General features: G+C 50.4%; 56 protein-coding genes, 1 pseudogene, 1 riboswitch and 1 other annotated feature (1 of these 59 running past the window's edge). Of the genes and pseudogenes, 43 read left to right on the top strand and 14 right to left on the bottom strand.

The window, feature by feature from the left end; genetic code table 11:
• Together RW092_RS07880 and RW092_RS07875 are read left to right on the top strand one after the other, a co-directional pair.
• Nucleotides 1-876, top strand: partial view of a glutamate synthase subunit beta gene (locus RW092_RS07880; protein WP_028537581.1) — the 3' portion only. 612 nt of this gene lie to the left of the window's left edge; only the last 876 of its 1488 coding nucleotides appear in the window; the start codon falls outside the window, past its left edge; the stop codon is at nucleotides 874-876.
• 136 nt (nucleotides 877-1012) lie between these two features.
• Nucleotides 1013-3289, top strand: coding sequence for a type IA DNA topoisomerase (locus tag RW092_RS07875; protein ID WP_316009938.1), 2277 nt, complete (start codon nucleotides 1013-1015; stop codon nucleotides 3287-3289).
• Between the two features lie 20 nt (nucleotides 3290-3309).
• Here RW092_RS07875 and RW092_RS07870 read toward each other — a convergent pair whose 3' ends face one another.
• On the bottom strand, nucleotides 3310-4077 hold the full coding sequence (locus tag RW092_RS07870; protein ID WP_316009937.1) for an HAD family hydrolase: 768 nt from the start codon (nucleotides 4075-4077) through the stop codon (nucleotides 3310-3312).
• Nucleotides 4078-4185: 108 nt separating this feature from the next.
• On the bottom strand, nucleotides 4186-5103 hold the full coding sequence (locus tag RW092_RS07865) for an ArsR family transcriptional regulator (RefSeq protein ID WP_316009936.1): 918 nt from the start codon (nucleotides 5101-5103) through the stop codon (nucleotides 4186-4188).
• A 164-nt stretch (nucleotides 5104-5267) separates the two neighbouring features.
• Between RW092_RS07865 and RW092_RS07860 the strand changes: the two genes are divergently transcribed.
• The 6 genes from RW092_RS07860 to RW092_RS07835 all read left to right on the top strand — a co-directional run bounded on the left by RW092_RS07860 (nucleotide 5268) and on the right by RW092_RS07835 (nucleotide 11358).
• Nucleotides 5268-6467, top strand: a complete 1200-nt coding sequence (locus RW092_RS07860; protein ID WP_410055520.1) for an MFS transporter — start codon at nucleotides 5268-5270, stop codon at nucleotides 6465-6467.
• Nucleotides 6468-6589: 122 nt separating this feature from the next.
• Nucleotides 6590-7324 (top strand): phosphonate ABC transporter ATP-binding protein, encoded by a 735-nt coding sequence (locus RW092_RS07855; RefSeq protein WP_028537586.1) that lies wholly within the window; start codon nucleotides 6590-6592, stop codon nucleotides 7322-7324.
• A gap of 8 nt (nucleotides 7325-7332) precedes the next feature.
• Nucleotides 7333-8595, top strand: coding sequence for a hypothetical protein (locus RW092_RS07850; RefSeq protein ID WP_316009934.1), 1263 nt, complete (start codon nucleotides 7333-7335; stop codon nucleotides 8593-8595).
• Between the two features lie 29 nt (nucleotides 8596-8624).
• Nucleotides 8625-9323, top strand: a complete 699-nt coding sequence (locus RW092_RS07845; protein ID WP_028537588.1) for a response regulator transcription factor — start codon at nucleotides 8625-8627, stop codon at nucleotides 9321-9323.
• Nucleotides 9320-10765 (top strand): sensor histidine kinase, encoded by a 1446-nt coding sequence (locus tag RW092_RS07840; RefSeq protein ID WP_028537589.1) that lies wholly within the window; start codon nucleotides 9320-9322, stop codon nucleotides 10763-10765. The genes RW092_RS07845 and RW092_RS07840 overlap by 4 nt, the downstream gene beginning before the upstream one ends.
• A gap of 50 nt (nucleotides 10766-10815) precedes the next feature.
• A complete protein-coding gene (locus RW092_RS07835; RefSeq protein WP_016312086.1) occupies nucleotides 10816-11358 on the top strand; it encodes a GNAT family N-acetyltransferase in 543 nt (180 codons plus the stop codon).
• Between the two features lie 83 nt (nucleotides 11359-11441).
• Here the strand turns inward: RW092_RS07835 and RW092_RS07830 are convergent, their stop codons facing one another.
• Nucleotides 11442-12662, bottom strand: a complete 1221-nt coding sequence (locus RW092_RS07830) for a glucose-1-phosphate adenylyltransferase (protein WP_016312087.1) — start codon at nucleotides 12660-12662, stop codon at nucleotides 11442-11444.
• A 180-nt stretch (nucleotides 12663-12842) separates the two neighbouring features.
• On the opposite strand from RW092_RS07830, the gene glgB reads away from it, so the two are divergent.
• Both glgB and glgA read left to right on the top strand, forming a co-directional pair.
• Entirely contained in the window at nucleotides 12843-14774 is a 1932-nt protein-coding gene (gene glgB / locus RW092_RS07825) for a 1,4-alpha-glucan branching protein GlgB (protein ID WP_254899725.1), read from the top strand.
• Nucleotides 14771-16201 (top strand): glycogen synthase GlgA, encoded by a 1431-nt coding sequence (gene glgA, locus RW092_RS07820; RefSeq protein ID WP_316009933.1) that lies wholly within the window; start codon nucleotides 14771-14773, stop codon nucleotides 16199-16201. The genes glgB and glgA overlap by 4 nt, the downstream gene beginning before the upstream one ends.
• 29 nt (nucleotides 16202-16230) lie before the next feature.
• Here the strand turns inward: glgA and RW092_RS07815 are convergent, their stop codons facing one another.
• The gene (locus tag RW092_RS07815; RefSeq protein WP_316009932.1) at nucleotides 16231-17979 is read right to left on the bottom strand and encodes an alpha-glycosidase; all 1749 of its coding nucleotides are present in this window, start codon (nucleotides 17977-17979) and stop codon (nucleotides 16231-16233) included.
• A gap of 271 nt (nucleotides 17980-18250) precedes the next feature.
• On the opposite strand from RW092_RS07815, the gene RW092_RS07810 reads away from it, so the two are divergent.
• The 4 genes from RW092_RS07810 (at nucleotide 18251) to RW092_RS07795 (ending at nucleotide 21618) form a co-directional block, all read left to right on the top strand.
• Nucleotides 18251-19102 (top strand): transporter substrate-binding domain-containing protein, encoded by an 852-nt coding sequence (locus tag RW092_RS07810; protein WP_016312091.1) that lies wholly within the window; start codon nucleotides 18251-18253, stop codon nucleotides 19100-19102.
• Between the two features lie 102 nt (nucleotides 19103-19204).
• Entirely contained in the window at nucleotides 19205-19867 is a 663-nt protein-coding gene (locus RW092_RS07805; protein WP_016312092.1) for an amino acid ABC transporter permease, read from the top strand.
• A complete protein-coding gene (locus RW092_RS07800) occupies nucleotides 19854-20576 on the top strand; it encodes an amino acid ABC transporter ATP-binding protein (protein WP_316009931.1) in 723 nt (240 codons plus the stop codon). The genes RW092_RS07805 and RW092_RS07800 overlap by 14 nt, the downstream gene beginning before the upstream one ends.
• A gap of 172 nt (nucleotides 20577-20748) precedes the next feature.
• Nucleotides 20749-20917, top strand: a riboswitch (cyclic di-AMP (ydaO/yuaA leader).
• Between the two features lie 8 nt (nucleotides 20918-20925).
• Entirely contained in the window at nucleotides 20926-21618 is a 693-nt protein-coding gene (locus RW092_RS07795; protein WP_016312094.1) for a 3D domain-containing protein, read from the top strand.
• Between the two features lie 84 nt (nucleotides 21619-21702).
• On the opposite strand, the gene RW092_RS07790 is transcribed toward RW092_RS07795, so the two are convergent.
• Nucleotides 21703-22539, bottom strand: coding sequence for a polysaccharide deacetylase family protein (locus tag RW092_RS07790; RefSeq protein WP_410055519.1), 837 nt, complete (start codon nucleotides 22537-22539; stop codon nucleotides 21703-21705).
• Nucleotides 22540-22728: 189 nt separating this feature from the next.
• Between RW092_RS07790 and RW092_RS07785 the strand changes: the two genes are divergently transcribed.
• The 5 genes from RW092_RS07785 to mobB are packed head-to-tail and all read left to right on the top strand — an operon-like array spanning nucleotide 22729 to nucleotide 26529.
• Nucleotides 22729-23424 carry a dihydroorotate dehydrogenase electron transfer subunit gene (locus tag RW092_RS07785; RefSeq protein WP_316009930.1) on the top strand — a complete coding sequence of 232 codons (696 nt, stop codon included), beginning with the start codon at nucleotides 22729-22731 and terminating at the stop codon, nucleotides 23422-23424.
• Complete coding sequence (locus RW092_RS07780; RefSeq protein WP_316009929.1) at nucleotides 23421-24353, top strand: dihydroorotate dehydrogenase; 933 nt, start codon at nucleotides 23421-23423, stop codon at nucleotides 24351-24353. The genes RW092_RS07785 and RW092_RS07780 overlap by 4 nt, the downstream gene beginning before the upstream one ends.
• A 38-nt stretch (nucleotides 24354-24391) precedes the next feature.
• Nucleotides 24392-24736 carry a prenylated flavin chaperone LpdD gene (gene lpdD / locus RW092_RS07775; RefSeq protein WP_016312098.1) on the top strand — a complete coding sequence of 115 codons (345 nt, stop codon included), beginning with the start codon at nucleotides 24392-24394 and terminating at the stop codon, nucleotides 24734-24736.
• Nucleotides 24733-26001: a molybdopterin molybdotransferase MoeA gene (locus tag RW092_RS07770; protein WP_316009928.1), complete on the top strand. Its 1269-nt coding sequence runs from the start codon at nucleotides 24733-24735 to the stop codon at nucleotides 25999-26001. Before lpdD ends, RW092_RS07770 begins: the two co-directional genes overlap by 4 nt.
• A gap of 39 nt (nucleotides 26002-26040) precedes the next feature.
• Nucleotides 26041-26529: a molybdopterin-guanine dinucleotide biosynthesis protein B gene (gene mobB, locus RW092_RS07765; protein WP_316009927.1), complete on the top strand. Its 489-nt coding sequence runs from the start codon at nucleotides 26041-26043 to the stop codon at nucleotides 26527-26529.
• Between the two features lie 63 nt (nucleotides 26530-26592).
• Here the strand turns inward: mobB and xerS are convergent, their stop codons facing one another.
• Genes xerS through RW092_RS07750 form a run of 3 tightly spaced genes read right to left on the bottom strand, consistent with a single transcriptional unit; the run spans nucleotide 26593 to nucleotide 28856 of the window.
• A complete protein-coding gene (gene xerS / locus RW092_RS07760; RefSeq protein WP_028537602.1) occupies nucleotides 26593-27675 on the bottom strand; it encodes a tyrosine recombinase XerS in 1083 nt (360 codons plus the stop codon).
• A gap of 23 nt (nucleotides 27676-27698) precedes the next feature.
• On the bottom strand, nucleotides 27699-28367 hold the full coding sequence (locus RW092_RS07755; RefSeq protein WP_085278560.1) for a spermidine synthase: 669 nt from the start codon (nucleotides 28365-28367) through the stop codon (nucleotides 27699-27701).
• A gap of 42 nt (nucleotides 28368-28409) precedes the next feature.
• Nucleotides 28410-28856 carry a MarR family winged helix-turn-helix transcriptional regulator gene (locus RW092_RS07750; RefSeq protein ID WP_028537604.1) on the bottom strand — a complete coding sequence of 149 codons (447 nt, stop codon included), beginning with the start codon at nucleotides 28854-28856 and terminating at the stop codon, nucleotides 28410-28412.
• A 164-nt stretch (nucleotides 28857-29020) separates the two neighbouring features.
• Between RW092_RS07750 and RW092_RS07745 the strand changes: the two genes are divergently transcribed.
• The gene (locus RW092_RS07745; RefSeq protein ID WP_016312104.1) at nucleotides 29021-29476 is read left to right on the top strand and encodes a CBS domain-containing protein; all 456 of its coding nucleotides are present in this window, start codon (nucleotides 29021-29023) and stop codon (nucleotides 29474-29476) included.
• Between the two features lie 18 nt (nucleotides 29477-29494).
• Nucleotides 29495-30736, top strand: a complete 1242-nt coding sequence (locus RW092_RS07740) for an MFS transporter (RefSeq protein ID WP_316009926.1) — start codon at nucleotides 29495-29497, stop codon at nucleotides 30734-30736.
• Between the two features lie 160 nt (nucleotides 30737-30896).
• On the opposite strand, the gene RW092_RS07735 is transcribed toward RW092_RS07740, so the two are convergent.
• Nucleotides 30897-31823: an L-lactate dehydrogenase gene (locus tag RW092_RS07735; RefSeq protein WP_316009925.1), complete on the bottom strand. Its 927-nt coding sequence runs from the start codon at nucleotides 31821-31823 to the stop codon at nucleotides 30897-30899.
• Between the two features lie 769 nt (nucleotides 31824-32592).
• Here RW092_RS07735 and RW092_RS07725 point away from each other — a divergent pair.
• The 4 genes from RW092_RS07725 to RW092_RS07710 all read left to right on the top strand — a co-directional run bounded on the left by RW092_RS07725 (nucleotide 32593) and on the right by RW092_RS07710 (nucleotide 36002).
• Nucleotides 32593-33621, top strand: coding sequence for a polysaccharide deacetylase family protein (locus tag RW092_RS07725; protein WP_316009924.1), 1029 nt, complete (start codon nucleotides 32593-32595; stop codon nucleotides 33619-33621).
• A 64-nt stretch (nucleotides 33622-33685) separates the two neighbouring features.
• Entirely contained in the window at nucleotides 33686-34981 is a 1296-nt protein-coding gene (locus tag RW092_RS07720) for a WD40/YVTN/BNR-like repeat-containing protein (RefSeq protein ID WP_316009923.1), read from the top strand.
• Nucleotides 34982-35185: 204 nt separating this feature from the next.
• The gene (locus tag RW092_RS07715; protein ID WP_016312109.1) at nucleotides 35186-35380 is read left to right on the top strand and encodes a hypothetical protein; all 195 of its coding nucleotides are present in this window, start codon (nucleotides 35186-35188) and stop codon (nucleotides 35378-35380) included.
• 202 nt (nucleotides 35381-35582) lie between these two features.
• A complete protein-coding gene (locus RW092_RS07710; RefSeq protein WP_028537610.1) occupies nucleotides 35583-36002 on the top strand; it encodes a DUF2500 domain-containing protein in 420 nt (139 codons plus the stop codon).
• Between the two features lie 134 nt (nucleotides 36003-36136).
• On the opposite strand, the gene RW092_RS07705 is transcribed toward RW092_RS07710, so the two are convergent.
• On the bottom strand, nucleotides 36137-37459 hold the full coding sequence (locus RW092_RS07705) for a phytoene desaturase family protein (RefSeq protein WP_028537611.1): 1323 nt from the start codon (nucleotides 37457-37459) through the stop codon (nucleotides 36137-36139).
• 265 nt (nucleotides 37460-37724) lie between these two features.
• Here RW092_RS07705 and RW092_RS07700 point away from each other — a divergent pair, with 265 nt between their 5' ends.
• From RW092_RS07700 to RW092_RS07690, 3 genes are all read left to right on the top strand, one after another.
• Nucleotides 37725-38147 carry a cell wall hydrolase gene (locus RW092_RS07700; protein ID WP_016312112.1) on the top strand — a complete coding sequence of 141 codons (423 nt, stop codon included), beginning with the start codon at nucleotides 37725-37727 and terminating at the stop codon, nucleotides 38145-38147.
• Between the two features lie 43 nt (nucleotides 38148-38190).
• On the top strand, nucleotides 38191-38634 hold the full coding sequence (gerQ, locus tag RW092_RS07695) for a spore coat protein GerQ (protein ID WP_016312113.1): 444 nt from the start codon (nucleotides 38191-38193) through the stop codon (nucleotides 38632-38634).
• 322 nt (nucleotides 38635-38956) lie between these two features.
• Entirely contained in the window at nucleotides 38957-40237 is a 1281-nt protein-coding gene (locus tag RW092_RS07690) for a hemolysin family protein (RefSeq protein ID WP_174844448.1), read from the top strand.
• Between the two features lie 59 nt (nucleotides 40238-40296).
• Here the strand turns inward: RW092_RS07690 and RW092_RS07685 are convergent, their stop codons facing one another.
• On the bottom strand, nucleotides 40297-41529 hold the full coding sequence (locus tag RW092_RS07685; protein ID WP_028537613.1) for an aminopeptidase: 1233 nt from the start codon (nucleotides 41527-41529) through the stop codon (nucleotides 40297-40299).
• 169 nt (nucleotides 41530-41698) lie between these two features.
• Between RW092_RS07685 and RW092_RS07680 the strand changes: the two genes are divergently transcribed.
• The 3 genes from RW092_RS07680 (at nucleotide 41699) to RW092_RS07670 (ending at nucleotide 43764) form a co-directional block, all read left to right on the top strand.
• Entirely contained in the window at nucleotides 41699-41974 is a 276-nt protein-coding gene (locus RW092_RS07680; RefSeq protein ID WP_016312116.1) for a hypothetical protein, read from the top strand.
• Nucleotides 41975-42024: 50 nt separating this feature from the next.
• Nucleotides 42025-43119 carry an AI-2E family transporter gene (locus RW092_RS07675; protein WP_028537615.1) on the top strand — a complete coding sequence of 365 codons (1095 nt, stop codon included), beginning with the start codon at nucleotides 42025-42027 and terminating at the stop codon, nucleotides 43117-43119.
• Nucleotides 43120-43296: 177 nt separating this feature from the next.
• The gene (locus tag RW092_RS07670; protein WP_028537616.1) at nucleotides 43297-43764 is read left to right on the top strand and encodes a hypothetical protein; all 468 of its coding nucleotides are present in this window, start codon (nucleotides 43297-43299) and stop codon (nucleotides 43762-43764) included.
• 72 nt (nucleotides 43765-43836) lie between these two features.
• Here RW092_RS07670 and RW092_RS07665 read toward each other — a convergent pair whose 3' ends face one another.
• Nucleotides 43837-44088 (bottom strand): thioredoxin family protein, encoded by a 252-nt coding sequence (locus RW092_RS07665; RefSeq protein WP_316009922.1) that lies wholly within the window; start codon nucleotides 44086-44088, stop codon nucleotides 43837-43839.
• Nucleotides 44089-44299: 211 nt separating this feature from the next.
• On the opposite strand from RW092_RS07665, the gene RW092_RS07660 reads away from it, so the two are divergent.
• The 6 genes from RW092_RS07660 to RW092_RS07635 all read left to right on the top strand — a co-directional run bounded on the left by RW092_RS07660 (nucleotide 44300) and on the right by RW092_RS07635 (nucleotide 49593).
• Nucleotides 44300-44788 carry a cysteine hydrolase family protein gene (locus RW092_RS07660; RefSeq protein WP_016312120.1) on the top strand — a complete coding sequence of 163 codons (489 nt, stop codon included), beginning with the start codon at nucleotides 44300-44302 and terminating at the stop codon, nucleotides 44786-44788.
• Between the two features lie 78 nt (nucleotides 44789-44866).
• Entirely contained in the window at nucleotides 44867-45652 is a 786-nt protein-coding gene (locus tag RW092_RS07655) for a TIGR00266 family protein (protein ID WP_009226130.1), read from the top strand.
• 109 nt (nucleotides 45653-45761) lie between these two features.
• Entirely contained in the window at nucleotides 45762-46199 is a 438-nt protein-coding gene (locus RW092_RS07650) for an Rrf2 family transcriptional regulator (RefSeq protein ID WP_009226129.1), read from the top strand.
• A 195-nt stretch (nucleotides 46200-46394) separates the two neighbouring features.
• Complete coding sequence (locus RW092_RS07645; RefSeq protein WP_410055521.1) at nucleotides 46395-47264, top strand: VOC family protein; 870 nt, start codon at nucleotides 46395-46397, stop codon at nucleotides 47262-47264.
• A gap of 108 nt (nucleotides 47265-47372) precedes the next feature.
• A complete protein-coding gene (locus RW092_RS07640) occupies nucleotides 47373-47942 on the top strand; it encodes a GNAT family N-acetyltransferase (RefSeq protein WP_009226127.1) in 570 nt (189 codons plus the stop codon).
• A gap of 97 nt (nucleotides 47943-48039) precedes the next feature.
• Complete coding sequence (locus RW092_RS07635; protein ID WP_028537618.1) at nucleotides 48040-49593, top strand: glycine betaine uptake BCCT transporter; 1554 nt, start codon at nucleotides 48040-48042, stop codon at nucleotides 49591-49593.
• 26 nt (nucleotides 49594-49619) lie between these two features.
• Here the strand turns inward: RW092_RS07635 and RW092_RS07630 are convergent, their stop codons facing one another.
• Nucleotides 49620-50474: an SDR family NAD(P)-dependent oxidoreductase gene (locus tag RW092_RS07630; RefSeq protein WP_316009920.1), complete on the bottom strand. Its 855-nt coding sequence runs from the start codon at nucleotides 50472-50474 to the stop codon at nucleotides 49620-49622.
• 171 nt (nucleotides 50475-50645) lie between these two features.
• Here RW092_RS07630 and RW092_RS07625 point away from each other — a divergent pair, with 171 nt between their 5' ends.
• The 6 genes from RW092_RS07625 to RW092_RS07600 all read left to right on the top strand — a co-directional run bounded on the left by RW092_RS07625 (nucleotide 50646) and on the right by RW092_RS07600 (nucleotide 57409).
• Nucleotides 50646-51155, top strand: a complete 510-nt coding sequence (locus tag RW092_RS07625) for a MerR family transcriptional regulator (RefSeq protein WP_316009919.1) — start codon at nucleotides 50646-50648, stop codon at nucleotides 51153-51155.
• Nucleotides 51156-51240: 85 nt separating this feature from the next.
• Entirely contained in the window at nucleotides 51241-51510 is a 270-nt protein-coding gene (locus RW092_RS07620) for an ACT domain-containing protein (protein WP_009226124.1), read from the top strand.
• A gap of 17 nt (nucleotides 51511-51527) precedes the next feature.
• Nucleotides 51528-52886, top strand: a complete 1359-nt coding sequence (locus RW092_RS07615; RefSeq protein ID WP_009226123.1) for a PFL family protein — start codon at nucleotides 51528-51530, stop codon at nucleotides 52884-52886.
• 22 nt (nucleotides 52887-52908) lie between these two features.
• A complete protein-coding gene (locus RW092_RS07610; RefSeq protein ID WP_316009918.1) occupies nucleotides 52909-54867 on the top strand; it encodes a TetM/TetW/TetO/TetS family tetracycline resistance ribosomal protection protein in 1959 nt (652 codons plus the stop codon).
• Between the two features lie 9 nt (nucleotides 54868-54876).
• Nucleotides 54877-55446: a hypothetical protein gene (locus tag RW092_RS07605; protein WP_028537622.1), complete on the top strand. Its 570-nt coding sequence runs from the start codon at nucleotides 54877-54879 to the stop codon at nucleotides 55444-55446.
• 67 nt (nucleotides 55447-55513) lie between these two features.
• Nucleotides 55514-55745: a binding site (T-box leader), on the top strand.
• Nucleotides 55746-55843: 98 nt separating this feature from the next.
• Nucleotides 55844-57409: a 2-isopropylmalate synthase gene (locus RW092_RS07600; protein ID WP_316009917.1), complete on the top strand. Its 1566-nt coding sequence runs from the start codon at nucleotides 55844-55846 to the stop codon at nucleotides 57407-57409.
• 72 nt (nucleotides 57410-57481) lie between these two features.
• Here RW092_RS07600 and RW092_RS07595 read toward each other — a convergent pair.
• A pseudogene (locus RW092_RS07595) lies at nucleotides 57482-57604 on the bottom strand (H-type small acid-soluble spore protein); the annotation flags it as partial.
• Between the last annotated feature and the right edge of the window lie 67 nt (nucleotides 57605-57671).

Genomic DNA, 57671 nt, shown 5'->3' with positions numbered 1-57671 from the left:
GTACAGCGCCGCGTGGATTTGTTGGCTGCCGAAGGCGTGAAATTCGTAACAAATACGGAAATCGGCAAAGATATTAAAGCCCAGCAGCTTGTAGATGAATATGACGCGGTGGTACTGTGCGGCGGGGCAACCAAACCACGTGAATTTAATATCGAAGGCAGCGATTTGAACGGGGTGCACTATGCGATGCCGTTCTTAAACGGGACGATTAAGAGCTACCTGGACTCCGGGTTAACCGACGGGAACTTTTTGTCCGCAGAAGGAAAGGATGTTATCGTCATCGGAGGCGGGGACACTGGCTCGGACTGCGTAGCGACGGCGCTTCGCCACGGTTGCCGCAGTGTGACGCAATTTGGTACCCATGCGAAAGCTCCGCTGGAACGGGACCCGATCAACAACCCTTGGCCGCAATTTCCGAACGTGTACACGCTCGATTACGCCCAGGAAGAAGCCAAAGCGTTGTTCGGTAAAGATCCACGGGAATTCTCGATCATGACAACGAAATTTGTAGGCGACGAAAACGGCAACCTGAAAGAGCTGCACACGGTGCAAATTCAGCGGATCGTCGATGAGACTGGACGGAAAATCTATCAGCCGATCCCAGGCACTGAGCGCGTCTTCCCAGCGCAACTGGCGCTGATTGCTATCGGGTTTGACGGTCCAGAATCGACGCTGGCGGATGAGCTGGGTCTTGAACGAGACCGCCGGACGAATGTGAAAGCGAAATACGGCCAATTCAAAACGAATGTCGATAAAGTGTTTGCCGCAGGCGATATGCGCCGGGGCCAAAGCTTGGTCGTATGGGCGATCAACGAAGGCAGAGCTGCGGCACGCGAAGTCGATAAATATCTGATGGGTTCGACGGTGCTGGTATAATCTCACCAACGAGCCGCAACATTTTGACAGGACGATCCCTGGGTCAATATGCTATAATAGGTACTAGCTTACTAGAGCTGCGCGTAGCGCGGCTCTTTTTTAGATTTGAGAGACAGAGGAAGAGGGGCCCGAAAGCATGAAAACGCTCGTAATTGCCGAAAAACCGGATATGGGACGGACGATCGCCGCTGTAATTGAGCCGAAGGCGAAAAACCACCGATCCTACCTGGAGGGAGAGCGCTACATCATTACTTGGGCGATAGGTCATTTATTAGGTTTGGCCGAACCGGAAGCCTATGACGAAAAGTACAAACGCTGGAATTTCAACGACCTGCCGATTCTGCCGGATCGATTCAAGATTGTGCCGAATCCGCGCACAAAAGATCAGTTGAAGACGATCGGCGAGCTCGCAAAACGTTGCGATACGATTGTAAATGCATGCGATGCCGCCCGCGAAGGACAGTACATCTTTGCGTTAATCCAACAGCAGCTCAAGTTAACCCAGCCTGTCAAGCGCTTGTGGATTTCCGACTTGACCAATGAAAGTATTGCCAAAGGGTTTGCCGAGCTGCATGAAGCGTCCGAGTTCGAGAACTTAACGCAGGCCGCGCGGGCGCGCAGTGAAGCAGATTGGCTGATCGGAATGAACGCGACGCGTGCGTTTACGACTAAACATCGGGAGCTGCTGTCCGTCGGCCGGGTCCAAACTCCAGTGCTGGCGCTGATCTATGACCGGCAGAAGGAAATCGAAAACTTTGATTCACTGACTTATTATGAAATCAAAGCGGAATTTAAGCAGGATACCCGTATGTATACCGGAAGCTGGCAAGGGGACCGGTTGACGGATAAGGAGAAGGCGGAGGCCATTGCAAAGAAGGTTCGCGGCAAGGAAGGGCGCATCACCGAATACGAAGTGAAAGACACGAAAGAATATCCGTACAAGCTGTACGATTTGACGTTGCTGCAGCGGGAGGCAAATGCAAAGTTCGGCTATTCTGCCAAGAAGACGCTGGACATTGCCCAGGCGCTCTATGAACGCCATAAGGTGATCTCCTATCCGCGGACAAGCTCCAACTATGTGACCGAGCAAAATATCGATGGGATGCACAAGGTGCTACATATGCTGAAATCGTCGAGCTATAAGGAGCTGGCGGAAGGCGGACGTCCGAACCTGGTGCATGTCGGCAACAAGGCGGTGTGCAATCCGTCTCGGGTAGAGGATCACCATGCGATCCTTCCGACGCTTCGGCGTCCGGGCACGTTAAGCAAAGAGGAGCAGAACATCTACGATCTTGTGATCCGGCGCTTCTTGTCCCATTTCTATCCGGCGGCAGAATATAAACAACACACTGTACTCACTGAGGTGGAAGGCGAAACGTTTAAAACCAACGTGAAGGAGCTGTTGTCGCTGGGGTGGAAGGTATGTCTTCCTGGCGATGACGGAGCGAAAGCCGGAAAAGGACGCGCCAAGAAGAAAGACGAGGAAGAAGAAACCGAAGAGCTGATCAGCGAACCGTTCGAGATCGACCGTAACCGTCCAGTGCAATGTACAGACGCCGAGGCGAAGGAGAAAGCAACTCAGCCGCCAAAGCATTATACCGAAGGCACGCTGCTTAAAGCGATGGAAAGCGCCGGGAAAAATTTGGAGAACGAGGAGCTGCGCGAAGCGATGAAGGATGCGGGTCTCGGTACTCCGGCCACTCGGGCAGCAACGATTGAGCGGTTAAAGAACGTGGGATATATCACGATGCAGGGTAAAAAGATCACAGTGACGCAAAAAGGCCGGACCGCCGTTGAGCTAATTCGGCGCGCTGGTGTCGAGCTGCTGACCTCGCCGGAGATGACGGGGCAATGGGAGCGTCGATTATACCAGATTTCCAAGGGAGAAGCGGCGCGGGAGCAGTTTATGGAGAACGTGCGCCGATTCACCATCTCGATTATCGAGAAGGTGCGAACGCAGCAGAAAGCGGACGCCTCGATGTTCACGTCGGCAGAGACGGAGAAGGGTGGTCGGCACGGAAGCCGAAGCAGCAGCGGCGGCAAAACGGGACGATCCGCCTCTTCTACAAGAGCAGGCGAGCGTCGTACAGCGCAAGCGACCACGAAGCAGCTGCCGGCAGGCACCCTTCAACCGTTGGCACCTTGCCCGCGCGAAGGCTGCGGCGGTCAAATCATCGAAGGTCGCAGGGGCTTTGGCTGCACGCACTACAAGCAGGGTTGCGGCTTCGTTATCTGGAAGGAGTTCGGCGGCAAGAAAATCTCGCCAGCGATGCTAAACGCGCTGTTGACGAAAGGCCAAACTCAGCTGTTGACTTTCAAACGCGAGGGAAGCGAAGTCAAAGCCCGCATCGCTTTGGTTGATCGCACATCTGGCAAGCTGGAGCTCATGGAGGCGGAGCCTTCCCGAACTTAAGCGAAGACAAAAAACGGACCTTATAAGGTCCGTTTTTGTTTTTGAGTTTGATGTGTATGGTTAAAAATCACGAGCGGAACTTCGACCAAGGACGTAACGGTATGCATTTCCGAATCCCTGTCATGCTGAAGCTCCACAATATTGTACAACCACTCGTTGGGGATTTTAATGTAAATCGCCTTAATTCCGACGGAAAGGGCTGGCATGACATCCGTCCGCAGGCTGTTGCCGATCATCCAGGTTCGGGAACGGTCAAACCGCCGCGACTGAAGAATTTCTTCTAAGGCTTCCGCATTTTTGTGTTGGCGAATGTAAATCCGATCCTCAAAATACTCGGCCAATCGCATCTGCTCGATTTTACGCTGTTGGATCTCGGTATCTCCGCCGGTATACAAGTGCAGTTCATGACCTTGACTGCGCAGTAGATTTAAGGTTTCGACCATGCCGGGATACGGTTCGATAGGTTGCTCATAAACGCTAAGCCCCAGCTTCATCAGCCGTTCTTCTTCCTCCGGAAGAGTCTGTCGTTCCGTAACTCTAGCGAAATAGCGGTAGGTGTCAACCAACGATTCGGGAAAATGCGAGCTGGCAAAACCGATTTGATGGACTCCGGCTACATCAATTTCCGTTTGCTTCTCTCGGATCTCATTTGACGTAATGCCGAATGTCTTAAACCAATCGGTCATTAGGTCAGCGAATTGGTCTAGAATTAGATCAAAATATTTATTGCAATAAACTAAGGTATCATCCAGATCAAAAATAATTTGTTGCGTCAAGGGCGTTTTCATATCTTACGGGTCACTCCTTATCCAAGAAACGCTTGTCTCTACGTATAGCTCTATCCTAACACAAGCGGAAGCGTCCCGCCAAAGCCAACTGCCTTGCTTAGTTCACAACTACAGCCGGATATAGGATTCCAGGAACATCTGGAGCTCCGCCGCTCCGTCTGGACGGATACTGAACTTCTCCGTATCTTGGGCGAGCAGATGGATGCGCAGCAGTCCGGCGACCCGGAGTCGCATCAAGTCGTGCATCAGCTGATCCTTAGGTTCGCCTAGATCCTTCAGCATATCTTGCATCGATTTGGGTTCGTCGGCAACATAGCGGAGTAGGCGCAAACGCTGCGGTTCGGCTAAGGCACGGGTCAACCGTTTTAACACCATCGGCGGTTCATCCTCATCAAGCTCCGGAATATCGAGCGGGTACTGGATGAACAGCACGTTTTCGTAGAAAACGTATGTATTTATCGGTCGAAAATGGATCGAAGGGGTTAACACGACCAACGAGATCGGCTTCAAAGGTTCCAGCACCAACCCGCCGGAGGCGTATTCGATCAGCGCGTCGGTGTCCATCTTTTGCAGCAGTGTATGCTTCTCGGCTGCATCTTCCTCCAGCAGCGGAAGAAATTGATGCTCGATAGGGCTCATATACAGCCGATGCCAGCATTTGAGCAGCGGGATATAGTTGCTTTGAATTCGCGCGATTGTCTCACTATTCACAGTGGGAATGTAGGTTTTAGTACGATCGTATAGGGACTCGACAGAGCTTTCTGCAATGTCGTTCAGAAATTGTGGGATATCGGTCGCTCCTTTTCGCTCCAAGGCCCAAACGTACAAAACGTCGTAGTCTGTGAACGGGTACTTGGCTGCTTCGACAAATTGATGTCGCTCCTCCGGCGTGAGGCGAGTGTCTACCTCAGCTATCCATTCCAAGCCTACATCGAGATTGTTCACCCATTTTTGTGTCGTATATATCATAAAGCTGCTGATCAGTTCGTAGACCAAGGAATGGTCCACTTTCACGTCATAGGCCATGATTGAACTAACCTCCCAAAGAACTTTGCATTCAGATTCATTATGGCTTGTTCGGTAGTGGATTGTCTACTATAATGTTAAAGGATTATTCGGAAAATATTAATTGGGGAAAAGTCGTCAACATATTGACGATTTTTCTTTGTTTTTTAAGGAGTGTTTTTCATTTGGAAAGTTCGATCAGAAGGCATCACCGCATATTTACCCCAACCTTTATTCTGATCTCTGTCATTATTATCGCGGGGCTCAGTCAAGGACTGCTGCTGCCAGTGTTGTCCATATTTATGGAAGAAAGGGGGATCTCCTCCTCCGTAAATGGATTGCATGCTGCAGCTCTTTATGTCGGATCGTTTGCCATGTCGCTGGTGGCGGAGAAGCTGCTGCGACGAACCGGGTTTAAACTCTTACTGCTGAGCGGCGTCGTTCTCGTTATGCTGGCTTTGCCGGTGTTTTCGCTGGTCTCCGATCTAAGGTTGTGGTTTATTCTAAGATTGCTTGTGGGGATCGGGGATAGTGCGATTCATTTTACCTCGCAGCTCTGGATCATTCTTGTTTCACCGCCGGACAAAAGAGGCCGGAACATCTCCTTGTATGGGATGTCCTACGGATTAGGTTTCAGCATTGGACCGCTGGGCATCCGACTGCTGGATTACGGGCAAGCCGTTCCGTTCGTCTTGCTGGCGATCCTGTTCCTCATGATCGTGATCCTCGCCGCTATATATTTGCCAGATCGAGCACCGGAACCCGTTCGTCAGGAGGAAGCCGGTGCTCCGCGCAAGGTTCCGCAGATCTACCGGATGGCTTGGTTCGCCTTGCTGCCTGCCTTGCTATATGGTTATATGGAAGCTTCGATGAACAGCAACTTTCCGATATACGGCTTACGTTCAGGGCTTAGTGCGGCGGATATCGCGGCATTGCTGCCGTTCTTTGGCATCGGCGGCTTGATTCTTCAGCTCCCTCTGGGCATCTTAAGCGACCGGTTCGGCCGCAAAAAAGTGCTGATGACCGCAGGACTCACCGGCGGAATTCTGTTTCTCGCGGTTCCATTGGCGGGGAATCACTTTATGGCGTTACTGCTACTGTTCATGGGTTCAGGCGGCTTGGTGGGTTCGTTCTTCTCGTTAGGCCTGGCGTATGCAGCGGATTTGCTCCCGCGTCATTTACTTCCGGTGGCCAATGTGATTGCATCCTTTCATTTTAACTTTGGCAGCATCATTGGCCCGAACCTCGGTGGAGCGGCCATGCAGTTAGGAGCGGCTCCGATGTTGTTTATGCTTCTGGGGTCGGCATATCTGTTGTTTTCCGCATCCGGGCTGGTGTTTCGGCCGGAACGTTACAAAAAAAGCGTAAATATGAACAGGCTGTAATGGATTTTCGTTGATTTTTCCAATACACTAAAGGGTAAGAAAAGGTAATGCAAATTTCATGTTAGTTCAAAAAAGTGATTAACAACTTGAGTACCTCTTAATCGTAAAAGGAGAAATCGGACATGATCAGAGTCAACCACTTGCAGAAATCGGTGGATGGAAATAAGAAGAAGGTGCTTCGCGATATTACCGTCCAGTTTGGTGCAGGGGAAATGATTGGCGTTGTAGGGGCCAGCGGCAGCGGCAAAAGTATGCTTCTTCGTTGCTTGGCGCTGCGAGAACGTTGGAACCGGGGCGATTATACCTGGAACGGGGATAAAGTGATTGAAGGCGGCGGACGCGGTTCACAGAAATACCGCTCCCAATGCGCCTATCTCGAACAGAACCCTTCCTTGTATCCGGAGAAAACCGCGCTCAAAAATGTCCTGATCGGACAAGCGGGTCAAACTCCGCTTCTGCGCCGACTGACCGGGATGGTACGATCGGACGATTACATGGGCGCGATGGACGAGTTGGAGAAGTACGGCCTGCTGGACAAAGCCCATGTTAAAGCTGGGAAGTTGAGCGGCGGCGAGCGCCAACGTGTGGCTATTTGCCGGGCATTGGTTCATGGGGCTAGCTTCCTGGCGGCGGACGAGCCGGTGATCGGGCTGGATCCTAAGTCGGCAGAACGCGTATTGGAGACGTTAAAAGAGCTGTGCACCCAGCAAAATAAGATCGTTATTACGGCATTGCCGCTGGAATTGGCAGAGCGTTACTGCACCCGGATCTGGGGACTGTCTGAAGGAGAGATCAAGCTTGACGTGTCCGGACGGCGGCTCTCGATGGAAGAGAAACGCCTGATTGATCTGGTATGAAACGAGTGATGAGTATGTTGACGAAGAGGAGATTATTAGCTTGGGCGGGAGCTTGCCTGCTTCTAATCCTTAGCGGCTGCAGCGTGATCAGCGATCCGAAGTCTTTGATGCAAACGCCGCAGCTCTCCACCGACCGTGCCTCGCTAATCAGCGTCATTAAGGCCGAACTGAAAGGCGGAGAGATCGTCTCACCGCGGGACGTCCGCAATATCAGCTCCATTCGCACACCTGACCTGAACAACGACGGGATCAAGGAGGCGGTTGTCTTCTATGAGACACCGGATGAAGCGGTGCGGATCCACGGCATGATTTTAGAGCATCAGGGCAATTCCTGGGCACTGAAGGTTCGCTTTGACGGCGAAGGCCAGGTCCTCGAAACGTTTGATATTCTGGACTTAAACGGCGACGGCAATTTGGAGATTATCGCTGGTTTCTCCAGCGGCTCCGATGAACTGCAGAAAGGATTAACCGTATATACTTACAATGGCAGTGAAGTCGAGAAGGCAATTGCGTTACCGTACAACTACTTTATGGTGGACGATTTAAATCAGGATAACATTCCGGATATCACGGTTGTGAACTTAAAACGCGAGCAGTATACAACGGTTACAACGTATCAATATGACGGATCTTTTAAGGAATTAAGCCATCTGGAACTCGACGATCCGATTAGCGAGTATTATAATGCGGTCAGCGGCAACATTACACCTAACCTGAAGGGGATTATTCTTGATGCAACGGTGGGAACCCATTCCGCCTTCTCGACGGTGATTGTGATGAAGGACGGGGAGCTTGTTAACCTGTTGCCTTCACAGGATATGACGCTCAAAGGGTATCCGATTCTCAGCGGTGACGTTAACAATGATGGACTGCTGGAAATCGGCATGTTGGAGAAGCCCAAAGGCTGGGAGTATATTTCATTTGATGAAATTCCGTGGCTGTTCTCCTATTACCAGTGGGATGAGAACGAAGGCCTCAAATTCGTCATGCAGCAATACATGGATATGGCTGGACGTTTCTACTTCAACTTCCCGAAAGAATGGCAAGGCAATGTAACGATCGATACGAAGTCCGACAAAAATGAGCACCTCATTTTCGTCAAGATCGATACAAATGAGCCTGTCGCGGAAATCCGCTTCTTTACGCTGTCGGAATGGGAGCGCAATAAAGGAGATTGGGAGCTGCTCGCACGGGATGCCGATAAGGCGATCGGGTTCCTCAGTCATACGGATTTAAAAGTCAACAAAGGCGAGACGGAAATTAAACGTTAAGCCGTTTTTTGAAAGAGGGGGCAACCAAATTGAGCAAAGTGCTGATTTTGGAGGACGAAGAGTCTATCCGTAGTTTTATCGTCATTAACTTGAAGCGGAACGGCTTCGATGTACTCGAAGCGGCGGACGGCAACGAAGCGTTAAGCAAGCTGCAAAGCGTTCCGGACATTGACATCGCGCTCCTCGACGTGATGGTGCCGGGGATTGACGGTTTTGAGGTGTGCCGGCGGATCCGCGAAACGAATGAACGGATCGGGATTATTTTCCTCACCGCTAAAGTGCAGGAGCAGGATAAGGTCTACGCGTTGTCCGTGGGCGCGGACGATCATGTCAGCAAGCCGTTTAGCCCAACAGAGCTGATCGCACGCATTCAATCCCTGCTGCGCCGGGTGAATGTTTACCGTGAGAGCAGTGCGAAGGTGACGTTTACGTCCGGACCGTTTACACTGGATTTGATCTCCAAGCAATTTAAGAAGAACGGGCAGCTGATTGAACTGACCCCGACAGAGTTTTCGTTGATTCAGTTTTTCCTGGAGAAGGAGAATACCCCGCTTAGCCGTGACGTCCTGTTGGATCACGTCTGGGGCAAGGAATATATGGGCGATCCGAAGATCGTGGATGTGAATATTCGTCGTCTGCGGCAGAAGATTGAAACGAATCCGTCCGAACCGGCTTTCCTGCAAACCGTGTGGGGGCACGGTTATAAGTGGAAAGGCGAGGGACAATGATCAAGAAAGGGATTGGACGGCAAATCGTCTTACACTATTTCATCGTTGTATTCGTAACCTTGTTTATGGTCGAGGTGATTTTCACATTGGCCATTCGCATGTATTATTACGATACGATCTATAATCACATGTCCAATCACTCGATGTGGGCTTCGGACTACTTCCAGAAGTTCGTCCGATTGAATGCGGAGGGGGATCCGGATTATTTTACGGAAATGCTCCGCACCTTTGAGCTGGATAATACCGAGCTGATGATTCTGGATCGCAACGGCGAGGTGAAGGCAAGCACCAATCCGTTCCAAGCTGATAAGGCGATTCAAACCAGCGATGTTCCGCAAGCGTTAGCCGGGAACGTTGGCAAATGGATCGGGCGGCAACCGACGACCGGCGAGCTGGTGATGGCCGTTTCAAGGCCGCTGCAGATCCAAGGGCATACGCAATACATCGTCCGTTACGTCACCTCGATGGAGTCGGTCAATTCCAAGCTGCTGAACTTGACCTTCATGTCGATTGCGGTTTCAGCAGCTGTACTGGCCATCGTTACGCTGTTTAGCATCGGATTGGCGAACTCGATTGTTAAGCCCATTAATAATATTCGTGCCGTATCGGCGCAAATGGCCCGAGGGAAGTTCGATGCGCGAATCAAGGGCAATTACCGTTATGAGCTTGGTGAACTGGCAGCTACCTTGAATTATATGGCCGAGGAGATCGTCCGCAGCAATCAGATCAAGGACGATTTTATCTCATCAATTTCACATGAGCTGCGCACGCCGTTGACGGGGATTAAAGGCTGGAGCGAGACGTTAACCTCCGGCGGCTTCGATCCAGAGGAGACGAAGATCGGGATGGGGATTATCGCGAAAGAGACCGATCGTTTGATTGGCCTCGTGGAGGAGATCCTTGATTTCTCGAAGCTGCAATCCAACGAGATGAAGCTCGTAATCGGAGAGGTGAACCTCAAAGAGCTGCTTCAAGAGACGATGCTCAACGTCTGGGCCAAAGCGGAGCAGAAGCATATTCAGCTGAAGCTCGAGGATAAAACGGACGGCACCGCTTTGGTAAGAGGCGACGGCAACCGACTGAAGCAAGTGTTCCTCAACGTAGTGGACAATGCGATCAAGTTCTCCCATGAACAAAGCTGGATTCATCTGGTGATTGATCGTATCGATGATGAACGCGTGAAAGTGGATGTCATCGATTCGGGGATTGGCATCAGTGAGGAATATTTAAACAAAGTGAAGGATCGATTCTTCCAGGTGAATCACCAAGGCGGCGGTACCGGGCTGGGGCTGGCGATCAGTCAGCAGTTGGTTGAGCTGCATCATGGGGAAATGGAAATTCAGAGTGAGCTTGGCGTTGGGACAACCGTTTCAGTCATCTTACCGCTGTTAAGCGATACCCGAACGGAAGAAGCTGTAACCGAATCGGAGACAAAACCTTAATAGTGAGATATAAAAAGAGAGAAAGAAACTTGTGGAGAGAGGGACTTACTATGACACAGCTTATCGATCAACTAGAAACCGCTCAGGGAACGCTTGACATCTCACTGGCAGGCGAAGAGGATTTGGAGACAGTGCAGGAGATATTAGTTGAAGCCGCGACTTGGATGCAAGAAAATGGTGTGAATCAATGGAACCCGCTGCAGTTTACGCCGGAACTGATTCGGTCGTACTTGGCAGACCGTGAAATATACCTGCTGCATGAGTCAGGCGAACCGGTGGCTTTGTTTACGCTGCAGGATTCAGATCCCGATTATTGGGGTGAGCTGAACGTTCCCGGTTACAGTTACCTGCACCGGCTTACGATCCGGTTGTCTTACCGCGGACGCGGGCTGAGCAGTGAAATTTTACGCTATGCAGCGAAACGTTCCAAGGCGCTGGGTCGTCCTGGCATTCGGTTAGACTGCTGGAACCAGAACCCGAAGCTTGTTCAGTTATACGAGGGCTTAGGGTATCAGCTCCAAGGAACGGGCAGCAACAACGGAAGAGAATTTAACTTGTATCAGTTGGACGCTGATATATATGCCCAACTCTAACTTTTGACAATAGCACAGCTAGAAACCAAAGGGACCGCCTCGAAAGATCATCCATGGATTCTTTCGAAGCGGTCCCTTTTGGGTTAGGAGAGCAACCCTTCGGCCCGAAGCCGAGGGGCGTTGTCGTACACTTCTTGAAGCAGACGGGAGGGTTGAGGTCGGCTTGCCGGTTTAGCAAACACGGTTTCGTACGGGGCCACAACGCTGATGTCTCCAGGCTCCGATTTAATGACGGCACCGTCTTTGATGATCGCGCCTTCGCCGATAATCGCCCGCTCAATCTGGACGTTGCGGCCGATTTTCGCGCCCGGCATGATGACGCTGTCCTTGATGCGGGAATACCGGCCAATTTCTGTTCCAGCAAAAATAACTGAACGTTCTACATAGCCTTCGAGTGAACAGTGATCATGAATGAGGGAGGAAGGGGCGGGAGTGTGACGTTTTTTAACCCATCCTTGCATGAGCGGCCGTTCTCGAGTAAACATGGGCCAATCCTCACGATGAAGCTTCCATTCGGAGGATTCAACCAGCAAATCCATATGCGCTTCCCATAGGCTTTGAACCGTTCCGACATCCCGCCAATACCCCTTGAATTCATACGCGTGCAGCGGCTCGCTGCCTGCCAACATTTTAGGGATTAAGTCCTTGCCGAAATCATGACTGGAGTTCGGGTCCGCGGCATCTTCCTCCAACTGGCGCTTTAAGAACTCCCACTCAAACAAGTAAATACCCATGGAGGCGAGGTTACTCGCAGGTTGCGCCGGTTTCTCCGCGAACTCCGTAATCCGGTTGTGTTCATCCTTCGTCATGACACCAAAGCGATGGGCTTCTTCCCAGGGTACTGGCATAACTGAAATCGTTGCTTTGGCCTGGTGACTGAGATGGAAATCCAACATGTGACGGTAGTCCATATGGTAAATATGGTCTCCCGAAAGGATCAGGACGTATTTGGGCGAATGACCGTCGACAAAAGCCATATTCTTGTAGATGGCGTCCGCCGTACCTGTATATTCCTCAACGCCTTCCCGATACGCTGGCAGTAAAGTGATCCCGCCATGCTCGGAGTGCTTCAGCTTCCATGGTTCTCCTTCACCGATGTGCTCATGGAGCGAAGCCGCTTCGTATTGCGTCAAAACCCCGATCGTATCAATTCCGGAGTTGACGCAGTTGCTGAGAGGAAAATCGATGATCCGGTAATGTCCGCCAAAATGCACGGCCGGTTTCGCCTGCTTGGTGGTCAGCGGAGATAATCGTCGCCCCTCTCCGCCGGCAAGAAGCATTGCAATACAGTCCTTTTTCCTCATTTCATTTCCCTCCCGCATGTTTTGGTCTGTGTGGCACATACATTAGGATATAATGTAGATGAAATAAAATATGGAAAATATCCGAAAGTAATACATCTTTTTGATGTAAATACTGAAATTTTATTTGAATTTCTAAAAATAATTGACGTTCTTTCATTTGGTGTAAAGGTGGTGACAGATTTGTTTGATGCCAGGACCGAATCAGCATGGGCTTCCGCCGTATCTCCCACGGATATTTACTTGTTCCGCGAGGGGACATTGTATCAAAGCTACCGCACGTTTGGCGCCCATCCCGTAACCGAAGGGGGAAGACGTGGAGTTCGCTTTACTGTTTGGGCCCCGAATGCATGCCAAGTCGCCGTTGTCGCCGACTGGAACGGTTGGAAAGGGACGCGTGATGTACTATATAAGATACCCGATTCGGGAATTTGGACTCGCTTTTTTCCGGATGTTCCGGTTGGAAGTTTTTACAAGTATGCTTTAACCGGACCGGATGGTAAGACCCGCTTAAAGGCAGATCCCTATGCTTTTTATGCGGAAGTGCGGCCGAAAACAGCTTCCATCATCACGGAATTGGACAACTACATCTGGGGAGATGAGAAGTGGATTCAGAACCGCAGCGCACCTTACGCACAGCCGCTCAACATTTATGAGCTTCACTTCGGGACCTGGCGGCAAAAGACTGACGGCTCGTTTTATACATACCGAGAGATGGTGGATTTGCTAATCCCCTACGTCAAAGAGATGGGGTACACGCATATCGAAATCATGCCGCTCTGTGAGCATCCGTATGATTTATCATGGGGATATCAAGCGACCGGTTATTTCGCCCCAACCAGCCGGTATGGGGAACCGCAGGATTTAATGTATTTCGTGGATTGCTGTCATCAGGCTGGGATTGGCGTGTTGCTCGATTGGGTGCCGGGCCATTTTACGAAAGATGATCACGGATTACGTCTATTTGACGGAACGCCCTTGTTCGAGTATGCCGATCCGGCCAAAGCGGAGAAACCCGGATGGGGGACCCTTAGTTTTGATTTCAGTAAACCCGAGGTGCGTTCTTTTTTGATCTCCAGCGCGATATATTGGCTTGAAAAGTATCATTTCGACGGGCTGAGAGTCGACGCCGTGACCAGCATGATTCGTTACGATTTCGAGAAGCCGTCCTGGGCGGCGGCACGTAACGAAAAGGGCGGTACCGAAAATCTGGAGGCGATCGAATTCTTACGGCAGCTCAACACGGCCGTGTTCCGTTATTTTCCGCATGCTTTGATGATGGCGGAAGAATCCAGCGCGTGGCCGTTAGTGACCGCCCCTGCGCATCAAGGGGGGCTTGGCTTTAATTACAAGTGGAATATGGGGTGGATGAACGATACGTTGGATTATTTCGAGACGCCGTTCCGCGAGAGACCTCACCGTCATCACTTGCTAACGTTCCCGATTTGGTACGCCTATTCGGAGAATTTTACGCTGCCGCTCTCCCATGACGAGGTGGTACACGGCAAAAAATCACTGCTGGACAAAATGCCGGGTACCTACGAGCAAAAATTCGCCGGCCTTCGCCTGTTACTCGGGTATCAGCTGACCACTCCAGGGAAAAAACTGTTATTTATGGGTGGAGAATTTGGCCAATTTATCGAATGGCGTGATCAAGGGGAGCTGGATTGGTTCCTGTTGGATTACGAGTCGCATCGGCAGATCCATGGGTATTGCCAGGCGTTGAATCACTTTTATTTGCAAGAGCCGGCGCTGTGGGAGCAGGATCATGTGCCTGAGGGATTTCAGTGGATCATTCCGGATGATGATCAGCAAAGTGTCATTGGGTATGTGCGAAAAGGAACGCGACCGCAGGAGCTGTTGCTGGTGCTGCTGAATTTTCTGCCGGAGGAGCGGAGGGAGTATCGTGTTGGCGTCCCTTTGCCTGGACGGTACGAGCTTGTCTTTAACAGTGATGATGTTCGATTCGGCGGGTTCGGCTACCCGCAGCCCAAGCTGCAATTAAGCGAAAAAACGGCTTGGAACGGCAGGCCTCAAAGCCTGACCGTTACGCTTCCTCCGCTGAGCATGACCGTGTGGAAGCGTCAAACGCCAAGAAGGAGGGTGAAACGATGAAGATTTTGTTTGCTGCGGCCGAAGTCGCACCGTTTATCAAGACCGGAGGCTTGGCTGACGTGATTGGGGCACTGCCCAAGGCACTGATTGAAGCGGGCCATGATGTGCGGGTCATCATGCCAAGATATCGCGAGCTGCCGCAAGTTTACCGTGAGCGTCTGCATCATCTTGGCACCGGTACGGTTCCGGTGGGGTGGCAGAAGAAGTATGGCGGCATTTCCCGGTTGGAATGGGAAGGGGTTCCCGTGTACATGATTGATAATGAAGACTATTTTGGCAGAACAGGGATTTATGGTCATTGGGATGACGGCGAGCGGTTCGCGTACCTGGATCGGGCGATGCTGGAGCTGCTTCCCCTTACCGGGTTTATGCCGGACATTATTCATTGCCATGACTGGCATACGGCGATGATCCCGCTCTTGTTAAAGGAGCATTACCGCGATCGGCACGAATACCGGAATATTCGAACCGTTTATACCATACATAACTTGTTATATCAGGGGATTTTTCCGAAAGAGATTCTGGGAGATCTGTTGGGGCTCCCTTGGGACTATTTCACACCGGACGGCGTCGAGTATTATGATCAAGTCAGCTTTATGAAAGCCGGCTTAGTCTACGCCAATCATGTGACGACGGTCAGTCCCACTTATGCGGAAGAGATCAAGACCGAGCACTACGGTTATGGGCTGGACGGCCTGCTTCGCTCGATCAGCGGTCGGTTGTCAGGCATCGTAAACGGGATCGATACCCGACTATATGATCCGGAGACCGATCTGGAGCTATTCACCCGTTACAGTCGCAATTTGGAGCAGAAACGCGCCAATAAACCGGTGCTTCAGCGGGAGCTGGGCCTGCCGGAAACACCGGATACGCCGCTGATCTCGATGGTTACTCGTCTGGTCGAGCCGAAGGGGCTGGATCTGGTCATTCGGGTGTTAGATGAATGGCTTAGCACAGACGATGTGCAATTTGTGTTGCTTGGCACCGGGGATCCCGCATATGAAGATTGGTTCCGGGAAGCGGCATGGCGTCATCCCGGGAAGCTTTCGGTCCAAATCAAGTTCAGCGATGCGTTATCTCGGCGCATCTATGCCGGCAGCGACATCTTCCTAATGCCATCGCGGTTTGAGCCTTGCGGCATCAGCCAGCTATTGGCGCTGCGGTACGGCACAATCCCCGTTGTAAGAGAAACCGGCGGCCTCAACGATACTGTGCGTTCCTATAATGAATTTACAAGCGAAGGCAACGGCTTCACCTTCCATAACTATAACGCGCATGATATGTTGTACACGCTTCGCCGGGCGGTGTCGTTCTACCGCCAGCCTGAGCATTGGCATCGGATAACAGCAAATGCATTCGCCGGTGATTACGGCTGGGATGCATCGGCAAGACAATATATTCACATTTATGAGAGCCTAAAGAAATAGCGGACGATTCGCTCGTCCGCTTTTTGTCATTATTTTTGAATGTGCCGATACAAAATGCGGAAGCCGTAAGGATCCAAGGAAATGCTCATGACCCCGTTCGTTGGTGCCACGGCTTCTTCGGTAAGGGCGTCCCGCCAATCGCTCGTTTGCATCGGATGGGTGAGGGTGACTGGCTTGGGGGTATTGTTCATCCACACGGTAAAATGCATCTTCTCATCCATTCGTTCGTATACGATACACGGATCCCCTGGTTCCGCGTGCAGAAACCGAAAATGACCGTGACGAAGCGCCGGATGCTGCTTCCGCAGCCTAATCATCAGCTTGTAGAAATCATACAGCTCACGATCCTGCTTGTTGTGATCCCACTCCATGCACTTCCGGCAATCCGGATCCCCGTCGCCAGTTAGACCGATCTCATCGCCGTAGAACAAGCAAGGCGTTCCGATATACGTAAACAGAAACACCACGCAAAGCTTGAGCTTGCGCTTGTCGCCGCCGACACGGGGCAGCAGGCGAGGGGTATCATGGCTGCCCAGCATGTTGAAGATCACTTCATTCGTTTGATGCGGATATCGCATGATCAGCGCACCCATCTCATCGGAAAAGGCCGCCCCGTCTACACCGCCGTTAAAAAACTCCAGCACTTTATCCGCAAACGGATAATTCATCACGGAATCAAATTGATCCCCCAGCAGCCAGTTCAAGGAATCGCTCCATACCTCACCAATCAGATAAGCTTCCGGGTTCGCTTGTTTGACGACCTGACGGAATTCCCGCCAGAACGAATGATCTATTTCATTGGCGACGTCAAGCCGCCAACCGTCCAACTTGATCTCCTTAATCCAATATTCGGCGACTTCGAGTAAATACTTTTTTAGTTCCGGGTTGGCGGTATTAAATTTCGGCATGTTGGGGAAGAACCCAAACGTATCATACGTTGGGATCCCGTTCTCTACCCTCGCCGGAAACTGGTTGACATGAAACCAACCTGCATACGGGGAAGCTTCACCATGTTTGAGGACGTCCTGGAATGGAGGAAAATGCTCTCCGCAATGATTAAAGACCGCGTCCAACACCACCCGGATCCCACGATGATGACATTGCTCCACCAACTCCCGCAGCAAGTCGTTGTTTCCAAAATGAGGATCAACCTGTTTGTAATCCACGGTGTCGTATTTATGGTTGGATGGAGCCAAAAAAATCGGAGTAAGATATATCGCTGTGATACCTAGGTCGGTCAAATCGTCCAAGTGGTCAATGATCCCCTGCAAATCGCCGCCAAAGTAATTTTCACGGGTCGGCTTGCCTCCCCAGGCTTCAACTGGCTTGGGATCATTGGAGGGATCTCCGTTGGCGAACCGCTCCGGCATAATCTGATAGAAGACCGCTTGCTTTGCCCATTCCGGCACTCGGACTACTTCGTTCTCATGAATATACGGAAATTCAAAGCATTCCCCCGGCGGTTGAGGAGCCTCCGATTGAATGCCTGTGTCCAGCAGGTACACCGTTTCAGTTCCCGCCGTAAGCTTAAAGGCATAAGAAAGACGTTTGAACTTGGGACGCACCGCGACCTCCCAATAGTCGAACATGCGATCATGGGCCGTTTTTTCCATCGGCAGCTCCTGGTAGGTTCCTGTCCAATCGTATTTGTCCCCGGTCATGGCCATCACCTGCTCCACATCATCCCGTTTCGTCCGGATGCGAAGATGGATCGTCGATGAGTCATAGGCATACGCCCATTTGTCCCGGGGCACGTGGTAGAGCGCTTCAAGCAGCACAGATTGGCGCCTCCTCTCGTAAATCGCTAGGGTTGTGATGATGTTCATTATTCCCCAAGGCAGCAAGGACCATGAACCAAATGGGAAACATAATTCAGATTTGAATTGACCAAAGTATGATAAATAGGATTTATGAGGTGCAAAAGGGCAGTTCTGTGAAAACTTTTGAATATCATGAAAATTGTTTTGCATATATATGCATTCTGATTTATAATTAGCCCAGTAATCATCGTCGTGTGATAAAAAGAAAAGCAGAATAGGAGAGAAAAGCATGAAAAAATGGGGCATGTTATTCATAGCGGTCTTGATGGTGACTATGGTGCTGGCCGCTTGTGGTCAGGAAAAAAATAACAGCGGCAACGCGGCAAACAACGCCGGTCAAGCTGCGAACCAAAATGAGACTCAAGCAGGTGGGGATCAAACCGAACCGGCTAAGAAACTGATCGTAGGCATGAGTGCGGACTTCCCGCCATATGAGTTCCACATCAAGAACGACCAGGGTGAAGACGAAATTGTTGGTTTTGACGTAGAAATCGCTAAGGAAATCGCCAAGGATCTGGGCGCGGAGCTGGAGATCAAGGATATGCTGTTCGACTCCTTGCTCAACGAACTTTCTAGCGGGCGTGTAGATCTAGTTATCTCCGGATTAAGTCCAAAACCAGAACGCGCTGAGCAAATCGATATGTCGAAAATTTACTACACTGCAGAACAAGCCATTGTGACGCGTGAAGCTGACAAAGATAAATACTCCACTATGGAATCGCTGGAAGGTGCAAAAATCGGGGTACAAAAGAGCTCGATCCAGGAAGATATGGCGAAGGAAATTCCAAACGCCAAGCTGACCTCGCTGGCTAAAATCAATGACATCATTATGCAACTGACTTCGAACCGTGTAGATGCTGCGATATTGGAAGGACCGGTAGCCAAAGCATTTGTGAAGAACGTCAAAGGCATCGTTATTACGGATGCTAAACCTGAGACGGAAGATGAAGGTTATGTTGTTGGTGTCAAAAAAGGCAATAAAGAATTGTTGGATCAAGTGAATGCGACGCTGGATCGCCTGATGAGTGACGGAAGCATCGACAAGTTCGTCACAGAAGCTACTGAACTCGCAGAGAAATAATACGACACTGATCCATCTTTGCAGAAAATAGCGAGTCCTATCGCTATTTTCTGTTTTTTTGCTTGAAGAGTCCTACTTTAGGCTGGGAGGAATGAACATTTTATGGATTTGATTTCAATGTTTATTGAGTACCGGACTTATTTTCTTACCGGCATTCAGTACACACTTCTGTTAGCAGCCATTGGTGTGTTGTGCGGATTCATTCTAGGGTTAATCGTGGCCCTCGTCCGGATGTCTCCCTGGGGGATCCTCCGGTTTATTGGGCATGCGTGGGTTGAATTTCTGCGGGGGACCCCGATGTTAGTTCAGCTCTTCATTATTCATTATGGTTTTTCTACGATGTTTGGCATTAATTTTTCGCCGATTGAATCCGGTTCAATTACGCTTTCGATCAACAGTTCAGCTTATCTGGCAGAAATTTTCCGCGCCGGGATTCAAGGTGTGGACCGTGGACAAGGAGAGGCGGCTCGTTCCTTGGGGATGACTAAAGGGATGACGATGCGCCACATCATCATTCCTCAGGCAATCAAATCGGTACTCCCTGCCATTGGCAACGAGTTTGTGACCATTATCAAGGAATCATCGATCGTTTCTATTATCGGGATTACGGAATTGATGTTCCAATCCGGCGCGATTGTGGGCATCACCTATGACGGAATGACGCCATACTTGATTGTTGCTATTCTGTACTTTATTCTGACATTCACGCTGTCTCGGATTTTGGGCGTGTTCGAAAGGAAGTTGAAGACCAGTGATCACCGTTAAAGGTTTGCATAAAAAATTTGGCCAACTCCATATTTTGCGCGGGATCGATCTGGAAATCTCCAAAGGCGAAGTTGTCGTCGTTATCGGTCCGAGTGGATCGGGGAAGAGTACGTTTCTTCGTTGCTTGAACCTGTTAGAGGTTCCGACCGAAGGGGAGATCACCTTTGAAGGAGCTTCCATCACTGCCAAAGGCCATGACATCAATAAAACCCGCGAGAAAATGGGCATGGTGTTCCAGCACTTTAATCTGTTCCCGCACAAGACCGTAATCGACAACATTACGCTGGCCCCTATTCGCGTTAAGAAGCTCGATAAAAGCAAAGCGGAAGCAATCGCCATGGATCTGCTTCGCACGGTTGGACTGGAGGATAAGCGGGATGCTTATCCGGCGCAGCTCTCCGGAGGTCAGAAGCAGCGGATTGCGATTGCCCGCGCATTGGCCATGGAGCCGCATGTGATGCTGTTTGATGAGCCAACGTCAGCTCTGGACCCGGAAATGGTCGGAGAGGTGCTTGACGTCATGAAGAACCTGGCTGAGCGCGGCATGACGATGGTTATCGTTACGCATGAGATGGGATTTGCCCGTGAGGTCGGCGATCGCATCCTGTTTATGGATCAAGGCGTCATTTTGGAGCAAGGCACGCCGCAAGAGGTGTTTGGGGCGCCAAAGCATCAGCGGACGCAGGACTTTTTAAGCAAAGTATTATAAATTTGAGGAACCGTTCGAGGATTCGGGCGGTTTTTTTTGTCCTCGGAGGGATCGACCCTATGCTCTAAGTTTACACGCTTTTTACTTTTGAACACAAAAATGTAACCAGTCCAGTCAAGGGATTCCGCCATTTGGTGGGATTTACCTGGCCAATTGGTTACAAAATTGTGATATATTGAGTAGGCCGAAACCTGAACTTGAGGTGCGGGGGACGAAAGATGAAAGCAGAAGCGGTCACGCTGACTGTTTTCTTGGGGTGAAGCGTATCGAGGCGATGCGCCGGGAATGATCCTTTTTCCCGAATCCGACAACTAACTCCGCAGGCGCAGTAAAAAGGAGGGCAATTCACTTGAATACTCGTATTTGGTCTAAACTTGCAGCAACGGCGCTGATTGCCGTAAGCCTTACGATTCCGATGCAGACGATATCCGTCCATGCAGACGCGGTACATAAAGCCGTGGAAGGAGATACATTTTATCTTCTTGCCAAAAAATATGGCGTAGACATGAATAAACTCATGGCTGCCAACCCATCCATCAATCCAAGTAATATATACGCTGGATTGAAAATCACCATTCCGGGCGTCCAGACGCAATCGACAGGAGTAGCTTCTGCTGCTCCGGCGAAGAAGGAAAATGCGGCGACGACAACCGCATCCGCTTCCAAGCTGAAAGTGATGTCCACGGGGAACGTGGTTGAAGCGTGGGGGAAAACCTTTACTTACTCGAAAACGATTAATGTGAAAGCTTCCGCGTATTCGGCATCCGCTAGCGAGAATGGAAAATGGGGAGCGGTTGACTACTTCGGCAACCCGCTGAAGCTGGGCACCATCGCGGTTGATCCCAAGGTCATTCCGATGGGCACGAAGGTGTTGGTAACCGGGCATAACCATGATGGGCTGCCGGATCAAGCTTTTGTAGCTACGGCTACTGACCAGGGGGGAGCTATCAAAGGCAATCGGATCGATATCTTTATTCCAGGCAGTGCGGCAAATGCGAAAGCGTTTGGGTTCCAAGATGTGACGCTTTACGTATTAAATTAAACATGAGGTGTAGATCAAAAAGTCGGTCAGGATATGTCCTGGCCGACTTTTTGGTTTTGCTGGCAAATGGCCGATTCATACGGGTCAGCGGTATTTGGTCGTATGCAGCAGCTCAGAAAGATCAACGAATTGATACCCTTGTGCCTGCAGGGCGTCGATGATCTTCGGCAAAGCTTGAATGGTGCCGGTTAAGTCGGAGCCGATGCCGCCGCCTGAATGTTGAAGGATGATCGAGCCGGGGCCCGCCGTACTCATCACATTGGAGAACACCTTCTTTTCGTCGATCCCTTTCCAATCCTGGGAATCCACATTCCAATTTACGAGGGTGTAACCGTTCTTCTTCGCCCATTGGACTTGTTCTTCCTTAATTTCTCCATAAGGCGGCCGAATCAATTGGGGACGATATCCAACGACGTTCTGAATAATTTTCTCCGTGCGTAAAATCTCGCTCTGGAACTGCTTAATGGAGCGGTTACGGAAGTTCGGATGACTATAGGAATGGTTGCCGATGAGGTGGCCTTCGTGACTCATCCGCCGCAACAAGCCGGGAAACTTCTTTGCTCGCGCCCCAACCACAAAGAAGGTGGCTTTGACCCCTTTGCGGTGAAGTACGTCTAAAATTTGCGGTGTAAACCGCGGATCCGGCCCATCATCGAAGGTCAGCGCAATCTGCTTCACCTCCGGTCCCCGGAAGATGAAGGTTTCTGAATATTTGCGGCGCAGTTCACCAAGATCGGCTGACGTGGTACCTGCAGGTATGAATGTATCCTTATTGTCCGCCTGATTCCCCTGAGATGTTGGGCCCCTAAGTTCGAGATCGCGTGCTGTGTCGGCTTTAACAGGATACAGTTGAGTCCCGCCTGCCATGACTAGAGAAGCGGTCATACAGCAGACCAGAACTTTCTTCAGCTGTATAAGCAATGTGAAGTCCCCCTTCAATCCTAAAACTGTACATGTTCCCTAGTATCCCCTAACTTTGCAAAGATCATAATGGACGGTGCAAAATCGCGCAGATTACTGCCTATGACCAGTTGTGAGAGATGTCACAGACGAACCCGTTAAAAACATGCATCCTTTGATGAAGTGTAATCAAATGGATGGGGGGAGCTTATGGCAATCGTAGTGGCGAACAAAGAAATATCACCAGGGGTGTTCAAACTGTCGGTACAAGGGCGATTTACGGGAAAAATCGGGCAGTTCTACATGTTGCGCGCCGGGGAACGCTACCCGTTACTGTCCCGACCGATCAGCATCTTTGATCTTGAAGAGGATCGGCTGGATTTCTTGATCCAGGTTGCGGGAGAAGGGACGACTCGGTTGTCTGAACTGAAGCCGGGCGACCGCTTGACCTTGGATGGGCCGTTTGGGAACGGGTTTCCGTCGCTTGTGGGAAGGATTGCCTTTGTAGGTGGCGGTATCGGAATTGCTCCGTTCTATTACGCGCTGAGAGAAGCACCGCAGGCGGACGTATATCTCGGCTTCAGCCGTGAGCCGTATATGGTAGAGGAGTTCCGTACTTTAGCCCGCGGTAACGTGACGGTGGATGTCGGCGGCTCGATTCTAGAGAAAGTGGATTTTCGCGCGTACGATACGGTGATCGCTTGCGGACCTCATCCGATGCTGTATGCCGTGCAGCGCAAACAGGAGGAAATCGGAGGTCAGGCGAAGGTATACGTCTCCTTAGAGAATCGGATGGCGTGTGGAATCGGCGCATGCCTTGTCTGCAGTTTGAAATGCAGAGATGGCCGGAAGAAGGCTTGCGCGGATGGGCCGGTATTTTTGGCGGATGAGGTGGTGTTCGCATGACGGATTTATTGTGCCAAATCGCCGGCGTTTCCTTTAAAAATCCGATTGTGATGGCCTCTGGAACGTTTGGCTTCGGGAAGGAATATGGTGCAATTTACGATATCAATCAACTCGGCGGGTTGTCAGGCAAAGGACTGACGCTGCATCCGAAGGCAGGGAACGAAGGCGTTCGCGTAGCTGAGACGGCATCGGGGATGTTAAACAGCGTGGGATTGGAGAATCCGGGCATCCACGCTTTCCTGCGTGAAGAATGTCCGAGATGGGAGCAGCTGAACTTGGTTCGGATCGTAAACCTGGGCGGAAATACAATCGAAGAGTATGTGGAAGGCGCGAGGCTTATCGATGAGGATGAAGCTTGGCGGAGACGAGAAGGCAGAACTGCAGTGGATATGATCGAGCTGAACATTTCCTGTCCAAATGTCAAAGCCGGGGGCATGGCGTACGGGATCAAAACGGAGATCGCCCGTCAGGTCGTTCGAGAGGTTCGAGCAGCAACGACGCTGCCGCTGATCGTGAAGCTGTCGCCGAATGCCGAGGATATCGTAGGTATGGCGGTGATGTGCCAGGAGGAACAGGCGGATGGCGTCTCGCTGATTAATACGTTTTCGGCGATGAAAATCGATATCTCCAAGCGGCGGAGCGTGTTCGATAATCTGTATGCGGGTCTGTCCGGCCCGGCAATTAAGCCAATCGCATTGCGGATGGTGCATCAAGTCTGTCAAGCCGTCACCCTGCCGGTGATGGGGATGGGCGGCATCAGCAGCGCAGAGGACGTCGTTGAGTTTATTATGGCCGGCGCAGCCGTTGTTCAGGTGGGGACGCATAACTTCGTGCATCTTCGAGCGGGAGAACAGCTAATTGCTGGCCTAACGGCCTGGATGCAGGCGGAAGGGGTTCAAACCTTGGACGAAATCCGCGGAATCCTTTAAAATAAAGGGCATACTGCAAGTGGAAGGAGCTGCGGAAATTGGCTTTTGAAGATATTAGGCTGGAAGCGATTCCGGTTGGCCGCGATTTACTGCTGCTAATGACTGGAGGCGTCTCCCATATCGGAGCGGCGTCCACCGCTTATCAAGCAGGGGGAGACATCGAAGTATTGACCTCTGCCGTACCGGGGCATAAAGAACACACCTTAACCGAGGGCTATGCCCGCCGCGCATCCAAGGCGCTTGGTCGAACGGTTACCGTGGTCATGGGAATTCATTACGACAATTTAAGCAAAGAAGAAATTAGGGAGATTGCCAAGAAAACCTCCGAAATGCTGGATCAATATTTACAGGAGCAGCAAGGGAATGGAGTGGATCCCCAATGAAGACAACGGACCAGGCGAAATTTCGCCGCAAAGCGTTGCCCGTGCCTGAAGCCCAGGCGATCGTTCTGTCCTACGCTAAGGAGATCGAATCGGAGATAGTTCCCTTGCCGGAGGCGTTAGGTCGAATTTTGGCGGAGCCGGTAACTGCGCCTCATGCCTATCCCCATTTTCGGCGTTCAGGGATGGATGGGTTCGCTATCTTGAGCCAAGATACTGTGGGTTGTCATACCGAACATCCGGTCTACTTGGAAGTGGTTGATGAGATTCCTGCTGGCTCCGTTCCCAACGTGAAATTGAAACCCGGACAAGCTGCCCGAATCATGACCGGGGCGAAAGTACCCGATCAAGCGGACGCCGTGGTGATGTTTGAGATGACTGAGGCCGTGACTCGGGAAGGCAAGCCTTACATCCAATTGATCCGGGAAATTGAATCCGGGAAGAACATCACGCCAGTGGGTCTGGAGCTGTCGGAGGGCGATGTGATTCTTGAGCCTGGCCGCAGGTTGTCCGCTGGTGAACTGTCGGTGCTGGCGACGTTTGGCATTCACCGCGTTCCGGTGAAGAAACGGCCGCAGGTTGCTGTCTTCTCCACCGGCTCGGAGCTGCTGCGCATCGATGAACCGCTTCAGGACGGTCGAATCCGTAACAGCAATACCTATATGTTGTATAGTCAAATTATCGAAGCAGGCGGCGAACCGATCCTGTTTGAGGCCATCGAGGACGATTTGGCCCAAGCGAAAGCGCAGGTGGAAGCAGCGATCGCCAAGTATGACCTGGTCGTAACCACCGGCGGTGTGTCTGTAGGTGATTATGATATCATGGCCGACCTGTTGTCGAGCGACAGCGTGGAGATGTTATTCAACAAAGTTACGATGCGGCCAGGCAGTGTCACATCTGCCGCAGTGAAGGATGGCAAACTATTGTTCGCTTTGTCTGGCAATCCCGGGGCTTGCTTTGTGGGCTTCGAGCTGTTTGTGCGTCCGGCAATCGGTCGGATGATGGGGGTTGCGAAGCCGTTTTTACCTGAGTTCACCGCTGAACTCGCCCGTCCTTACAGAAAGATCAACAACTTTACCCGGTTTGTCCGCGGCCGGTTGGAGGTGCGGGAAAGCAAGCTCTACGCAATTCCTGCGGAGCTGGATGAATCGGGCGTAATGATCACGATCAAGGACAGCGACGTACTAATCGTGATTCCTCCTTCTAACACGGAGATGCAGGCAGGCGAGCGGGTAACCATACTGAAGCTGCCAGGCAGCGATCTCTAATGGAATGTGTTCATAGGAAGGACGAGGGAGGAAACGGGCGTGGCAGCGGTAGTACAAATCGTCGGTTATAAAAACAGCGGAAAAACAACGCTCATCACCCGATTGGTGAAGATATTTAATGATATGAATCTTCGTGTAGCTGTCATCAAACATGACCTGCACGGTTTCGAAGCCGATCGAGAGGGAACGGATTCGTTTCGTTTCCGAGCGGCAGGAGCAGCGGGGGCGGCGATTACCTCGCCATGGCGAACGGCCGTGTTCGAGGAGCAGGAAACACCGCTGGTTCAGCTGATTGAGCATTTTGCTCAATATGATTTGATTCTGGTTGAAGGCTTTAAGCGGGAAAGGTATCCGAAAATGGTCTTGTTGCGCTCCACAGAGGACGAGCCGTTGATCCAGGAACTGCAGCAAGTCATCGCGGTTATCCAGAAGGAGGCGAACTTCGCCGCTAATCCGTCTGGGATCCGCCGGTTTCAACGGGATGAGATTAAGCGAATGGCAGCGTACATCCGACATAACTTGATGTAGGCGGAGCCAAAAAAGGACTTCCCATCATTGAGACGGGAAGTCCTTCTGTGATTATACCTAATGCTAGCTGCTGACCCGGCGCTCAATCGCTTCGGACATCGTCTTGTCCGTGAGATGTGCATACACTTCGGTTGTTTCCGTCGACGCGTGACCGAGCTGCTCTTTGGTCTTGTAGATATCATTCTGCAAATAATAGTCGGTGGCGAAGGAATGCCGCAGCTTATGAACCGTCAGGTACGGCTTGCCGAAACGTTTGGCGTACTTGATAATCATCGCTTGAATCGCGCGTTTCGTCATCCGTTTTCCTTCTTTTTGTCCATTGGGGATGGCTACGAACAGGGCCTTCTCCCGCTTGGGTGTACGATATCGTGATGTCCGAAGTGTCAGATAGGCAGCTAAATCGTCTCTGCATTGCTCTCGGAAGTACACCGGCGTTTTGAACGACTCGTCATTGTTACCTTTCCGGTATACATAAACCAGCTTATTTGCCAGATCCAAATCATCGATGTTCAGGTTAACGACCTCAGAGACACGTAATCCGGAGTTCAGAATCAAGCTGACAATGCAGGCGTCGCGTTCTTTGTTCAGCTCATACGCATAAAGCGCCTGTTTATTGTCTGCTACATCCCGCCCATATCCTTCGGCGATGTAGGCAATAAATTCGGTTAACTCGTCTTCTTCCAATATTTTGCCTTTAAGTTTAGCCGCGGTATCCTTCGGTTTATGGATTCGTTTAATCTCTACCTTCGCCATAATGTTTCGTTTTAGCAGCGGGTAGAAGTTCTCGTCTTCGGCAATTTGACTGAGGTAATGGAACAACGAGCGTAAGGAAGACATTTTGCGTGAGACTGTAATTTTGGAGTTCGTGCTTTCAGTTCGTGTGGTTAAGTAAAGCCGATACCCCACAATGCTCTCCATATGTAGAATCTCCAGGTCGTGGAGGGTCACTTGGGCATTTGTCTGCGCTGCAGTTAGCCCCTCCGCTCGAAGCCAGCTGAAGAACTGTTCGTAATCCCGTACATACTCTAAAAGTGTAGAAGGGGAAAGATCAGGCAGCTTATAATCGATAAACTGCTGCACGAACCAGGGCATGGATACGACCTTCTCATCCAATTTCTTGCGGTCGATCACTTTTTGAATTTGCATAAAGGCACCTCCTGAATGGCTGACTAGCAGTGAGATCCACGGACATAGAAAATATAATCGGGCTCCCCGTGCATTTGCGGTACCTCACGGATCTCTACCTCTCCGAACGCCTCCTTGAGCCGAAGGGCGAAATCCGGGGAAGGGGTAGCACTCCAGAAGGAGAGGCAGCCGCCGGGCCGCAGCCGGCTTTGCAGCGCAGCCAGACCGGCTTCATCGTATAATGACGCGTTGGCGTCAAACACTTTCCAATCCGGACCGTTGTCAATGTCCAGACAGATCAGATCAAAGGTCTCCGCCGTTGCTCGAATCCAGGCGACCAGATCTCCATGAATCAACCGTGTTCTCGGATGCGCTAAGGCCTCATCGTTTACATGCGCCAAAACCGTCCGGTTCCACTCAATCACCTTGTCTTCAATCTCCACCACGGTGGCTTCCATTACGCGGGGATCGAGAAGGGCTTCCTGCAGCGAAAATCCAACCCCTAAGCCGCCGATCAGCACCTTCTCGGGGGAGGGCACGAGTTCTAACGCGCGGCGGACCAGCAAGCGCTCAGACTCACCGTTATACGTCGCCATCAGAAAGGTGCCGTTGCTGATAATTTCAAACTCCTCGCCGCGACGTTGGAGCTGGATTTCCCCGCGAGGGGATTCCGTACGTTCGATGATTTCAACTGGTAAATCGACGTGATTCATCAGAGTAACCTCCAGTAAGTTACGTAATAGATATTATGTAAACTAATTTCGCGCTATTGCGTTTAACTTCATCAATTCGTGATTAAATTTCTGCAACAAAGCAGCAAACGTCACGGTGTCTTCCGCTGGCCAGTCTTCCAGCAGCTCTTGAATCCGTGCTAACCGGTTGGCCTTGTAAGTTGTAAACTCCTTCAAACCGAGCTCCGTGATCTCCATGAAGAAGGCACGACGATCCGCCGGATCCGGGATTCGTCTGACATATCCTTTATGTTCTAAAGCCGCTGCTTGGCGGCTGACGGTTGAGATGTCTAATTGAAATTCTTCGGCCAAAGCTTTGACACCTACCGCACCTTGATCATAGATCCGATGTAATAGCAGATATGCGGCACGGTCTAGACTCCCGTTTTTGCGGGAAGCCGTTACAGTAGTCATTCGTCGATAAAGGACGGCAAGTTCCAGTTCGATTGTTTCTAGTGATTTGTCATCCATAATTTTAAATACCTCACAGCCAGATAGGATATTTTTATCGTATCATAGAATGGAAAAGAAATTAAATGAATGCGGGCTTCCTAAACAGAAAGCGCTTTTATGCATTCAAGCAATTGACAACAATTTATATAGTTGTATAATACAATTTCATGAGGGGGATAACCATGCAAGCGCATGAGATCATGATCAAACACGTTTACAAAGTCAAAGAAACCGATACGGTACGTTCTGTGATTGAACGATTCATGGAATACCGGATCAGTGGACTTCCGATCGTTAATGAACGCAATGAGATCGTGTCCTACATTAGTGATGGCGATATTATGCGTTACATCGGTAAACATCGCGACGTTGTGGTAGATTCAATTTATTACGTTGCTGTGTTTAAAGGAGACCATGAAGATTTTGAACAGCGTGTACGGCGCCTGCTTGATCTCAACGTCATGGAAATCGGGAAGAAGAAAGTTTACACCGTGCCGTGGGATGAGGAAATTGAGAACATTGCGGCGATCTTAGGGAAGAAACAGATTAAGAAGCTCCCGGTCGAACGCAACGGAGTGCTTGTTGGAATTATCAGTCGGGGAGATGTGATCAGGCATTCCTTTAAATCATTTTTATAACCCGGGAAAGGAGTCTTTATGTCATCATCAAACACCATTCAGTACGCAGAAACGAAGGAGCGTTTAGAACTCGAGCAGGCGAGTCTTATCAAACAACCCAAGGCCGTTTGGGCTGTTTTTTTTGCCGCGATCATCGCTTTTATGGGCATCGGATTGGTTGATCCGATCCTGCCGGCGATCGCGAACAGTTTGAACGCAACCCCCAGCGAGGTAACGTTACTGTTCACCAGCTATAATGCTGTCATGGCGGTCGCAATGTTAATTACAGGCACACTTTCTTCGCGCATTGGCATGAAGTGGACCTTGCTTTCCGGCATCATTTTGATCGCGGTCTTCTCCGCGCTCGGCGGATTAGCTGGTAATGTCTGGACGATCATCGGATTGCGCGGCGGCTGGGGACTTGGAAACGCCTTGTTTGTCGCTACCGCTTTGTCGGCTATCGTCACATTATCCGGCACCGGGACGGCCAGAGCGGTCATTTTGTACGAAGCTGCAGTAGGTCTCGGCATCTCGGTTGGCCCGCTCGTTGGCGGTTGGCTCGGTGCGGTGTCGTGGCGCGGACCGTTTCTTGGGGTCGCCTCGCTGATGGTGATCGCCTTCATTGGACTTAGCACCCTCATGCCTAATTCGTCCGCAAGTACCGGCTCAAAGGCATCTCGTACTTCATTGGCGGCTCCGTTTCTGGCCATGCGCCATCGTTCGCTAGTGGTGTTCGGCTTAACTGCTTGCTTCTATAACATCGGTTTCTTTACGCTGATGGCTTATGCTCCCTTCGTGATGGGGCTGGATGAACATGGACTAGGTTACGTGTTCTTGGCGTGGGGGATTTTGTTGGCGATCACCTCCGTATTTACTGCACCGAAGCTGCAGGAGAAGTTTGGTACGGTAAAATCGATGGCAGTGATGCTGTCCCTCTACGCACTGATGATGCTTGTGATGGGCATTTGGACGAACCATCAATGGGTGATTATCATAGCTGTCATTGCCGCCGGGGCAGTGCTGGGGAACAACAATACACTGATCACAACAGCCGTTATGAACGCGGCACCTGTTGAGCGTTCCACAGCATCGGCTGCCTACAGCTTCCTCCGTTTTCTGGGCGGAGCGGTCGCACCGTATATGGCAGGCAAACTGGCCGAGTGGTTTAATCCACATGTCCCGTTCCTCGTTGGCGCCGGTTTCGTCCTGTTGTCGGTAATTTTTATTGCCCTAAACCATAAGCATGTGAAACATGTTGATGAGCTGAAGGCGGGGCATTGATTCAGCGACAGATTAAGCGAAGCAGAACGGTGCAGAGATCACTCAGCTTATGAATTAACCTAGTGAATTATAATGATTAATGGGATGAAATAAATAAAAAAGAACGTCTGGAACCGCAGATAAGCAGTTCGGACGTTCTTTTGCATTTTATGGGTGAGGATTACAGATCCAGCTTGGCGATTTCCGCCTTCAACTTATTCGCCGAAGCGTGGAACCGAGTTAACTCTTCACTATCCAGCTTCAAATCCAGCACTTCGCGGACGCCGGAGCGGTCAACGATGCTCGGTACCCCAAGGTATACATCGGAGACACCGTTATAATCCGTCAGCAATGTCGAGACGTTCAGAACGGAGCCTTCGTTCTGCAATATCGAGACGATGATGCGGTCTAACGCCAGCGCAATCGCGTAGTATGTAGCCCCTTTGGCGTTGATGATCTCGTATGCAGCGTTTTTCGTATTATTGAAGATTTCTTCACGATCTTCATCAGAGAATTCCAAGCCGATGCCGGCGACATTCGCCAAGCTCCAGAGCGGAACCTCGGAATCCCCGTGTTCGCCGATGATATGAGCATGAATGCTGCGTGGGTTAATTTTCTTGTTCTGTCCAATTAGGTAACGGAAACGTGCGCTGTCCAGCAGGGTACCGGAGCCGATGACACGGTTGGACGGGAATCCGCTTTTCTTCAATGTAACGTAGGACAGAATGTCGACGGGGTTCGTTGCTACGAGAATGATGCCGTGATTATTGTATTTCACAATATTCTGAATGATGCTGTCAAAAATAACGGCATTTCGTTTGAGCAAATCGATCCGCGTCTCGCCTGGACGTTGAGAAGCGCCTGCGGCGATAACAATGACATCAGCCTCCGCACAATCGCTGTAATCTCCAGCCCATAGCTTTACACCACCAGTGAAGGGAAGACCATGGTTCATGTCCAGGGCTTCGCCCAGTGCCTTCTCCTTATTGGCGTCGATCAAGACCAGCTCGGACACCCGTTCTCTTAAGAGCAACGTATAAGCGGTTGTCGCACCAACCGCTCCGGTGCCGATAATTACAACCCGGCTGGAACTCATTTGGTTTTTCATGTTTTTCATCTCCTCGTCGTGTTCTCCATACTTTTGCTTGCACCGTTGGTGGGTTTCTTAACCTTCAGGATGCAAGCACTTCAGGGCGCTTCGTTTCGTCATAGATAGAAAGCGCGTTATGTATTTGGGTTACAACCATTGTACCCGAAGAAAGTTCTAAATTTAAAGTAAAATCTGAGATGTTCACATTTTAAATAATATAATAAGCACAGTCATTTTCTAAATTAAGGTGGGATTTCAAGTGCATTACATGTTGATTGTGTTATTGGAATTTCACCCTTCTTGGCTGGCATTACCACGAGAGGAACGCAGGAAGTATGCGGGGGGATTATAAGAGATTATCGATAAATATCATCCGCATGTGAAGGTGCGCTTTTTCGATGCAGAAGCATTACCTGGGAAGGATATATGAAATTCAAAGATGTGATCATGGGCTTGGAAAATACTTTTCAGTCCTTTGAGTCAGAAGTGTTGAAGATGGATGAATAGAAAAAATCGGATTTTACATCCAGTGAGCCGCTTTCTAATGGAAGGCGGTTTTCTTATGTTCCCTTTCAATTATAAACATAAATATTGTTATGTTAACTAAGTGTCGTTTTTTGAAAGTTGTTATCACATTGTAACCAGCGATTAACGATTCTGTAAGGACGAAACTCTCACTTTATATTATTCTATTAAATAGAAAAAGAGAGAGAGGAATCCGGTGAATGAGATGTCGCCTTACGGGAAACGAAGTAACAAGCATGGAGAGCGTAACGCACATTCCAAAATGATTCGACGTACGAGACTGATTATCACAGCTGCTCTCGTGCTGACGGCATCATCCCTTGCTTTGACTGCGGTAGCAGTCACCCCGATGATCAACGGATCCCTTCCGCATAAATCACCAACCCAGGTGGTCATCCCGGCAAAATTGGCATCTGCAGGGGAAACGGAGAAGGGACAGAGCGTTAATCTTGCGTCCTCACAGCAAACGACGGAGCCAACGGTTACACCGGCAGATTCAAACAGCACTCCGTCAGAACCAGATAACACCCAAGCGGAGCCGAAGGGGACTCCAAGCCAGGAGGAAGGTGCTTCCCAGAAGGCGGAATCCGAACGGGCACCTGCTCCGCCAGCTGTACTACCTGAGGTCGAAGCAAAATCTCCAGCACAGCAGAGTAATCAGTCAAAAACGACTGTAAAGCCCAAAGTCATCTATCTGACTTTTGATGACGGACCTAGCAAGTATACGGAGCAGCTGCTCGATATTTTAGAGCATTATCAGATTCATGGGACCTTCTTTATGATTGGGAATCAGGTAAGCAAAAATGAGAAAATCGTAAACCAGGTGTTGCAGGAAGGACATTACATAGGTTTGCACAGCATGACGCACAACAAGAAGATTTTATATAATGGCAAAGGGTCGACGAACTTCATCGCAGAATTTACGAAGGAACAGAAGCTGATGGAGAAGCTTACCGGCACTTCACCAACCTTGATTCGTGCGCCTTACGGCAGCAAACCGGAGATCGGTGAGAAATTCCGCGGCGATATCGCGGAAGCGGGATTTAAGATGTGGGATTGGACAGTCGATTCCATGGACTGGAAATACCCGAACAGCCCAAGCACGATTCTGAAAGAAGTGAAGCGGCAAACGCACCGGGATACTGAGGTTATTCTGATGCATGAGAAGGCGCAGACGGTAAAGGTTTTGCCCCAAGTTATCGAATATTTACAGAGTAAAGGGTACGCTTTCGCTGTCTATAAACCCAATCAGCATTTCTCAGTTAACTTTGGGAACGACCCCCGATTGTAACGGTGAGAAAAACATGTATGTTATAATGAAACATATCTAACTGCAGAAAGCGAGGTGGTTCAGGTTGAGCCTATGGCTTAAGATTGCCGGAACCGCCCTGGGTATGGTGCTGCTTCTGACGGCTTGCAATTCAGAGCCGCCTCCGGCTGCCACTCCGGTACTAGACGAGCCTTCTGAGGATGATGGACAAACGATTACTGTAATCAATCCTGCAGCTTCCGAGAACCAGGGGAATCCTGCCGCCGCTCCGGCGGAGAACACGAATAACCGCTACCAGATTCAAACCCGTCTCACCGATTTTCAATTGCTCAGTGAAACGACGGGATTAGCGTGGGGGATTACGCGTAACGAGCTGAGACTTTATATTACAGCAGATAACGGCAAAACATGGACGAACATCTCACCTGCTGCCTCCGTACCGTTTGCTACGACGCCGGAGTATGGCAAGGATATCTTTTTTCTAGATCCGAATCATGGCTTTATCGTGCGAAATTCTGCCGGTTCCGGAGACACGATTGTCCTCCGTACAACCGACGGCGGAACCACTTGGAAGGTGACCTCGTTCCCGGGAACAGGGGAAGTGAAGGCGATGGTCTTTGCCGATCCGGATCATGGATGGTTGCTCTCTGAGGGCAATGTGCGAGAGAATAAAACACGATCTTTATATGAGACGGATGACGGGGCCCAAACCTTTGAAGTTCTGCTTGGAGGGACGGATCCGATGCAACTGCTGCTTGAGAACAAGGACAGTCCTTTATTAATCCCTGGGACGCAAACTTCGATGGCCTTTACGAGCCCGCTGCATGGTTTTGTAACCGAAATCAATCAAGGACTTCCAACGTTGTATACGACTCAGAACGGTGGATTAATTTGGACTCAAAACGATCATTTCTTTAATCCGGACAAGTATAAAACCTGCGACAGCTTTACAGTTGGACCTGTATCCTTCTTCTCTGGCAGCGTGCGAGAAGGGTGGATACCTGTGGGCTGCAGCCGGGGAGATTCCACTAAGTTTAATGGTTACTTTACGGAAGATGCCGGCAACACCTGGACATTAGCGCCGTTTCAGTTGTCCTGGCAAACCGGCCTAAACGAGAAGCTGGCCCCGACTTTCCTGACGCGTAACGAAGGTTGGACGATATTAGATTCAACCGTCTATCATACGCTAAACCAAGGCGCGAGCTGGGAGCCGTTGCCGGTAAGCAACAAATTGGTTGAAACGATGATCGACTACCCTGAAATTGTGAAGCTTCAGTTCTTTGATTCCCGAGTGGGGTGGCTGCTCGTTGCCCAAGAGAATCAGAAGCGTTCGCTCCTGATGCAAACGAAGGATGGGGGACGAACCTGGCAGGTGTTATAAACGAAACGAAGGTTGTAAGCAAGCATGGCGTAAGAGCCATGCTTTTTTGTATAAAAAATAAGTAGGATGATCATGTTCATTATATTGTGAAATAAATCACGTACTATCTCCAGACTTTGTGATATATTTAACTTGTAAGGAAGATCAATCACAGGCAAGTCAAAATCGGAGCGAACGCTCCCATAATGATAGGAGTGGAGCCTTATGAAAACTGTTCAAGAAGAGGTTGTAACCCGTAATTACCTGCAGTTCTGCTACACCTGTGAAGATGCTCATCTATGCACGACAGAAGAAGCTTGCAAAGCTTGTTGGGCAGAGAAAGGACTTGACGAAGCATTCGAAATGGAAGCCGATGGCGCTGAAGAGACCCGTCAACTGATGTTTGAGTACTATGCTTAAGATAGATCGTTCTGGTTTCACACCATAATAACCTCCATTCGTAACTACGAATCGGAGGTTTTTCTTTTCTCTCAGATATCTTGGACAAGAGTGGCATATTTTCCGGACAGGATGAATAACAAGTTTTTTTCGGGACCGCATATACTTAGGGGGAAAGGAGAGAACAGCGGTACGGAGCAACCTCTCGAAGGAGGGATAAGCGATGCAGTCGTGGACGGAAATGTTTGGGGTAGTGGAAACGGCGCTGCCCATCTTGTTTGTTGTCATCGTCGGAATTTTGGCTGCGACAGCAGCAGGAGGGCTTCTTCGCGCGATTGGAAACCACCGGCAGCCTGTACTCAGCGTCCATTCCGTTATCGTCGGAAAACGGACCGAGGTCAGCCACCGCCATGACACCGATACCTCGGTGAACCGTTCTGACACGAAGTATTATATGACCTTTGAGGTCGAAAGCGGTGATCGTTTGGAGTTTGCTGTGTCGGGCGTGGAATACGGACAATGTGCGGAAGGAGACGAAGGCAAGCTGACCTTCCAAGGCCGTCGTTACCATGGGTTCGAGCGGTCTGTTCGCACCTATCGGACTGAGCTGCAGGAATACCGAAAATTTCATAGCTCCGGGTAAGTGAGAAGAAGGAAAGACACACGATAATTACAGGAAAGGCAGGCAGAGTAAGATTGGAATACAGCAAAAAAACAGAAGCGTCTCAATACGTCGGACGATCCCGACTCTTGTGTACGCTTCTGTTTTTGTTTGGATTAAATGGATAAGGCCTTGGTATTCGCTTGTTCCAGGATCATCTGAGCTACAGCCCGGCCGCTGGAAAAGGCGCGTTCAGCTAACTCACCTTTCCCTTGGCAGCCGTCGCCGCAGAAGAAGAACGGCACACCTGCCAGACGGTTAGGCAGCAGCTGATTGGTGTAAATATTTTTGACGCTTGCTACCATCGCTTTCTTCGACACGCGTTTGACTTCAACAAACTCGCGCCAATTTGGATAGTACGTATCAAAGAGAGCTTCCATTTGCTGGGTTTTCTGTTCAAGGTATTGCTTCTTCTGCTCCTCATCAGGGAAGTCATCGTTCAAGTAAGCGATACCTTGCAATAACTGGCCATGAACAGGGGCCACCGTGAAATCTGTGGCAGAGACGTCACTGATAAAGATTTTATGATCGATGTCGCTGATATAGTGGAACGGACGGGCAACGACTTTCGAGAAGCCAACATCGTAAACAAGCACTTCGGTTGAGGTGTTGTTCTTGTACGGATCCAGTGCACTTGCCCAAGGCGTTTCCTCCAGCAGTTTAGTTACCTGCTGCACTGGCATGGCGAAGATCACTTGATCGTACACAAGCTGCTGTCTGGTCTTCGTGTTTAACACGAATTTCCCGTCTTCCATCGTAATTGATTCGACCGGCTCCTTCACTGCGATCTCCCAAGACTCATTGTCTTTGATTTTATTGATCAGTTGGTCGGTAATTGTGGCCCAACTGCCAAGAATGTAGCTGACCGGTCGGCTGGAGAGGAAGAGGTTATGATAGTACTCGGAGATGACAGAACCCGGCACTTTGCGAGCTTCCTCCGGTGTAATAAAGAAGTTGGAGCACACGAGATGCTCCCACAACTCCTTCACGTCTGCCGAGGCGTGGGAATGCTCCAAATATTCGCCAAGCGTCCGATACTGCTTCAAATGATGGATGTTACCGATCACGGCCGCGATTTCAGCGACAAACCGGACTTTCTCCATAGGAGTCAACACATTCGTCTTCATAATGTTTACGAAATCCAGCGGGGCAGGGGTTAACCGTCCGTGCTTAGCGTACATCACTTTACGTTTATCGACCTGTTTGCTCTGGAATTTCAAATGCAGCTCTTCTTCCATCGCATGGAGCGTATGTCTGTCGATGCCGTACACTGCGTGTGCTCCATAGTTCAAAGTAAATCCCGATTTCTCATAGGTGAAAGCCCGTCCGCCGAGCTGGGGGCTCCGTTCAAACACGGTACCAGACGTATTGCCGTTGTCCGACAAGTATGCAGCAGCCGTAAGCCCGGCCAGGCCGCCGCCAATAATCGCGATTTTCATGAGGTAACCTCCTAAAAGGTATAATGAAGCAACCGTTTTATAAACAAACCAGCAAAACCGTATAAAAAAACATTATTTAACTACAGTATATGCTATTCATGTAAGCGCGTCCATAGAAATAGACACGAAATGTTCAAGATTGTAACCGTATTCACATAAAACCTTGACTCCTCGCCTTGACACCGAATTTTTACCAGCTTCTAGCACCAAAATAGGCAGATGCACATAAGATATACCGTTCAGCAGAGAGGGAGGAGGACCCAACTTGGCCGTCATTAAAGCGAACTCCGAAGATGTGAAGCTGCTGGCGCGCCTGATGCGCGCAGAAGCGGAAGGAGAAGGCGAACAAGGGATGTTGATGGTCGGCAATGTCGGCGTGAACCGAATCTTGGCAGATTGCTTGGACTTTCGGGATGTTCGCGACATGAATCGGATGGTGTTTCAACGTCCAGGCGGATTCGAAGCAACGATCAAGGGGTATTTCTATCAACGCGCACGCGACCGGGATATCAAATTGGCCCAACGTGTCATTAACGGGGAACGAATTTGGCCCGCGTCGAATGCGTTATGGTTCTTCAGGCCAACGGGTGATTGTCCTGGCACTTGGTATAACCAACAAAATACCGGCCGATATAAGGCACATTGCTTCTTTGCTCCATCCGGGCAAGACTGTCCATCCGTCTATTAACTCTATCGTATCGCTTGATTAATTTTGAGGAGGAATGGAATTCATGTTTACTCAACAATTCCGGCCAGCTGCGTATCCTGCGGGCCAAAGTACTTATCCGATGATGCCGATGGGAGGCGGATATCCGCAGACAACCGGAACTGGCATGCCGCCGCAAGTATCCAGCGGAAGCCCGATGACGCCCACCGGAATGGTGATGCCAATGCCGACGCAGGTGTATGAGCAATCTTACATTGAAAATATTTTCCGTCTGAATTTGGGCAAAGTTGGCACGTTTTACATGACCTACGAGAACAACAGCGAATGGAACGCTAAAGTCTTTAAAGGTGTGCTGGAAGCGGCTGGTCGCGATCATATCATTATTAGCGATCCGGTTACCGGCGTGCGGACCGTCTTGCTGATGGTCAATTTCGACTACGCGACGTTTGACGAGCCGTTGATTTATCAATATCCTGGTGTGATTGGATCCCCGCCGCCAACTCGATAAGCGCACTCTGGTTCCCTTGGGATTTCAAGGGGGCCTTTTTTTATTTTTTCCAGCCTGCCACGCCTGTTCGTTAGGAATACCGCAGCGTTTGACTGTGTAGTGTATAATAATATAATTAAGAAGAATTCATATATCGAATGTAACGGTTTGGAAATAAAGGAGATGAATCCCTTGGGAAATTAAAGCTGTCTTTCTCATATCGAATGCAATTGAATATTGATGATTTTAATCCACGAAGGAGGTGCACCTATTCGCCGCCGGATCGGCGGGAATAGGAAACGTATTGAGTGACCCTTTACCGAGTCTTTATTCCGTAGGATTCATGGTGTTATTGGTGTTGCTTAACGGACTTTTTGTGTCGGCTGAATTTGCCATTGTGAAGGTGAGGAGCTCCCGCATCGAGGCGTTAGCTGAGGAGGGGCGAAGGAGCGCGAAAATCGCGAAAGAGCTGTTAAGCAAGCTGGACGGTTACTTGTCAGCCTGTCAGGTCGGGATCACCCTCAGTTCGCTTGGGCTTGGATGGCTTGGCGAGCCTGTCGTTGCCCGAATTTTAGGGCCGATGTTCGAGATGATGGGCTTGGGTGAACGGCCGGGTTTTATCATTTCGTTAGCCGTTTCGTTTCTCTTGATCGCCATTTTGCATATCGTGCTGGGAGAGTTGGCCCCCAAGACGATCGCTGTCCGTAAAGCCGAGACTATTACGTTATGGCTCGCTTGGCCGATGAGCATCTTTTACCGGTTGATGTACCCGTTCATCTGGCTGTTAAACGGGCTCTCCGCCGGTCTCTTGCGACTGTTTCGCATTGCGCCTGTAACGGAGCAGGACTCGCTGCACACGGAAGAAGAAATCCGTGTGATGATGAAGGAAAGCAGCGAGAGCGGTTTGATCGATAGTACGGAAATGTCGCTGGTCGACAATATTTTTGAGTTTGCTGATACAACCGCCCGTGAGATTATGATCCCCCGAACAGAAATGATCTGTTTGTATACGCAGCATTCGCTGGAAGAGAACCTGGAAATCGCCTTGGAAGGTACAAGAACACGTTATCCTGTCTGCAATCATGATAAAGATCATATTATCGGATTTATTCATATTAAAGATCTGATCCGCTCCCAAAACCGGAATTTCCGCGATCTAATACGTCCGATTATGGCCGTCCCGGAATCGATTCCGATCAGTGATTTGATGAAGCGCATGCAGCGGGGACGGACGCAAATCGCGATCCTGATCGATGAATACGGCGGGACCTCTGGGATGGTGACGTTGGAGGACATTGTCGAGGAGATTGTGGGTGAGATTCAGGATGAGTTCGATGAAGAACGTCCTGGCATCGAGCAGCTGGACACGAATGTGTATTCGATCGACGGGCTTATGCTGATCGAGTCCATCAATGACCGATTTGGCCTGGAGCTGGATTCCGACGACTATGACACCATTGGCGGTTGGTTATATTCAAGGATCGATATCCTGCCTCCGCAGGTCGGGCAAACCGTAGAATATGGCGGAATCACGTACGTGGTGGAGGAGACCGACAACAAACGAATCTCTCGCGTCAAGCTTATTCGCGAGCAGCTCTTGCCGTTGGAAGAAGCGGGCGCTTAATAAAATAAAGCCGGATGACTCTCTTGGATCGAGAGCATCCGGTTTTATTGTTTTTTCAATTAGAATGCCCAGTTGCCTTTAATGAAGATCGGCTCTTCTTTGCCGTCTGCCGTGATGCCGAAAATATCCATCTCTGCGGATCCAACCATAAAGTCTTCATGCGCCAAGCTGGAGTTCAACCCGCGTTGTGCCAGTTCTTCCTGGGACATTGATTTGCCGCCTTCCAGGTTAAACGCGTAGGCATTTCCGATGGCCAAGTGGTTGGAGGCATTCTCGTCAAACAGTGTATTGTAGAACAGAATACCGGATTGCGAGATCGGAGAGTTATGCGGTACTAATGCCACCTCTCCCAAGTAATGCGAGCCTTCGTCCAGCTCCACGAGCTGTTTAAGGACATCGGCACCTACTTCGGCTTTGTAATCCACGATTCGGCCGTTCTCAAACGTCAACGAGAACCGGTCGATGATCGTGCCGCGGTAGCTCAGCGGTTTTGTCGCGGAGACCGTGCCGTTTACCCCTGTTTTAAGCGGAGCCGTGAACACTTCCTCAGTTGGCAGGTTAGCCAGGAACGTGTTACCTTGGGCGTTGATGCTCTCAGCAGCGACCCACAGATGGCCTTCCGGCAGCTCGATGGTCAGGTCGGTACCTGGTGCTTTATAATGCAGCTTCTTGTAGCGTTTCGCATTTAAGTAATCGGATTTTTGCGTGAGGTTCTCGATATGTTGCTGCCATGCCGCGATCGGGTCAGGCTGATCCAGGCGAACCGTACGGAAGATCGCTTCCCACAACGCGGGTACACGTTCTTCTTCAGGAAGGTTAGGGAAGACTTTGTCTGCCCATGCCTTGGAAGGTACAGCTACGATCGACCAGCTGAATTTATCGGACATCTGCATTTCACGGTACTTGCTCATCGCTTTGCCGTATGCTTTCTGATGATTGGTGAGCCGTTGCGTCGACACGCCTTTCAACAGGTCAGGGTCGGAGGAGATGACATGCAACACCGCGGCACCGTTCTCTACGTATTCCAACATCTCGCCGGCATACCATTTCGGTTCATCTAGGAAGGATTCTTCGGCAGCCATATCATAGCGAAGACGGGTGACCACATCATCGCTCCAGTTAACTTTAACGAAGCGAGCGCCAGCTTCATAGGCTTGTTTCACAATAAGACGGACGAGCTCCGCGCTATCGATGGTCGTGTTGATAATCAGATTTTGTCCGGGTTGAACGTTAACGCCAATTTTGACAGCGAGTTCTGCATATTTTTCCAGTTTCTTTTGAAAATCGGACATCTACGGGTTCCTCCAAACTTTAGGAATTAATTACATGCTTAATCATACACCATTTGCCAGCAAAATTGGAATGCCGCGCGATGGCGATCCTTCGTTTCTACATTTGATATTCCCCCAAAACATGGTACGATATTGCAAAGAGACTGTCCCATAAAAAGGAGTTACGTACATGATGAACGAATTGACCATTGTTCATGCAGAAATGCGCCGGGAGGAGGATGGTTCCTACATCGGCAAGACTATTTTCGAAGTAAGCTCGCATAAGGCTGCTTATGAAATTACCTTCTACAGTGAGAAGGGGACGGATTGGGATTACAGCCTTCATTATGCCAACGAACCGGGCATTGAGGAGCAATTCCTTGCCGTTGACGAACGGATCGAAGAGGACGACGAGTTGTTTGATACCTTGTTGGATGCTGCGTGGGATACGCTGCCGGAGGCTTAAACCGTTGACTTCCGTTGGATAGCGGAAGAGTGGGGGAGGAGGAATAAACCTTGTGGCAACATCCGTTCTATCGCACATCACTTGGGATTATTATGGTGCTGACCATCATCTATTTGTTATCCAAGGTCAGTTTTATCTTTAATCCGCTGGTGACGCTGGTATCCATATTAATTGTTCCACTTACGATCTCCGGATTTCTGTATTATCTGCTGCGACCGATCGTCCAGTTCCTGGAACGGAAGAAACTGAACCGGGTACTGTCGATTTTGCTCATTTACTTATTATTCGCCGGAGTTATTACGATCTTCTTAATCGTGGTCTGGCCGCCGCTGCGGAAGCAGATCATTGAATTTATGAACAATGTGCCGAAAATGATCAATGGACTGCAGACCCAATTCAACGACATCCGCGACAATCGCTACCTCTCTATGGTGACGAATGAAACCAGTCCGGAACTGATGAGCAAAGTCACGGAATATTTGAACTCGGCTATGGAAGCCATTTCCGGTTACTTGTCTCATGTGGTGACCTTCCTGAACGACTTCGTCATTGTCGTAGGTACTGTTCCGATTCTGCTCTATTACATGCTGAAGGAGGATGAACGGGTCACGCCAATGCTGGTGCGGATGCTGCCTAGTCGTTACCGCCGGGATGGAGCCAACGTCATCCATGAAATCGACAACATGCTCAAAGGGTTTATCGCCGGGCGTATGATTAGTGCGTTGCTGCTGGCGTTTATGAGCTTTATCGGTTTTTGGATGATCGGGTTGCCGTATCCGCTGCTTCTTGCGGTAGTAGGGGCGTTGTTTAATTTCATCCCATATTTCGGGGCACTGCTGGGGGCAATTCCTTGTGTGATCGTGGCATTCACCGTGTCTCCGACTATGGTGCTCTGGGTTATCGTGGTTGTGGTGGTTGCGCAGCAAATCGAAGGCAACCTGATCTCTCCCTACATATATGGCAAGACGATCAATATTCATCCGTTAACTACGATCGTTTTGTTGCTGGTGGCCGGCGATTTTGGCGGCATTCTGGGGATGATCTTGGCGATTCCGGTGTACATGATGCTGAAGATTATCGTACTTAAGGCACATAAACTTTATTTTGCAGAAAAAATGGAGGATCTCACCGAAACAAATCCATAAACTTATCAGCGACCTGCAAGGTGATGAATATCATATCTCCCATCCCCGCGATTGGGCGATGATTATTCTATTAGGTAGACATTCAAAGAGTCGGATCCATCTCGCGAAACAGCTATGGACGGCTTTTTGAATATCCTGTTCGATAGAAATCATCAATTTGCTCGGGGGATGATGTACATGGCAGTGCAAGCCAAAGGCGGGAAGTACTTTTATGCATGGAGCAAGATTCTTCCCGACGGATCGTTTTACCTTCCGGATCAAGCCCTGCAAGAGTACCAAATTCGACCGGATTCCAACATTATTCTGATGACCGGCCGGAATACGGCCAAAGGCTTTAGCGTTCTGTGCAAAGAACTGATCGCCAACTCGCCGCTGGCCCCGATCTTCGCCAGCATTCCTCAGCTTCAGCAATTCGCCATCCCGGAAGGGGAACCGGTTATCGTGAAAGAACGGACGTTTTGCTGGGTGTACTTGAATAGCAAAGGATATTTTACGCTGCCGTTGACCACCTGGCAGCAATTTGGCCTCAAGCCGGGCGACCAACTGCTCAGCTTGCGTGCCACCCATTTAGCGTTTAACAATTTGGCGGAGGGGCCCTATATTGAGCAAGCGAAGCAACTCCGTGATATTCTCGTCTATGAATGAAAAGCAGCTTACAAAGAAACCAGCCAGTCGTCTGAGCTTTAGCGGCTGGCTGGTTTTCATTTCTCTTTTCCTTTAGGCGGATTCGGTTGACGACGGGTATTTCGCGATCAAATTTCTGTAGGCATCCTTCGGCCGCAGCCCGATCAGCTTCTCCACTGGTCGGCCTTGATGAAAAAAGATCACGGTCGGCATCGACATCACACCAAATTGTGACGCCAAATCCGGGAGTTCATCACAGTCAACCTTCAGCAGGTGAACGGCCCCGCCGTACTCCTCATGCAGCTCGTCCAAGATAGGGGATAGTACCAGAGCGGATGCTGACACCTGTAGCTTTGGACAATTCACCAATTCTCATCGCTTTTGAATCACCTGCTTTCTTGGGTTCATTATAAACCCTGACATTAATGTGAGGGTCAACCGTTTTTATCTCGAATCGCAAAAAAAACTTCATCGTCAACTACGATGCATGAGTTCATGGATCGTGTATAATGTAGGAAATTGGGCGTCTGCCATACAGGCGGCAAAGGAGGAAAGCATGAAACCTGCCTTATTAATCATCGATATGCAGCAGGCTTTTTTGAACCATCCACGCATCCAAAGTGAAATCCCAGAGGTTTGCGAGTACATTAATGCGGTCGCAGACTTGTTCAGAGAAGCAGGTCGACCGGTTGTGGTGGTCCAGGATCAGGATGGAGGTGTGGGAACTCCAGGTTACGACGTTATCCCAGAGGTCAAACTGGTTGAATCCGACCTGCGGGTCTCCAAGGTATGGAATAACTCGTTCTGGAAGACGAACCTTGAGGAGCTTCTACGTGAGCAGGACACCGACTTCGTCGTGGTCTGCGGATTTGCCGCCGAACACTGCGTTACGTTTACGTTTAATGGCGCGGTAGAGCGCGGGTTTGGTGCAGCGATTTTGCAGAAAGGCATCCTCGGCGAACACCCCGATGCGGTGACCGCTGTCTATCGGGACCGCAGCCTGATCAGCTACGCCGTGATTCGCGCGCTTTTGAAGCAAGATTAATTTATGGCATTACATATCTAAAGCAATGTGAAGTTGCGGGCTAGTTCATTTTTTTCATATCAGGAGGCGGTATGTTCCATGAATGCACATGAAATCGATTATCGGATTATTGGAAGTGAAATGCAGTGTGTGGAAGTCCATTTGGATCAGGGAGAGAGCGTCGTAGCGGAAGCCGGCAGCTTTATGATGATGGATCCCGATATCCGGATGGAGACGATTTTTGGCGATGGCAGCAATCAAGGCGGCGGTCTCATGGGCAAGCTCATGGGGGCAGGTAAGCGGTTGTTGACCGGTGAGGGCTTGTTTATGACGGTCTTCACCAACGCCGGGTATCAACGGCAGGCCGTTACTTTTGCTTCACCCTATCCTGGAAAAATCGTCCCGCTGGACCTGCAAATGCTTGGCGGGAAGGTGATTTGTCAGAAAGACGCGTTCCTGTGCGCAGCCAAAGGCGTGTCCGTCGGCATTGAATTCCAGCGGAGGCTGGGTACCGGCTTCTTTGGCGGGGAAGGCTTCATTATGCAGAAGATTGAAGGCGATGGGCTTGCTTTTGTGCATTCCGGCGGTTTGGTCATCGAGAGAGACCTTGCCCCTGGCGAAGTGCTTCGCCTCGACACCGGTTGTTTGGTGGCCATGACGGCTTCGGTCGATTACAACATTGAGTTCGTCAAAGGAGTTAAAACTGCCTTGTTCGGCGGGGAAGGTCTGTTCTTCGCTACGCTGCGCGGCCCCGGCAAAGTTTGGGTGCAATCGTTGCCGTTCAGCCGTTTGGCAGATCGCGTATTGTCCGCATCCCGCTATTCAGGCCGCAAGGATGAAGGCAGCCTGCTCGGCGGCTTGGGGAACCTGCTCGACGGAAAATAATAGAGGTACGGAAGTTCAGCGAGTTTGCATGGTGAGAAAGGCGGTTGACATTCCGCTCCTCAAGTAACTAATATGGTTACATGATGATGGAAAGGGGGAGCGGCTTATCATGACGATTAGCTCCAGATTTTCTGTGGCGATTCACATCTTGTCCCTGCTTGAAATCAGTAAGGACGAGATTTGCACATCGGAATATATTGCCGGCAGCGTGAACACGAACCCGGTTGTCATCCGCCGCATTATGGGCATGCTAAGCAAAGCGGGCTTGGTAGAAGTCCGTACGGGGGTGGCCGGAGCCAAGCTGTCACGGCAGCTGGATCAGATTACTCTGCTGGATGTATACCGTGCCGTGCATGTTGTGGAGGAAGACGGATTGTTTGCCGTCCATGATCAGACCAACCCCGATTGCTTGGTCGGTAAGAATATTCAAGCGGCCATTGAACCGATTTTCTCCAAGGCGCAGAAGGCAATGGAAAATACGCTTGCGGCGGTAACGCTGCAGGATGTGGTGAACGAAATTTCGGTCGTCAACAATCCATCCGTGTAACGCGAAATTCACCTTTAGCGGTCAACGGAGTGAAGCCCCCTAACGATAGGGGGCTTTTTTTGAGCGAAAAATTGACAATGCAGGCTCCTGTAACTATACTGATTACAACGATGCAATTGTAACATCCTCTGTTACACTTGCTTAACGGTCATTTATTGGTTTTTACATTGTTTTCAATTATGAAGGAGGACATCGATCTTGGCTCATCCCTTACCGATTCATCCCGCCACAAAACTGGGCGTTGTTCAACTGAAAGTTCGCGATCTGGAGCGCTCGCTCACCTTCTATCAAGAGGTGATCGGCCTTCGACTGTTGCGCCAAAACGGTCATGTGGCCGAGTTAACCATAGACGGCCAACATCCTTTATTGATTCTGGAGGCAGATCCCCGTTATCGCGTGCTGCCGGAGCAGTCTGTATCTGGGCTGTACCATTTTGCCATCTTAGTTCCGGGGCAGGTGACCTTGGGGCTTGTTCTGCGCAATTTGATCCGGCATCAAATCCCCGTGGGCCAGGGGGATCACTTGGTCAGCGAGGCGCTGTACCTAAGTGATCCGGATCAGAACGGCATTGAGATCTATGCCGATCGCCCCCGCGCTACCTGGCAGAAAACGGCATCCGGCGAAATTCACATGACAACCGATCCGGTGGATATCCAAAACCTGTTACAACTCTCCGAACATGCGCAGTGGAACGGTTTGCCGGAAGGTACGCGCATGGGCCACGTGCATTTTCACGTAGGGGATTTACAGGTGGCGGAACAGTTCTATTGCGGCGTATTAGGTTTTGAGGTCACACTATACTTCGGCGCATCGGCGTTATTTATCTCGGCTGGCGGTTACCATCACCATATCGGCTTAAACCTGTGGGCGGGCAAAGGTGCACCGCCAGCGCCGGAGGATGCGGTGGGCATTCGTTACTTTACGGTAGAGCTGCCGGACGTTCCGGCATTGGACACCGTTGTAAGCCGGTTAGATGAAGCCAAGGTGGTTTATACGCGGGAGGGGAATGAGCTGCGGCTTAGTGATCCTTTCGGCATTGGCATTAAACTTACGGTTGCTGCTTGAAGAGTGCGCTTGCAGCGGAAGTTCTGAAGATTTTAAGTCTTCCTTTTGGCGCGGTCCTTCACCTATAATAGATTTACGTATTATTTTAGGAGGAAAGGACCGGTCGTTATGAAAATGTTCCCTCAATTAGAAACGGAACGTTTTGTACTCAGAAGGCTGACGACGAAGGACGCCGCCGATTTGTTCCATTATTTCTCCAACGACGAAGTGACCAAATATTACGATTTGGATCGTTTCGTGGAGCTCCGAGAGGCCGAGGAACTCATCCAGAAGTGGAACAGCCGCTATTTGGAGAAGCGGGGCTTTCGCTGGGCGATTACGGTTAAGGCCGAAAGCGACCGGGTGATCGGCACTTGTGGTTTTCATAACTGGTCGAAGGAGCATTTCAAAGCAGAGGTCGGATACGAGCTCAACCCAGACTATTGGCGCCAAGGTGTGATGACGGAAGTGCTGCAGGAGATACTGCGCTTTGGCTTCGAGGATCTAGGGCTGAATCGGATTGAGGCTTATATCGACCCCGACAATATTCGATCCAGGTACTTGTTGGAGAAGACGGGCTTTCATGAGGAAGGATATTTAAAGGAAACGTTCTTCGAGAAAAATCAATTTGTGGATGCGGTTGTCTTCGCTTTGCTGAAGAAGCAATATGAAGCGAAACGGAATCGGCAGTTCCGGTAGAGCTATTTCCAACCTTCCACGGTCATGCATAATTCCCCAGTCTCGGCAAACAATTGTAACAGGATGTTACTTTGACTGAGGCTGGGGGTTAAGGCAAATGGTATTTATCGTTTCTTTTCTGATTATTCTGTTGTTCGTCCTCTGGGGAGCTATTGCTCCAGACCATTTGGCAGCGACAGCGGATCAGGTATTAGGTTTTTCCATCGGAAGTTTCGGCTGGTTTTATTTAATGACCACGCTGGGACTTCTTGTTTTTTCGCTATACTTGGCGTTTAGCAAGCATGGTCAGATTAAGCTGGGCGATGATGACGATGAGCCCGAATATTCGAATCTCTCCTGGTTTGCCATGCTCTTTAGCGCAGGGATGGGCATCGGGCTCGTCTTTTGGGGAGCGGCCGAACCTTTGTCGCATTATTTAATCCCGCCCGAAGGGGCAGAGGGAGGTACCCCGCAAGCAGCCCGACTGGCAATGCGATATTCGTTTTTCCATTGGGGTCTGCATCCTTGGGGCGTGTATTCGCTCATTTCGCTTGCCCTCGCCTATTTCCAATTCCGCAAAGGGTACCGCGGACTGATTAGCATGACCTTCATTCCGCTCTTAGGCGAGAAGCTGGTTCAAGGCGTTCTGGGGAAAATCATCGATATTCTCGCTGTGATCGCAACGGTTTTCGGTGTAGCCACCTCGTTAGGTTTAGGCACTCTGCAGATTAGCAGCGGGCTCAATCATTTATTTGGGATCCCCAATGCGATAATGACCCAAGCGATCATTATTGCGGTTGTGACCGTCTTGTTCCTGTTATCTGCCACCACCGGGCTCGATAAAGGCATTAAGCTGTTAAGCAACACCAACTTGATCATTGCCATTACATTACTTCTGTTCGTGTTATTGGCAGGTCCGACTTCCTTTATCTTCGATACGTTTACGACCACGTTGGGGGATTACTTGCAGAACCTCATCGTCATGAGCTTACGCATGACCCCATTTACTCAAGGGACCTGGGTAGGGAACTGGACGCTGTTTTATTGGTCGTGGTGGATTGCTTGGGCCCCGTTTGTGGGGACCTTCATCGCCAGAGTGTCCCGCGGACGAACGATCAAGGAATTTGTGCTTGGAGCCCTTATCATTCCCAGTGCTTTCGGATTTGTATGGTTCGCTGTCTTCGGCGGGACCGGATTGAATTTGGAGATCTTTCAACATGCGGGATTGGCCCAAGCGGTACAGGAAGACGTGACCACCGCATTGTTTCTCATGTTGGAGCAACTGCCACTAGGTACGTTGATTGCGGGAGTAGCTACGTTGCTCATTATTACCTTCTTTGTAACTTCGGCGGATTCAGCAACCTTCGTGTTAGGGATGCTGTCTTCTAAGGGGACGCTGCATCCTCGCAATAAGGTGAAACTAACGTGGGGGATTTTGCAGTCCTTGATCGCCTTGGTCCTGCTGATCAGCGGAGGGCTTAACGGGTTGCAAACCGCTTCGATCGTAGCAGCACTGCCTTTTGCCGTCATTATGCTTGGAATGTGCGTTTCCTTGTTGAAGGCGTTAAAAGGTGAAGAGAAAGAACGTAAACGCAAGGAACGGCAAACCCGACAGTTTATCGAACGGTTGAAAGCGAAGGAGCAAATCGATCCTTCTCCATCCAAGGAATAGAGAGAGGCTAGGGAGACACCGCAAATTTAGCGGCGCTCCCGAAGATACTCCGTTTGATAGAGGGTATGAACTCGGCGAAGCACCGTCTGAGCCTGTTCACTAAACTTCATATCCACGATTTGATCTTTGATCAGAAAGACACCGGTTTGCCCGCGATGCTGGCCTTGTGCTGCGGCATACAGCAATCCAGCTCCATGGGTCGGCGGGGAGAAGAAGAACTTCATCACCGGTTTCAGCCAGATGGGAAGCCCCGAACGTTTCCCTTTACGTAAGGTGTTGTTGCTTCCCGGATCCACGCTCCGAATCTCGATCCCCTCTTCGGCGAGCTGTGGAGCAACCGCTTTGGTCCATAAAGTAAGCGCCAGTTTAGAGGTGGCATACGGACCTAACAGCTTGCGGAATTTCACCGGACGCTCGAGCTGGTTAGGGTCAAACGCTTTAACCCGATTGATGACTGCGGACGAGGTATTGATAATCGTTTTGAAATGGCCACGCTTCAGCAAATCCTTGAGTTCCATGGTGACGATATATGGCGCAACGCTCATCAGCTCATAGTGAAGCTCCCGTCCTTGCTTCGAATACTCCAACTCCGGGAAGCTGCGGCCGGCATTGTTAAACAGCACATCAATCGACGCTTCATTCGTTTTAATCTGTTCCAGCGTATGCCGCAGACTAACAAAATCCGATAAGTCCGATGTCTTGTAAGTTCTGAGCTGTCCCGCTTGAACAGCACTTAGCAGCTTCGGATCATCCGCCGGCCAGTCCGATCGGTTTAAACCGATCACTTGCCACCCCTCTTGGATCAGCATCCGCGTTAACTCCAGCCCGATTCCGGAGCTGGCCCCCGTAATTAAAGCAATAGGTTGATTTCCATGATTCATGTTCACAGAGCCTCCTTTACTGTTATGAAGCCCTTCACTGACTTCAGGCCGATTGTAGATCTTGGAGTCGACTCCAAGTCAAGTCTTGATTTTCAAGTATTCCGAATATTGACTTGGAGCTGACTCCAAGTTGTATAATGCAGAAAAGATGGTTAACGGAGGGATCAAGCGATGGCGGCGCAATCCATTAGTCAAGACAGCTTCACGATCAAGCAAGTTGCTGAGCATACCGGGATATCCGAGGATACGATTCGATATTACGAGAAAATCGCACTTCTCCCTCGAGCCGAGCGGAAGGAGAATGGACATCGCATTTATCACAAGGAGGACCTGGATACGATTCGTCTGATTTCTTGTTTGAAAAAGACCGGGATGCCCCTGGACGAAATGCGCCCCTTCCTGAAGGTGTCTGCTGATGCGAATGCCGAGGACTACCCGGAGCTCGTGGAGAAGATGATCCGGCACCGGGCCAGCATCGTTGAACAAATCGCCTCCTTGCAGCAGGTGGTTGATTTTATTGATTTGAAGTTGAAGCAGGGGAAGTACCAGCCTGAGGAATGTGAGACGGAAGGGATGACCGGCACCCCTGCTGACCATGCAAAGGATGCAACGCCGGGCAAGCCCATATCGACGGCAGAGCTGTGTTATTTTTCCGCGTCACCGAGTGAAAGCCCTTATTGAAGAATCGCTGTTCTTTTGCCATAATTAATCGAAGCAGATGACTCGTCCGCGCTGGCGGGAGTCTTACATAAAGGAGGAGCTTGGGTTGAAGGGGATTATTACCGTACTGGGTAAAGACAAAGTAGGCATTATCGCCAAGGTATGCACGTATTTGGCCGATCACAATGTGAACATTCTTGATATTTCACAGACGATTATTCAAGGGTATTTCAATATGATGATGATCGTGGATATTTCTTCACCGACCAAGAGCTTTGAGACGCTGGTTGAAGAATTGCAGGAGCTGGGCCGTTCCATCGGTGTGGAAATTAAGCTGCAGCACGAAGATATTTTTAATACGATGCACCGGATCTGAGGAAGGGAAGGGACACTATGATCTCACGCGTTGAAGTACAAGAAACCAATTCGATGATCCGCGAGATGAACCTCGACGTACGCACGATTACGATGGGCATCAGCCTGATGGATTGCGCTCACGAGGATATGAACGTCTTTAACCGGAACATCTACGATAAAATTACCCGGACTGCCGAAAACCTGGTCAAAACCGGGGAGGACCTGGAGAAGCAATTTGGCGTGCCCATCGTGAATAAACGGATCTCGGTAACGCCGATTTCGATCGCTGCCGGCGGGCTGAAAACGGATACGTTCGTGCCGGTGGCTGAAGCGCTGGACCGGGCGGCGAAGGAAGTAGGCGTCAACTTTATCGGCGGCTTCTCGGCCCTTGTGCAGAAGGGTTTTACGAACGGCGACCGGGTGCTGATCGACAGCATCCCTGAAGCGCTGGCCGTTACCGAACGGGTTTGCTCCTCAGTGAACGTGGGCTCCTCGCGCAACGGGATTAATATGGACGCGGTGAAAAAGATGGGCGACATCATCCTCCGTACCGCGGAACGGACAGCGGATCGGGGTTCGATCGGCTGCGCCAAGCTGGTGGTGTTCTGCAATGCGGTAGAAGATAACCCGTTTATGGCGGGCGCATTTCACGGTGTTGGTGAACAGGAGTGCGTCATCAACGTGGGCGTCAGCGGCCCTGGGGTCGTGAAGCGTGCGCTGGAGGAAGTGAAAGGTAAGGACTTTGAGACGTTGTGCGAAACGATTAAGCGGACAGCGTTTAAAGTCACACGGGTAGGTCAGTTGGTTGCACAGGAAGCGTCGAAGCGCCTTGGCGTTCCGTTTGGCATTATCGACTTGTCGCTGGCTCCGACACCGGAGATTGGCGACTCCATCGCAGAGATTTTCCAAGTGATGGGCTTGGAGGAAGCAGGAGCGCCGGGAACGACGGCCGCGCTGGCGATCTTGAACGATAACGTGAAAAAAGGCGGCGTCATGGCTTCCTCCTACGTTGGCGGCTTAAGCGGTGCGTTCATCCCGGTCAGCGAAGACCACGGGATGATCGAAGCGGTGCAGCGCGGTGCGCTGACGCTGGAGAAGCTGGAAGCGATGACGTGCGTGTGCTCCGTTGGCCTTGACATGATCGCGATTCCGGGGAACACGAGCGCCGCGACGATCTCGGGCATTATCGCGGACGAATCGGCTATCGGCATGGTCAACAACAAGACGACCGCCGTTCGGATTATTCCGGTGATCGGCAAGGATGTTGGCGAGGTCGTGGAGTTTGGCGGTTTGCTGGGCTACGCGCCGATTATGCCGGTTAACGCCTTTAACTGTGCGCCATTCATTGAGCGGGGCGGCCGGATACCGGCGCCGATCCACAGCTTTAAGAACTAACTAAGCGGCGGGGGACGCAGCTATGTTCAAGACGATTGGACTTCTGGCGCATGTTGACGCTGGGAAAACCACCTTTGCCGAAGCGTTGCTCTACCACACGCAAACGATTCGCAGCCGCGGCCGAGTTGATCATCGCGATGCCTTCTTGGACAGTCACGAGATCGAGAAGGCAAGGGGCATCACCGTATTTGCCGACCAGGCGGAAATGAGATACGGGGATAATACCTACTTTTTGCTGGATACGCCGGGACACGTCGATTTTTCCGCAGAAATGGAACGGGCTTTGCAAGTGCTCGACTATGCGGTGATCATCGTAAGCGCGGTGGAAGGGGTGGAAGGCCACACGGAAACGGTCTGGCAGCTGCTTCGGGCATATGGAATTCCTACGTTTTTCTTTATCAATAAGACGGATCGTACCGGAGCGGACCCGGACCGGGTTCTGGAAGATATCCGCCGCGAGCTGAGCGGAGATGTGCTGGATCTGTCGGCTTGGGCAACGACCGGCCAACTGAACGAGACGGATAAGGCACGGCTTGCGGAACGAGATGAGTCGTTGCTGGAACCGTTCTTGGAAGGGACCTTATCCGATGCCGAATGGAACGAACATCTCATACGGATGGTTCAACACGGCCATGTGTTTCCTTGCCTTAGGGGATCTGCGCTGCTGGATATCGGCATTGACGTGTTTATGAAGGCGCTGGATCGTCTCACAGTGACCCGGTATGATCCGATGCTTCCGTTTGCGGGGCGGGTGTACAAAATTCGCCATGATGAGCAAGCGACGCGCATCACCTTCATCAAGGCGTTACAAGGCTCGTTAAAAGTGAGAGATGAACTCACCTACGGCCCGGAAGGCGAACAACGCACGGAGAAAATAACCGCCATTCGCAAATACAACGGACAGCGGTTTGTGCAGGCCGATTCCGTTCAAGCAGGAGAACTGTTCGCGGTAACCGGCTTGACGGCGCTATCTTCCGGTGAAGGCATCGGGGCGTTGGTTGACCCGATTCGCCGTGAGCTCGCCCCCACGTTGCAGTCGAAGGTACAATTTGAACCGCCGCTCCATCTGAAGGAAGTCCTGCGCGTCTTTCAGCTGCTGGACGCCGAGGACCCGACATTAGGAACCCGCTGGGATGAAACGCTGCAGGAGCTGCATATCCATGTCATGGGCAAAATTCAGTTGGAGATCTTGCAGCAGGTCGTCCAGGGACGATTTGGGATGAAGATTACGTTTGGACCGCCGGAGATTTTGTATAAAGAGACGATATCTACATCGGTGAAGGGCTGCGGTCACTTCGAACCATTAGGGCATTATGCCGAAGTCCATTTGCGGCTGGAGCCTGCCGAACGGGGCAGCGGAGTGACGTTTGTAAATACTTGTCACGCGGATGATTTGTCCGTAGGCTATCAAAATATGATCGGCCAACATGTGCTGGAACGAGAGCATCACGGCCTGTTGACCGGCTCGCCATTGACGGACGTGCGCGTTACGTTGCTCACCGGCCGCTCGCACAACAAACATACCAGCGGAGGCGATTTCCGCGAGGCGACGTACCGCGCGATTCGGCAGGCGTTGGAGCAGGCAGAGAATGTGCTGCTGGAGCCGGTGTATCATTTTAAAATCAAAGTGCCCTTAGATCAGCTTGGTAAAGTGTTAACCGATATCCAGCAAGCGCATGGCCGATTTGATCCGCCGGAGACGGGAGAAGAGACGGCTGTGATTTCAGGTGTCGTTCCGGTAGCGACATTTATGGATTATCCAACAGAGCTGGCAGCGATGACGCACGGGAAAGGTTCAATCATGCTGAAATTTGGCGGTTATGAGCCTTGCCATCAAGCTGAGACGATCATCGCCCAGAAGGACTATAATAAAAATGCCGATCCGGCATATACCTCGTCCTCGATCTTTTGTGCAAAGGGGCAAGCGTTTTCTGTGCCGTGGGACGAGGCGCCTAAACATATGCACGCTTCGGTATCATGAGGTGACGTAATGTATCCCAAAATTTTGATCGCCTTCGTTCTATCGATCATTCTCACCTCGTGTACAAGTCAGCCTATGAAAGATGATCCGAATTCCGAGGCGTACACCTTGTACCACAATATTTTTTATCATCAATATTCGACTCAACTCGCTCTTTTGGCAGACATTTTGGAACGGATCTCCCAAGTGGAGCTCGATCAAGAAGAATCGGCTTACATTCAAGGAAAAATTGACGGGTACTCCGAAAATAGTTGGTTTGTTTTCTACTCGATGAATCGCACGGATAGTCCGTCTCTGGATCAGGCAGTGCCCGCAGAACTTCGTTCTGCCATGTATGAGGTCATTGACGAGACCAATCAGTTATTAAGTTCCTTGAACGAAAAATTGGATGCGCATAATAAACTTACCGTTGCACAAGATAATCAGGAGCTTATTCAAGAACTGATTCAGCAGTGTGATGAGCTGAACGTCACCTCAAGTTATATCAAAGACGAGAAAAATTGGAGCTCCTACAAAGAACAGCTACAGTTGGCTCTGCTGAAGTTTCAAGAGTTTCGAGACAAACTCCAGTCGGAATAATGGATTTCTTCTCTTTATGTTGACAATCCGTTATTAGGTGCATATAATATCCAATAATTCCATATTGCCAAATGTGTTGATTAGAAATAGTAAACGTGATTTGACCTTTCAGAGAGCCGTTGGGTGGTGCGAAACGGCAGCGTCCGTCATGTTGAACTCGTCTATGAACAGCTGCCTGATATGTAGGGTAAGCCGGGATTCCGCCGTTACAAGGATAGATGGTGTTCGCCATCGAAAGAGATCATTTCATCATGTGAAATGAATTAGAGTGGTACCGCGGGTTCAACCTCGTCTCTATAGCAGAGACGGGGTTTTTTTGTTGATTAAAGTCCGGGTTTAATCAACCCCGCTTCACATAGATTCAATCCAAATTCCAAAATCAAGGAGGAACTTTCAGATGGAACGTTACCGCAACATTATCGTACTGGATACAACGTTACGCGATGGGGAGCAAGTCCCTGGTGCCAAGTTAAACGTACGGCAAAAGCTGGAGTTTGCTCAGCAGCTGAAGCGCCTCCGTGTAAATATTATTGAGGCCGGCTTCCCTGCGTCCTCACAAGGTGATTTTCAGGCGGTGCAGCAAATTGCCCGAACCGTAGGAGACAGTGTAGGCATTACCGCGTTGGCACGGGCGGTAATATCCGACATCGATGCCGTGTACGAAAGCATCCGTGAGGCCGAACAGCCGTTAATCCATATCGTGCTTGGCGCCTCTAACGTCCATGTGGAGAAGAAATTTAACCGCTCCAAAGATGCCGTTCTGCAAATGGGTGTCGATGCGGTGAAATATGCGAAAACACTGCTGCCGCAGGTTCAATATTCTACCGAGGACGCTTCGCGGGCGGACTTTGAATATTTGTGGAAGACGATCGAAGCCGTTGTCAAAGCCGGTGCGACGATGATCAATATTCCGGATACCGTCGGTTACGCGGAGCCGGAGGAATTTGGCCACCTGATCCGGCGCATTCACGAGCGGCTGAAAAACCTCGACGATTCTGTGATCCTCAGTGTCCATTGTCATAACGATCTCGGTCTGGCTACGGCCAATACCTTAAGCGCCATCAAAAACGGGGCCGAGAAAATTGAATGCACCATTAACGGTCTGGGGGAACGGGCCGGCAATGCTTCGCTGGAGGAAGCGGTGATGGCACTGAAGGTACGCGAGGGGCTGTACGGCTGTCGCACGAACATCGATACGACGGAGCTGATTCGTACGTCGCGGCTGCTGACCCATTTAACGGGGCTCGATGTGCAGGTGAACAAAGCGATCACCGGCGACAATGCGTTTGCTCATTCCTCCGGAATCCATCAAGACGGTCTGTTGAAAGATAAGCAGGTGTATGAAATTATGTCCCCTGAAGAGGTGGGGGCGGAAAGTATGGAACTGATCCTGACGGCCCGTTCGGGTCGGCATGCGGTGAAGCACGCGGTGGAGAAGCTGGGCTTCGATACATCGGATACCGTAGGGTTTGAGCGGTTGTTCCAACGTTTTTTGACATTGGCTGATGCGAAAAAAGAAGTGTACGACCATGACCTTTATTACCTGCTGAGTGAACATCAAGAGCCAAGCGATGCTGCTCATCCGCTGTTCGAGCTCACGTCGTTCCAAGTCGTGACGAATGACATATGCCCAACGGCCACCGTCACCTTGAAGATCAACGGACAAGAGCGGAAGGGCAGCGCAATTGGAGATGGTCCGATCGACGCGTTGTATAGTACGATCAAGTCGTTAACTGGCATCGATGCCAAACTGACCTCCTATAAGATCAACAGCATTTCCCATGGGAAGGAAGCGATCGGACGGGTGAACATTCAACTTGAGGCCGGAGGAAAAACCTACACAGGACGTGCCATGGACACCGATATTATCAAAGCGAGCGGTCAGGCCTTCGTGAATGGCATCAATGCGATGGTATTAGCTGGTGCGATCGAAAATGATAGTAACATAACAAATGTTATGTAAACTACGTTAAATGGCTTGCAAAATAAAGAGGCAGAAGGAGCTCGCATCAAACGAGAGCCTTCTGCCTTTGTTTTATTGTTCATTCAGTTGGGATAATGCAACTTCTTTTTCGTTCTCCGGTTGACTAAGCGGATAAATCCGAGCAGTTTCTTTCTTATCGTCAACATGTTGAATGTACACCGGTTCTCCATCGTAAACATGAAAATTTGTAAATTATAATCATTAATTTGATTTAAATGATTTACTTTAAAAACTCTTCTAC

This window comes from Paenibacillus sp. 3LSP (assembly GCF_032465655.1).
Taxonomy (GTDB): Bacteria; Bacillota; Bacilli; order Paenibacillales; family Paenibacillaceae; genus Fontibacillus; species Fontibacillus barengoltzii.
This window is presented reverse-complemented; position numbering and strand designations above follow the sequence as displayed.

Bases quoted from the DNA above. Each gene is read 5' to 3' on its own strand.
- RW092_RS07875 (WP_316009938.1), top strand. From the start codon at position 1,013: ATGAAAACGCTCGTAATTGCCGAAAAACCGGATATGGGACGGACGATC.
- RW092_RS07870 (WP_316009937.1), bottom strand. From the start codon at position 4,077: ATGAAAACGCCCTTGACGCAACAAATTATTTTTGATCTGGATGATACC.
- RW092_RS07865 (WP_316009936.1), bottom strand. From the start codon at position 5,103: ATGGCCTATGACGTGAAAGTGGACCATTCCTTGGTCTACGAACTGATC.
- RW092_RS07855 (WP_028537586.1), top strand. From the start codon at position 6,590: ATGATCAGAGTCAACCACTTGCAGAAATCGGTGGATGGAAATAAGAAG.
- RW092_RS07850 (WP_316009934.1), top strand. From the start codon at position 7,333: ATGAGTATGTTGACGAAGAGGAGATTATTAGCTTGGGCGGGAGCTTGC.
- RW092_RS07840 (WP_028537589.1), top strand. From the start codon at position 9,320: ATGATCAAGAAAGGGATTGGACGGCAAATCGTCTTACACTATTTCATC.
- RW092_RS07835 (WP_016312086.1), top strand. From the start codon at position 10,816: ATGACACAGCTTATCGATCAACTAGAAACCGCTCAGGGAACGCTTGAC.
- RW092_RS07830 (WP_016312087.1), bottom strand. From the start codon at position 12,662: ATGAGGAAAAAGGACTGTATTGCAATGCTTCTTGCCGGCGGAGAGGGG.
- glgA (WP_316009933.1), top strand. From the start codon at position 14,771: ATGAAGATTTTGTTTGCTGCGGCCGAAGTCGCACCGTTTATCAAGACC.
- RW092_RS07810 (WP_016312091.1), top strand. From the start codon at position 18,251: ATGAAAAAATGGGGCATGTTATTCATAGCGGTCTTGATGGTGACTATG.
- RW092_RS07805 (WP_016312092.1), top strand. From the start codon at position 19,205: ATGGATTTGATTTCAATGTTTATTGAGTACCGGACTTATTTTCTTACC.
- RW092_RS07785 (WP_316009930.1), top strand. From the start codon at position 22,729: ATGGCAATCGTAGTGGCGAACAAAGAAATATCACCAGGGGTGTTCAAA.
- RW092_RS07780 (WP_316009929.1), top strand. From the start codon at position 23,421: ATGACGGATTTATTGTGCCAAATCGCCGGCGTTTCCTTTAAAAATCCG.
- RW092_RS07770 (WP_316009928.1), top strand. From the start codon at position 24,733: ATGAAGACAACGGACCAGGCGAAATTTCGCCGCAAAGCGTTGCCCGTG.
- xerS (WP_028537602.1), bottom strand. From the start codon at position 27,675: ATGCAAATTCAAAAAGTGATCGACCGCAAGAAATTGGATGAGAAGGTC.
- RW092_RS07755 (WP_085278560.1), bottom strand. From the start codon at position 28,367: ATGAATCACGTCGATTTACCAGTTGAAATCATCGAACGTACGGAATCC.
- RW092_RS07750 (WP_028537604.1), bottom strand. From the start codon at position 28,856: ATGGATGACAAATCACTAGAAACAATCGAACTGGAACTTGCCGTCCTT.
- RW092_RS07745 (WP_016312104.1), top strand. From the start codon at position 29,021: ATGCAAGCGCATGAGATCATGATCAAACACGTTTACAAAGTCAAAGAA.
- RW092_RS07740 (WP_316009926.1), top strand. From the start codon at position 29,495: ATGTCATCATCAAACACCATTCAGTACGCAGAAACGAAGGAGCGTTTA.
- RW092_RS07735 (WP_316009925.1), bottom strand. From the start codon at position 31,823: ATGAAAAACCAAATGAGTTCCAGCCGGGTTGTAATTATCGGCACCGGA.
- RW092_RS07725 (WP_316009924.1), top strand. From the start codon at position 32,593: ATGATTCGACGTACGAGACTGATTATCACAGCTGCTCTCGTGCTGACG.
- RW092_RS07715 (WP_016312109.1), top strand. From the start codon at position 35,186: ATGAAAACTGTTCAAGAAGAGGTTGTAACCCGTAATTACCTGCAGTTC.
- RW092_RS07710 (WP_028537610.1), top strand. From the start codon at position 35,583: ATGCAGTCGTGGACGGAAATGTTTGGGGTAGTGGAAACGGCGCTGCCC.
- RW092_RS07705 (WP_028537611.1), bottom strand. From the start codon at position 37,459: ATGAAAATCGCGATTATTGGCGGCGGCCTGGCCGGGCTTACGGCTGCT.
- gerQ (WP_016312113.1), top strand. From the start codon at position 38,191: ATGTTTACTCAACAATTCCGGCCAGCTGCGTATCCTGCGGGCCAAAGT.
- RW092_RS07690 (WP_174844448.1), top strand. From the start codon at position 38,957: ATGGTGTTATTGGTGTTGCTTAACGGACTTTTTGTGTCGGCTGAATTT.
- RW092_RS07685 (WP_028537613.1), bottom strand. From the start codon at position 41,529: ATGTCCGATTTTCAAAAGAAACTGGAAAAATATGCAGAACTCGCTGTC.
- RW092_RS07680 (WP_016312116.1), top strand. From the start codon at position 41,699: ATGATGAACGAATTGACCATTGTTCATGCAGAAATGCGCCGGGAGGAG.
- RW092_RS07670 (WP_028537616.1), top strand. From the start codon at position 43,297: ATGGCAGTGCAAGCCAAAGGCGGGAAGTACTTTTATGCATGGAGCAAG.
- RW092_RS07660 (WP_016312120.1), top strand. From the start codon at position 44,300: ATGAAACCTGCCTTATTAATCATCGATATGCAGCAGGCTTTTTTGAAC.
- RW092_RS07655 (WP_009226130.1), top strand. From the start codon at position 44,867: ATGAATGCACATGAAATCGATTATCGGATTATTGGAAGTGAAATGCAG.
- RW092_RS07650 (WP_009226129.1), top strand. From the start codon at position 45,762: ATGACGATTAGCTCCAGATTTTCTGTGGCGATTCACATCTTGTCCCTG.
- RW092_RS07640 (WP_009226127.1), top strand. From the start codon at position 47,373: ATGAAAATGTTCCCTCAATTAGAAACGGAACGTTTTGTACTCAGAAGG.
- RW092_RS07635 (WP_028537618.1), top strand. From the start codon at position 48,040: ATGGTATTTATCGTTTCTTTTCTGATTATTCTGTTGTTCGTCCTCTGG.
- RW092_RS07630 (WP_316009920.1), bottom strand. From the start codon at position 50,474: ATGAATCATGGAAATCAACCTATTGCTTTAATTACGGGGGCCAGCTCC.
- RW092_RS07625 (WP_316009919.1), top strand. From the start codon at position 50,646: ATGGCGGCGCAATCCATTAGTCAAGACAGCTTCACGATCAAGCAAGTT.
- RW092_RS07615 (WP_009226123.1), top strand. From the start codon at position 51,528: ATGATCTCACGCGTTGAAGTACAAGAAACCAATTCGATGATCCGCGAG.
- RW092_RS07610 (WP_316009918.1), top strand. From the start codon at position 52,909: ATGTTCAAGACGATTGGACTTCTGGCGCATGTTGACGCTGGGAAAACC.
- RW092_RS07605 (WP_028537622.1), top strand. From the start codon at position 54,877: ATGTATCCCAAAATTTTGATCGCCTTCGTTCTATCGATCATTCTCACC.
- RW092_RS07600 (WP_316009917.1), top strand. From the start codon at position 55,844: ATGGAACGTTACCGCAACATTATCGTACTGGATACAACGTTACGCGAT.